The following is a 57,671-nucleotide window of genomic DNA, read 5'->3' as shown; positions in this document are numbered from 1 at the left end:
TATTACCTACACCGTTACCGTGACGTCCAGAGAAGGATGTGTAGATACAGCCAGCGTTACGGTAGAGGTTATCCCGGGCATAAAAATACCAAACGCCTTCACGCCAAACGGTGACAATGTGAACGAAGTATGGGAAATAGAAAACTTCGAGAACTACCCGGACATGCGTGTGGAAGTGTTCAACCGCTGGGGCAATAAAATCTTCAGTTCCAAAGGCTATGGTGTGCCCTGGGATGGTACTTATAATGGCAAGGAACTGCCTGTAGCAACCTATTACTACCTCATTTATCTGGAGCGGATAAGTGATGAGCCGATTTCTGGTAACGTGACCATTATCCGATAAGACATGAACAAGCCGCTTATACTTATACCATTGCTGGTTTTTGCGTTGGCACTGCAGGCCTTTGGGCAGCAGCGGCCGCAATACAGCCAGTACATGTTAAACAATTACCTACTTAACCCTGCCATATCCGGCATCGAGGACTATGCGGATATACGCGTTAGCCACCGGAGGCAGTGGGTGGGGCTAGATGGTGCGCCAAGTACATATTACGTATCGGCGCACACGCCGCTCAATAAAGGAGCCTCCGGTAACAAGTATCACCGGGCGCTGGCTCACCATGGCGTCGGGACTATCTTTCATACGGACAAAACCGGGCCCTTGCGCCGAACAGGTCTTAGCATATCATACGCGTATCATTTGCCTATTACAACAAGTATAAACGTGTCGGCAGGCGTGTCCACGGGGCTTATCCGAAACTCCATCAATACCAGTGACCTGACTTTTACCAACGAGAATGACCCATTGGCCGGAGGTGGAAGTATAAATAACACTGCGCTAGACCTGAACCTGGGAATGTGGATTTACTCGCGCAACTTCTCGGTGGGTGTAGCTGGTGCCCAACTTCTGAAAAATGCGGCTAGCTTCGGCAACGGGCCAGTGGTTAGCAACGAGGCAACCCTGGAGCTGCAGCGGCACTACTTTATTTCGGGTAGCTACCGTTTGGAACCTACCGAAAACATTGATGTAATCCCATCGGTAATGCTGAAGCTAGCCGACCCTAGCCCCGCCTCGATCGATGCCAGTGTGCGGGTTGTTTACGATGAGCGGGTTTGGCTAGGTGGAGCCTATCGCCACAACGATGCCGCCGTAGCCATGGTTGGGCTATACATCAGCCCACTACTGGACCTTTCCTATTCCTACGACTTTACAACCTCAGACCTAAATAATGTGAGTGCCGGAACCCATGAAGTAGTAATTGGCTTCAAGCTTCTGAACAACAGACGAATTATTTGCCCGCAATGGGTCTGGTAAACACCGGATAGAGTTAAGGTATAGCAAACAGCCCAAGCACAAATGCTTGGGCTGTTTGCTTTTAAGGCATTTAGCTCAGACGCCTGAAAAAAATATACAGGCTATGTTACTTTTTTAAACAATTTGGTGTTTGATGGCAGAAGTTCAAAAATACTGTGGCACAACATATAAAAATTAGCGGATTTATATTAAACAATATCAGGTAAATATATAGCGTTAATCGTATATTTGTATGTGGTTTCGAAAAGGAAAAATTTAAACTTTTAAGTATAATTTGCATTGCATCTAAAATTGTGAAAATTTAGATGTGTAGAACAGGGCAACCCTGCCATTTGGAGATTGCTTGTTTTTATGTGTAATTTTTATAGTTTAATATTGCACCGGAAAAGTCTGGTTTAGTATATAGTTTAGGGCGGAAGTAATTGAGTTAGTACAATGTAGCTTTTGCACTCAGTCCTGAAGGTTCCACTCAAAGGAAAATTGGTTATAGCGAAATTTTACAATAACGTTGAATGAGAAGGTGGTTTGAAAAAGTTATACTTCCTGTAGTATGCTTTTGGGTATTGGCTTTCGCAGGCTATGCGCAGCAGGCTCCATCTCTTGGTGCCCTATATGAGTTCAGCGCCGTTTCGCCGAACAAGATTCTTAGCTCTGGGAATACGGTAGTGCATGCAAGCATGGGTGTATCTAACGGTACAGTGGTAGGCTTTCCGCCAGGCCAATGCAAACGGGAAATACACCAAGGAAACCAGTTGGCCAACCAGGCTGTGGCAGACGCCGCAACCGCGTTCGATTTTATGGCCAACCAGGCCAATACAGGCACTATAGGCTCTGGTAATATTTCTGGCACCACCATTACGCCTGGCGTTTACACCATCAACGGAAACGCAAACCTAAACGGAAAACTAACGCTAAATGGCCAGGGGCAAGATAAGCCTGTCTTTATCATTAAGATTCAGGGCAATTTCAACCTAGTGAAAGGCGAGTACGAGCTTCTGAACAACGCAGCCGGTATTAACCTGTTTTGGGTGGTAGAAGGCGAGGTGCAAGTGCATAAAAGCGCGGCCGCGCTAGGCAATATCTTCTCCAGAGGGAACATTGTTATGCAGGATGGTGCGCAGCTGCAGGGGCGGCTTATTAGCCGTAGCGGTGAAATTCAGCTTTCTAACAATACTCTGAACCACCCAGCCGACCTGATGCTTACCCTGTCTAAAACGCCAGGTTCTAAGGGCGCTAACACCTATGCCTTCGGCGAAACGGTAACTTACACTATAAAAGTTCGCAATAACGGACCTACAATTGAGGATGGTGTGGTTGTGTCGGGAGTGCAGTATACCGGCGAGATGCAAAGCTATACTTCTTCCAGGCCCGGAAGCACATTCAATGGCACAAACTGGGTAATCGGCACGCTCAATTATAAAGAAGAAGCAACGTTAAATATTGTGGCAAAAGTAAACCAGGCCGGCGCAGGATATCTGAGGGCCCTGGTGTATGGCTTTGGTATTGATGAAATAAGAGATAACAACACAGGTGACCTTAACTTCTGCGTGCTCCTGTCGGAGACCGGTGAAATTGCCGGACCTGTGGAAGTCTGCAGAAACGAAAACTTCGTGTATAGTATTGCCCCAGTAGAAGGTGCCACTCGTTATAGCTGGAGCGTGCCGTCGGGCTGGAGTTTCACGCAGCTTGGGCAAACCTCAATCCGGGTAACGCCAGGCTCCAACGCAGGAGCTATTAAGGTTACAGCCAGCAACACGTGCGGCGAAGGCCCGGCCCGCACCCTTGAGGTAACGCCGATGCCAGAAAAACCAGCACAGCCAAGCCCTATACAAGGGCCAGCCGAGCTTTGTGTGGGGGCCAAAGGTATAACCTATCTCGTGCCACCTACAGAGTATGCTTCTTCATATACCTGGAGCCTGCCTGCTGGCTGGTCTTTTGTATCAGGAGAAGGCACCAACGAGATTGTAGTAAACCCGGGCACCACCGGCGGTACGATCTCTGTAATTGCGAAAAACACCTGCGGAGATAGCGAGCCGCGTACCATAGATGTGATTATCCAGGACAACCCTCCTACCCCTCCTGCAGAAATATTAGGGGCGATCCAAGGATGCGTAGGGTCCACGGTAAACTATGAGGTAGAGCCAGTACCAGGCGTTTCATACTATAACTGGGCCATAACCGGTGATTGGCAGATTCTGAGTGGCCAAGGAACGCGTGCAGTTACAGTAAGGGTAGGTACTGTGGCGAGTGAAATATCTGTTTCAGTGCAAAATGCCTGCGGGCAAACAGCTGGTATCAGCAAGGCGATAGAGCCTGTTACGGCGCCAACGCCGGCACCAGGCCAAATTACTGGTCCTGCTGTAACGTGCCTTAACCAAAATGGGTTAGAGTATTCAATCAGCGCTATGCCAACCGCAACCAGTTATACCTGGTCTGTGCCTTCGGGCTGGTCTATTGTATCGGGCCAAGGCACAACATCCATCATAGTTAACGCTGGTAACCAGGCGGGCAAAATTACAGTTGTTGCGGTTAATGCTTGCGGGCCAAGTGAGAGCAGTGCGCTTGCTGTTGAAGTAACGACAGAAGCACCTACAATGCCAGGCCCTATTACAGGTACTGTGTATGGTTGCGTAGGCAAAACCACTACGTACACCATCAGCGATGTGGCAGGTGCAGTATCTTATAGCTGGTCTGTACCATCAGGCTGGTCTATCGTATCAGGGCAAGGCACAACATCTATTGAGGTGCAGGTAGGAAGCCAGGCTGGAAAAGTGACCGTAACCGCAAACAACGGCTGCGGAGCTGGCGCTACCCGCGATCTGGACGTAAACCCGCAAACCTCCCCTCCCGCCGCACCAGCAGTAATAAGCGGCCCCGCAGAAGTATGCGAGGGTGTGTCTGGCTTTACATATAGCGTAACACCAATAGCAGGTGTGAGCAGCTATAACTGGACTGTGCCAGCCGACTGGGTTATCCTATCTGGGCAGGGTACAAACAGCATTACCATTAAAGCAGGAGCTACAGCAGGAAGTGTGTCAGTAGCAGCCGTTAACGATTGTGGCGAAAGTGCCAAAGCAAGTATAGCCGTTACAGTAGTGCCGTCACCACCAGATAAGCCGGGTGCCATTACTGGTTTACCATCGGTGTGTACTAATCAGCCAAGCATAACTTACTCTATTGATCCTGTGCCTTACGCTTCGTCCTACATCTGGTCGGTGGGCGGCAATGGCTGGTCTATCGTGTCGGGGCAGGGCAGCACAAGCATTGTTGTAAACGCTGGGGCTACAGGTACTACTATTACTGTAAAAGCTGTAAATGCATGCGGTGTAACCGGAGAAACACAGCTAGCAACGGTAGTGACGGCCGCTGTGCCACAGCAACCGGGGCCAATTACCGGCACCACAATTCCGTGTGTTGGTAAAACCTACACGTTTAGTATTGATGCAGTAAAAGATGCTTACAAATATATATGGTCAGTACCAGCCGGCTGGAAGATTATCGATGACAAAGGTACCTCTATTGTAGTGGAGACCGGAGCAACCGCTGGCACCGTACGTGTTACAGCTGATAACAGCTGTGGTGCTGGCCCAGAGCGCACACTACAGGTTTCGCCAACAAATACAGCGCCTGCGGCTCCTAAAGCTATACTTGGTAACCCTGATGCCTGTGCAAAGGGCGAAGCAATATTCTCGGTAGAAGCTGTGGCAGGGGCGAGTTCATATACCTGGCAAGTGCCAGCAGACTGGACGATAACCTCAGGGCAAGGTAGTACAAGTGTAAAAGTACAAGTGGGTACCACACCGGGCACCATCAGGGTAACCTCAGGAAACGACTGCGGCGACGGCGCTTCTATCTCCCGCGAGATTATACTTAACACTGCATCACCACTTAAACCAGGCACCATTACTGGCAACCAGCAAGGGTGCTCAAACGCAACGGTTACCTATAGCATCGATCCGGTAAAAACAGCAACGGGGTATACTTGGTCTGTGCCGTCGGGGTGGGTAATTGTATCCGGCCAGGGCACTACAAGCATTACTGTGCAGGTAGGTACTGGGGCTGGCAACGTTAGTGTGTCTGCAAATAACAGCTGTGGCAATAGTAGTGCATCTGCGCTGGCAGTAGTAGCTGCGCAGGATGTGCCGCCAAGCATTGGCTCTATCATAACGCCAGCTGGTAGCTTTTGTCAGCAAACCGCCGGGCTGAAATATAGTGTTGCCCCAGTAAGCGGTGCCCAATCTTATACTTGGGAGGTACCAACCGGATGGACAATCACTGCGGGCCAGGGAACCAATGCTATTACAGTTACAGCAGGTGCAGCGGCTGGCAAGATAAAAGTAGCGGCAGTGAATGCCTGCGGTACCGGCAGCAGCACAACCGTTGATGTGGTACCGCAAACCAGCCCTGTAGTGCCGCAACTGGCCGCTGGCCCGGCTAACCCGTGCATTGGCAGCAGCAGCACCTATAGCGTTACTTCAAATACCAATATCGATTCATACTTCTGGGAAGTGCCTGCCGGCTGGGTTATCGTGTCCGGGCAAAACACAGCTACCTTAGTTGTGATTGCCACTGCAACTGGCGGAAAGATTAAAGTTACAGCCAAAAACAGCTGCGGCGATAGCGGCAAGGCCGAAATGGAGGTTGTCCCGTCAACGGTTGCACCACTGGCCCCGGGAGCCATACTTGGTGAAAGCGGCCTATGTGTTAACCAAGAGCTGAAGTATACTTTAGAGCATGTCAGCGCCAACACGGTTTATACTTGGGCAGTGCCGGCTGGCTGGCAAATTGTTTCGGGCCAGGGTACAGGTACAATCACGGTAAGAGCAGGTGAAGGGGCAGGCACCATAACGGTAGCTGGCAGCAACGGCTGCGGCAGCACCAGCCCTGTATCGCTTAACGTGGCGGCTATGCCTGCCGAAGGAGCTACAGCCATTCTAGACAGCAGCAACCCGTGCGAGGGGCTCAGCTACGAAGTAGAGCCGGTGCCGGGCGCTACAACCTACACGTGGCAGGTACCAGCCGGATGGGTGATTACATCCGGGCAAAATACACCGAAAATCACAGTAACACCAGGTATGAGCCGCGGAGATATCAGTCTGGTGGTAAGCAACGGCGGCTGCACCGATGAGCCGCTTTACATTGCGGCAGACCCGGCCCTGGCTTTAGGCGAGTTAAACTTCCCGAACGTGTTCTCCCCTAACGGAGACGGCAACAACGATACTTGGGTTATACAGAACCTCAGGAACTATCCGGATAATGAGGTGACCGTGATTAACCGCTGGGGCAACCAGGTATACAACAGTAAATCTTACAAGGATAATTGGGGTGGCGATAACCTGAGCGAGGGCACTTACTTCTATGTGGTGCGCGTGAAGATGTGTGACGGGCAGGATAAGATGTACAAAGGATACGTGATGATAGTAAGGTAAGGCGATGGCAAAGTATGTGAAGGCATTTCAGAGACTACTTATACTGCTCGGTATTGCGCTGGCTCCAGCCGCGCTGGCCCAGCAGGCGCCGCAGTATAGCCAATACATTTTTAATGAGCTGGTTATTAACCCTGCTTACGCCGGCAGCAAGCAAATCCTGCACGCCAATGCCACTTTCCGCACGCAATGGACGGGGCTGGAAGGAGCACCTACATCCCAAACTGTAAGTGTGGATGGGCCGACAAGCAATAAGAATCTGGGCTGGGGCCTGCACCTGATCAACGATGAAATTGGAGCGCAAAGCCAGACAGGAGCTTACGGGGCACTCTCTACACGCATCCGCCTGGACCGCTACTCTGACCTAGCATTGGGTGTAGCCGTTGGGGTATCGCAGTACACATTGGATGGCACCAAGCTGGACCCCGGAAATATGAGCGAGATACCTGACCAGGCAATTCCGCAAGGTCGTATATCGCAGGTGCTGCCCGACCTTAAAATCGGCGCCTTTTATAATACGGAGCGCTACTATGCCGGTCTTTCAGTGGCAAGCCTAATCCCGTTCAAGGATAGCAACACTGATATTGCCACACCGCGCAGGCACTATTTTCTCTCCACGGGCTATGTTTTCGATATTAACCGGAACGTGCGCCTTAAGCCAAGTATACTTATTAAAGAAGATTTTAGGAGCCCGACAGCTGTAGACCTCAATACGTTTGTGCTGCTCCATAACCGCATCTGGTTCGGGGCTTCGTACCGCACGGCCGTGCCGATGTTTGCGGACCAGCAAATGAAGCAACTGAGTAAGCGCAACGCCTTGGCCCTGATCACGCAGATTTATGCCACACAAAAGCTACGTATTGGATATTCTTACGATATTAGCTTGAACGAGCTCAGAAACTACTCAAGCCACGAGGTATCGGTAGGTTACTATTTCCTGAAAAAGAAGTATGGCCGCATCCTTACGCCTCGCAACTTATAGCCCTTAGATTACCATTATATGAAGCGTACGTTTACCCTCCTGCTGCTGGTAGCGGTGCTGTGCCTGCCGTTTGCGGCGATGGCCCAGGACATGAAACAGGCAGATAAGTACTTCAACAACTTCGAGTTTAGCCTGGCGCTGGATGCCTACAAGAAAATCCTGGAAAACGGGGAGCCTAACCTTACCGTGGTGCAGCGCATCGCGGATAGCTACCGCATCCTGAACAACAGCAAAGAGGCCGAGTTCTGGTACGCACAGGCCATTACATTCCCGGGAGCTGACCCATCATACATCTTCTTGTATGCAGAATCAGCCAAGCGCAACGGTAACTATGGCAAAGCTAAACAATTGTTTCTGGAGTATGGCCGCAGGGTGCCAGCGCAAAACAGCCTTGCCACGCGCATGGCCGCCTCCTGCGATACTGCCATGCAGTGGTTGGAATTCCCTAAACCGTATAAGCTGGAGCAACTGCAAGCTATGAACTCTTCAGGTGCCGACTTTGGGCCAATACGAACAAAGGAAGGCTTGTTCTTTTCTTCGGACAGGCGAGAAGCAGGCAATAGGCAGCAAACCGAGCGTAATAACTGGACAGGCAATGGCTTTATACAAATGTACTTTGCACCTGCTCAAACCGATAGCACCTGGGGAAACCCGGAACCATTGCCTGCAGAGATCAATACTTCTTACCACAATGGCCCGGCTGATTACCTCGAAAAGGAACAGACGCTGTACTTTACCCGCACGCAGGTGGTGAAGAAAAAAACTGCAGGCACCAACCCTGACCCGACCAGCTGGTTTAAGGGCAGCGATAACGGCACGCACACCAACCGACATGGCATTTACATGGCCAAGCGAAAGGGTAACAAAGGCAAATGGGAAAAGGAAGAGGCATTCCCTTACAACAATACTGACGAGTATTCTATCGGCCATCCAGCCATAACCGAGGACGGGCAGGTATTATACTTTGTGTCTGACATGCCAGGTGGTTATGGCGAGACCGATGTGTATTATAGTGAGCGGCAGGCCGATGGCAGTTGGGGCAAACCCGTGAATGCCGGATCGGTAATTAACACAGTCGGTCGTGAGAGTTTTGTGAGTCTCGGCGAAGACGGTTATCTATACTTCTCCTCTGATGGCCACATTGGCATGGGAGGGCTGGATATTTTTAAAGCCATAGGGAAGCATAAAGCCTGGACAAGCGTTGAAAACCTAAAGTATCCGCTCAATACCTCACAGGATGACTTTGGGATACAAATGGATGCCTCGGGCCAGAAAGGGCTATTATCATCAAGCCGTTTATCAGAGAATGGGTTTGATGATATTCTGGCCTTTACAGAGTACAAAGTGCCGTGCACGCTGATCGGTAAAACCATTGAGCGCATAGGTACCCTAAACAGACAGGAAAAAGCAGTGGCGCAAGTGCAGTTGCAATTATTTGAAGAAGGAAGCGACACGCCTCTGGAAGTATACTCCGATGCAAACGGCAACTTTGTGTTTCCGGTAAAAGCTGGTAACACTTACAGGATTAAAGGCAGTAAAGTGGGTTACCTGACTCAATCGCTGACTGTGTCACCGGACTGCCGCTTTAACACCGATTCCGTAAAAGTGGAGATGCGCTTTAACCGCGATACCCCCGAGAAACCAATCGTGGTTGAGAACATCTTGTATGACTTTGATAAGTCGGACATTAGGCCGGACGCCGCCAAAGAGCTGGATAAACTGGTGCAAACGTTGAAGGACAACCCGAATATTCGCATTGAGTTGAGTTCGCACACAGATAGCCGCCAAAGTGATGCCTATAACTTAGCCTTGTCGCAGCGCCGCGCGCAAGCCGCCGTAGATTACCTCGTATCAAGGGGTATAAGCCGCAGCAGGTTAGTGGCAAAGGGCTATGGCGAATCAAAGCTACTGAACCGCTGCCGCGACAATGTGCCATGCTCCGAGGCCGACCACCAGCTTAACCGCCGAACAGAGTTTAAGATCCTGAAGAAGTAGAATGTTTTATCCTGAAAAAGAAAATGCCGCAGGTATACCTCCTGCGGCATTTTCTTTTTCAGGCGGCTCATACTTTCGCAGAACCAGTTGAAAGTTTTAATGGAGTAAAAGAACAATTGTAATCCTCCTAACCTCGTTTATACTATAAACTACGAAGATTATCGTAAATAAATTTCATATTACGAAACATATCGTATATACTTGCAGTAGACAAAGTAATATCATCTAACTGCTTATACCCTATGACGTTATCACAAATTCCTAAACCAACAGAATCGGAGTTGGAAATACTCCAGGTACTCTGGCAGCATGGCCCAAGCACTGTGCGCTTCGTGCACGAAGAGTTGAGCAAAGTAAAAGACGCTGGCTATACCACCACGCTAAAAATCATGCAGATTATGGCTGAAAAAGGTATGCTGGAAGCGGACAAATCAAGCAGGTCGCATATATTCAAGCCGTTGCTGCAGGAAGAGCATACACAGAAACTGCTGCTAAACCGCTTTCTGGATACGGCGTTTCGGGGTTCGGCCAGCAAGCTGGTTATGCAGGCGCTCGGCAACAGCCGCACATCCAAAGAAGAACTAGGCGAAATCAGAAACCTGTTAGATAAACTGGAAGGAGGTAACCAATGAATCAAATCCTAAACCTGATCCCGGAAGGGCTTGTAAACTCTCTAGGCTGGGCGTTGCTGCACGCCTTGTGGCAGGGCGCATTTGTGGCACTACTCCTGAGTCTTTTGCTGATAGCATTGCACCGCGAGTCGGCCAGAGTGCGTTACGCAGTGGCAAGTCTGGCAATGCTGGCACAACTGGTGCTATCTGTGGGCACGTTTGCCTATTACTACTGTCAGCCAACACAGGCAATGGCAACCCTACAAACTTCAGCAGAGCAGCAGGTGGCTTTACCTGCGGGCAGTGGTGTAGAAATCTCGTTTTGGGCTGACCCGGTGAGTGTGTCACAAGTATACTTTGAGCGCCACTTACCGCTATTGGTTACACTGTGGCTACTGGGTATGGTGCTAATGGCTGTGAGGTTTATAGGCGGCTTGGCTTATACCCAAAGGCTGCGCTACTATAAAACCACAGCACTGGGTGGGCAATGGCAACTGAAAATGGATGAGCTTAAGAAAAGACTGGGCGTGACGCAAGCGGTGCAACTGGTAGAGTCGGCACTGGTGCAGGTGCCGATGGCCATTGGGGTGGCAAAACCTGTTATTCTGCTGCCGATAGGTGCCGTAACCGGCCTTACGCAGCCGCAGCTGGAGGCCATACTTGCCCACGAGCTGGCACATATCCTGCGCAAAGACTACCTGCTGAACCTGCTGCAATCTGTAGTGGATATGCTGTTCTTTTTCCATCCGGCTATGTGGTGGGTATCTGGGGTGGTGCGCGCCGAGCGCGAAAACTGCTGCGATGATATTGCCGTGGCACTCTGCGGAGACACCCTTACGTATGCCCGCGCCCTGACAGAACTGGAAACCCTGCGCATGCCGAACGCACAAGGCATGGCGCTCGCTTTATCAGGACAGCGGGGCACCCTGATGAACCGTGTAAAACGATTGGTGGGCCAACCGCTGAAGCCTACATTTACCGAAGGCTTTGCCGCCGGACTGGTGTTGGTAGCGGGGCTATTGGTGCTTTCTTTCGGTGCCATGGCCGAGCGCCAGCCGTTGGATAAAGGAATTGCCGAAAATACTGAAAGCGAGAGCTTTTTAGTAACTGAAGCCATAGATGAACCTGGAGAGGCGGTTGCTTTCGTGGCACAGGATACGGCCGGTAACAACCGCAACGTGGTTATCATCACCAATAAAAAAGGTAAGGTAAAAGAACTATACGTAGATGGCAAGCGCATTCCAAAACGGAACATCGATGATTACAAAAACTTAATAGACCAACGCCTGCAAGTAACAGAAAACGCGCCTAAGGCCAGCCGTGAGGAAGTTGAGGTAATCATCCGGAACGAGCAAAGGGCCTTAGCAGAAGCTAAACGAGATGTGCACGAGGAGCGAATTATTATAGAGCATTCAGGTGAAGGTGCACTGCCTCCCCTGCCTTCGCTCCCACCCATGGCACCTGTACCGCATGTGCTTGCAGCTCCGCCTGTGCCTCCAGCACCGCCTGTGCCACCCGCCGGAGCCGGCAAAAAGGAGCAGGAAGCCTATAAACTCGAAATGAAGAAGTATAAGCAGGAACTGCAGGAACACGAAAAAGAGCTGCAGCAGCATATACAGGAGATAAAGCAGCATGAGCAAGACAGGTATAAACAGAAGGTGGAGATCAGACGTATAGTGTCGGACAGCATAAGACAGAAAGAAATTATGTGGAGACAAAAAGAGCGTGCTGCCGAAGCACAGGCTCATGCCGAGCTAAGAAGAAAGGAAATGGAAAGCCGCCGCGCTGAAATGGATGCCCGCCGCAAGGAAATGGCTGTTAAGCGAGAAGAGCATGCCAAGCGCCTTACAGAGATGAAACAGGAAATGGTGAAGGATGGGTTTATCGAGAGCACTGATAGCAACCTGAATATTCAGATCAATAACGGAGAGTTCTTCATTAACGGCCAAAAGCAGCCAGAAGAAGTATACAACAAGTATAAAAAGTGGTTTGACGCAGATGCGAAGAAACAATAAGCCAATAACTTCTTACTTACTATAAAGTATAAAAAATGTCCGGTATGGGTTGTATCCTGTAGCGGGCATTTTTTTAAATATAAGCCTTTGAATTACAGTTTCTGTTCTGCCAACACATCCCTGAATATAGAAAATTGCGTAAGTATAAATCACCGCCTTTAGGTTGGTGCAGATATATGTTTGATCGCCCACATGACCCCTTTCTTTTTATATGGCTGATACGTCCGCTTTCACGGTAGCAAGCACACGCATTGCACTTACATTGCTATGCCTCACCCTGCTCATCTTTACTCGCCAAACCCTAGCCTCCGACTCCCAGCACATGGTGCCGCTTACTATAAAGGAGCGTGTACACCAGGCAGATATAGTGCTGGAAGGCGAAGTTTTATCGCAGAAATCCTTTTGGGATGCCCAGCACGAGAATATTTATACTTCTAGTATCATCAAAGTATACAAGCTGTTTAAGGGTGATATGCAAGCCGAACAGGTAGAGGTAATTACTGAAGGCGGAACAGTGGGGATGCAGAAACACGTATTCTCGACGGCCTTGAACTTACGGGCAGGCCAGCAAGGCATGTTCTTCTTGAAACGCCAGCAGGCAGTGCAACGCACACCAGCCGAAGGGCTTTATAGCACTAATGCCTACGGCAGCCAACAAGGCTTTGTACAATACAATCTCAAAACACGTGCTGCCCGCGGGGTTTTCGATGCTTATAGCAATGTAGAGCAACTGTATAAGGCTGTTAGCGCAGAAACTAACAAGCCGTTCCGAACCATTTCCGAAAACGAAATACTGCAGGCACCGCCAGTGCAGGAACGTAAGCAGCAGGAGCAGGGCGCGCAACTCGTGCCCGTGATAACTTCCTTTTCGCCGACAGTGGCCAGTGCAGGCACCGGAACCATACTTACTATAAATGGCTCAGGCTTCGGTAATAGCCGTGGCAATGGCAGCGTGGAGTTCCGCAACGCCGACGACGGTGGCCAAACCTACGTAAAGCCGCTCCGCAAAGAATACATCTCCTGGACGGATAGACAGATAAGAATGTATATTCCATCAATAACGCAGGATGGCGGCACGGCCGGGTCCGGGCCTATCCGGGTTACCGCCAGCGATGGTAGCACGTTCGTCTCCGCTACTTCGCTGACCTTGGAGTTTGCTTACTCTAACATCGATTTAAACGATACTTCCTTTAAGCCAATACTGATAGACCAGAGTGGCAATGGCGGGTACGCTATCCGCTTTGCGCCAAGCATGGAAAACCAGCAGGCTGCCAAGGAAGGCTTCCGGCGTGCCATGAACTCGTGGGTATGCGCCTCAGAAGTGAATTGGGAAATCGGGGCACCAACTACAAAAGACGCTGCCGCAGACGATGACATGGTGATAATCCGTTTTGCGCCTACCTCCACTGTAGGGGCAGGCGTGTTAGCGCGCACAGTAAGCCGCTACGCCGGCTGTGCCAATGGGGTTGATACGCTATTCTGGGTAACCGAATTTGATATGGAGATCAACAGTAACATCAGGTGGCAGTATGGGCCGGCTGGCCCCGGAGATGGGGAGTTTGACTTTGAGACTGTAGTTCTGCACGAATTGGGCCATGCGCATCAACTAGGGCACGTGAACCTATCGCGGGCTGTCATGTTCTACGCCATTGAGCAAAGGCAATTGGTGCGCGACCTTAGCCCGATCGATATTAAGGGAGCAGATTTGGTTATGGCTACCAGCACAGAAAACGATGGCACGCTTGGAGATTATGACTGCAGGGAAACACCATCGCCAATGGTGCCAAGCCTGGAGGGCGAATGTAACTTAGCCCCGGAGATTTATACCCTCGAAGCTGATTTTACTTCTGAAAACACTGTAACAATTAGCTGGACGACCAGAAACGAGCTGACCGTGGATAATTTTATAGTACAGCGAAGTGCCAGCGGTACCACGGGCTCAACCTGGGAGGATATCGGAATGGTAGATGCCAAAGGCCCGAGCGCCACACAAGATTTAAGCTATGTTTTTGAAGACAACAGCCCGTTGCCAGACGTGAGCTTTTATAGGTTAAAAGTTGTTTATAACGATGCATCTTTCAGTTTCTCACCACGTGTGCGCGTTATTAACCCAGCCAGCCTCCGCGACCTCCGCTTGTACCCTAACCCTTTTACATCCTCAGAAGAAGGCAGACTGCAACTGCTCTATATCGTAAACCGCACCACAACCATGGAGGTAGAGATTTACAGCATGCAGGGGCAACTAGTCCGCGACTTCGATTTGCAGCTCACCGATACCAATGTGGCCATTGAGCTTGATTTATCGGGTATAGCCTCCGGAATGTATATCCTGAAGTGGCAGGAGGGCACCCGAGGCGGGCAGCAGCGAATTCTTAAGCTGTAAGTATAAAATGGGAGAGCCAGACTACTTTACAGCAGCCCGGCTCTTCCATTTTATATGCAGCTATGATTTACTTACTCAATACTTATGCGCCGGTTTGGCTTTTCTTCTTCACCCTTAGGCACATGAATGTGTAAGATGCCATCTTTGTAGTTTGCCTTTATATCATCTTCTTTCACACCTTTGGGTAACCGGAAAGACCTGCTGAAGGAGCTGTAATTGTATTCCCGGCGGGTATAGTTGTCGTTCTCTTCGGTTTTATTCTCCTCCTTCTGCGAACTGATAGTTAACATGCCTTCGTTCACATCAATGTTAAAGTCATCTTTTTGCTTGCCTGGCGCAGCCAACTCAATGCTATAGCCCTTATCATCCTCGCGGATGTTTGTGGCTGGCATATCCGACATTAACTGGCGGCCCCATTGTGCTGGTGTCCGCCAAAGATCGTTTTCGAAGAAGCGATCTACATCGCTAAAGAAATCTGAGAATGCAGAACGTGCTGGAGTAGATCCGCCCGCATTCCTCCGTGCTACATTTGCCATAATCTATCCTCCTATATTTTAATGAACTACCCTAAAATTAAGTTGTGCTTTTCGTGTAATTAAATTTACGATTCAGCTTCTGGCATTGTTTGCATCATAGGATAGTCTTAACACAGGATAGAAGGGGGTTTACGTAAAAGAAAAGTAGAGCTATACTAGAATCCGCTGAATTGTAACATCAGGGAAAGTTGATTTGTGGGGAAGAATGTAAGTTGGAAGTGTAGTTTCAGCCACCGCCGGAATAGGGTAAGCCGGCGGTTAGCTGAACAAACTACAAACACAAAAAGCAAATGAGGAATATAATTTGGGGAATTAATAATCAACTGCTTTCTAGGACAAATAGGCTTGGTGTGCTGCTTCAGGATACATGGAAAACTTTGAACTGACACACACGCCACACATAGGGTTCATAGAGCAAAAAGTGTTTTCTAGCTTGAAAAGGACTTGCGCGATGATTCAAAATTCGGCATATCAACTCTGTAACACAAGGTATTTTAATGGCGTTTTGTAACATGGATATTGAGCATTTAGCATGTGGTGATAGCATAATATATGCTTTTAATGCATTTAAAACACTATTTAGTCTAGCTAATAAAGCGAAAATTTGTAACATTGACCTCAAAGAATAACATTAATAAAGTATGGTGCACGCTATGTTATAGTTTGCTATTAATATCATAAATATAAGTATGCATATGTTTGAAAGCCTTGGACTTAGCCTTCTCCGGAAATTATTTTGCGAGGCTTTGATATAAGGGCAAAAAATAATTGCAGCTTTTTATAGGCAGGAGATAAGCTATAGAAGGTGCCAAAACAGATAAGCTTTTTAAAGGATGCCATTTCTCTTGGCTAAGTCTTGGCCCGCTTCTATGCCAATTATAGTAGGCCTGTCTGAATTTTAAACTTAAGATGATCGATCAGTATTGATTAGTGCGCTTGGCAATTTCTTTTTGGTAAATTTATGACCTGTACAAAATAGCAACCGTCTACCCCTATGAGCCAATCAATACTAGCCACAACCACTTGGGGCAAACTTATCTCTAAGAAACGCTTCGAATCTTCTGACCAAAAGTATACTTCTGATGAATCGGTGCGGGGCGAGTTTCAGCGCGATTATGATCGTATCGTATTTTCGTCGGCTTTTAGGCGGTTACAAAATAAGACGCAGGTTATGCCTATGCCCGAGAGCGACTTTGTGCATACCCGCCTAACGCACAGTTTAGAAGCATCGGTGGTGGGTAGGTCGTTGGGGCGCATTGTGGGCAAAAACATTCTGGAGCGGCACCCTGAACTTGCTGAGGAGAAAAACATACAGGAAGCGGATTTTGGGGACGTGGTGGCGGCTGCCTGCCTGGCGCATGACATTGGCAACCCGCCTTTCGGGCACTCCGGCGAGGATGCCATTTCATCCTACTTTCTGAGCGAGGAGGCGCAGTTATACTTGCAAAACCTAACAGAAGCCGAAAAAGCCGACCTGCAACGCTACGAAGGCAATGCTGCCGGCTTCAGGGTGCTAACGTATACCTATCCTGCCCACTGCAAACTGCCTGACGGTGTGAGTCACAGCGGCCTTAGCCTTACATTTACTACGCTGGCCACCTTTACCAAATATCCCAAAGAGTCGCTGCCGGTGGTGCAAAATACCAAAAACACCAGCGAGAAGAAGTATGGGTTTTTCCAGACCGAGAAAACTTGGTTTAACACTATTGCCAACGAGCTTGGCTTGCTGCAAAAAGGAGCTGGCAGAGAGGTGTTTTACCACCGCCACCCGCTGGCTTTTCTAGTAGAGGCCGCCGACGATATCTGTTATCGCATCATCGATTTTGAAGATGGGTTGAAACTGGGCCTTGTGCCACAGGAGCAAGGTATAAGCCTGCTGCGCCAAATCCTGAACGATAATCCAGGGCGCAAATCAAGCCTCACGTTTTATGATTGGCGCGAGGAAATTGGGTACTTACGGGCACGCATCATCGGCAAACTGATCGAAGAAACCTCCGCGCTCTTTCTACAGCACGAAGATGAAATCCTGACCGGAACCTATGATAAGCCACTGATTAACGAATTGGCCTGCAAACCTATACTTGACCAAATCAAAGAGCTCTCTATCAAGCTAATTTACCAGAACAGGCCGGTGCTCGAGATCGAAGCCGCAGGTTTTGAAGTGCTGGGTGGTTTGTTGGATGCGGGCATCAAAGCCGTGTTTAAACCAGAGTCAAAGCACCACCGGAAGCTTGCGGCGCTCATCCCGCCACACTACCTGCAGCTCCCCCAAACTGCCACCAACTACGAGCGCATCATCCACATCACCGACTTCGTAACCAGCCTCACCGACCAGGCCGCACTGGGTCTTTACCGCAAAATTAAAGGCATTGAACTGCCAAGAATGTATTAAGGCGATGCTGAAAGATAAACTGATGAGAGCGGATTTATATCTGCTGGTGCTGTTTATTGCCTATTGTGCGGCTGTGGTCTTACGTGTAAGCATCGAAGGAACAGGCTATACCTCCCCCGATTCTGAATACTACATGGAAGCTGCCCGAAGCTTAAATAATGGAGAGAAGTTTATTATTCGAGATTTATACGGGCTGCATACAGGGCAAAAAAATGCTCGCATTCTGTTTACCGCATGGCCAATAGGCTATCCAACTCTAATTGCCACTATAACGTGGATAAGCGGCCTTAATTTGTTTTGGGCTTCCAAAGTTCTAAACCTGATTTTTGCAGGACTGGGCTTTCTGCTGTTGCGCCATATAAACCGAAGATACTCTTTTGTGCTTGCTTCTATCTACGGCGCATTTACAGTTATAGAGATGTACTCTTACACATGGTCGGAGTGCGTTTTTATGTATGGATGCCTGTTTTTTGCCTTCTTAACTTACAAAGTATATGTCAGCGGTAAACCTTCCCAGATCTATGCTTTATTGGCTGTAGCGGCTTTTATGTTTTTAGTCCGCTACATCGGTTTCTTTGCAGGTGGTGTAACTTTGCTTCTTGCTATCATAACTTGGCTTGAGCAACGAAGGCGCCTAAGCCGGCATTTGTTTATTGTCTTTGTGCTGAATGTGATTTTTGTATGTGGCTATGTCATGCATAATCATTATGCAGCTGGATATAATACTGATGCGCAGAGGCTAACGGCAGATATGGGAAGCCCGCTAAAAGTTCTGTGGATGGCTATAAAAGGGTTAATAATTGAACTGTTCATCATACGGAATTACTATTTACGGGGCATTCCCGGAGGACTTACTATTGCAACTGCCTTGCTTCAAGTTATAGTAATCGGTTATGTCGGATCAATTTTGCGGCAGCAACGTGAAGCTGTAGCCGTAGCCGTAAAGGAAAATATACTTTCGCATATGGCTGTAGTAGTCGCTTTATCATACTTGGTAGTTCTCGTATTTTTGAGAAGTATATCACAGTTTGACCCACCTAACTACAGGCTACTTTCTCCTTTTACTATATTGATGCTTTTTGCAATAGTCAACTACATTGTTGCTTTGCCGGACAATATAAAAGGTGCGGTTCGTGCCAAGTATGTTATTGCTGGCTTTTTTATACTTTCGCTGCTACTTAATTTGCCAAAGAAATTCCTGCTCTCACAGCTTCTGTAAGATCATGCCGCTTATGCCATACTTAGAAATCAAGAAGAACTTTAAGCCTGATATTCTTTTGCTCCTGTTGTATATTACTATGGCAGCAATTATCATATTCAGAGTAAATGTGCACGGCTCTGGCTACTTAAGCCCTGACTCAGAAGCTTACCTTGGTTTGGCCCAAAATTTAAAAGAGGGGCACGGGCTTTATACGATGAACGCAAACGGAACGGGAAGAAACTACTTTTCAACTTGGCCCGTTGGCTATCCTGTGCTCATTTACCTATTCTCGGAAATAAGCATGTTGGATGTCTATTGGTCGTCAAAAGTGCTGAACCTTATTTTCTTGGGTTGTGGCTTTTTGATGCTACGGCACTTAAATAGGTCTTATGCATTTATACTTGCCTCAGTGTATGGGGCCTATACTTACATGGAAGTGTACAGCTTTACCTGGTCAGAAGCACCATTTCTGCTGGGGATACTTATACTTGCCTGCCTTACTAATCAAGTGTGGCTAAATGTAAAAGTGAACCGAAGCATACTGCTGATCTGCCTTACATGCATATGCCTGTTTCTAATCCGCTACATAGGAGCTTTTTCGTTTGGCGTGCCGGCACTGCTGGGGCTGTACTTTGCATTCAAACACAAATACAAACTAGGTATAAAACTCTTTCTGGCGGCTATTGTGCCTGCCTTGTTTGCTGGCGCATATCTGTATAACAACTATTTGCAAAGCGGCTTTACCACTGGCTTCGACAGGCTGGATGGCAAAACAGAAAGCCCTGGCAACTTTGTAGTGATGCTGCTTAAAGGCCTGATAAACGAGTTCCTTATCATCCGTGAGTTCAGATTACAGAATCAGCCGGATTACCTGTTTTACCTTACTACGGTATTACAGCTGCTGCTACTAGCTTTTATAACCATGAAACTCAAAAGGCATTACGCATTTTGGCAAGAACTTAGGAAAAGAAGCTTCTCGCTTATCTGCGTTGGTATTGGTGTTTTATACTTTCTTGCTGTGCTGGTGCTGCGCTCCGTCTCGCACTTCGACGATTTAGATTACAGACTGCTCTCTCCGTTGAGTTTTCCGGTTTTTATAGGTATAATCTATACTGTAGTTACACTGCCGGACAACCATAAAGATGTAGTGCAAGCAAAGTATGCTATTTTAGCTTTGTTTCTGATTTCCTTGCTCTTAACGGTACCTAAAAATTTTGTCGTTGGTCAGGTGCAGCAGCTGTTTTAATCACACTTTGTATGGCAGCTTAATTAAATGCGTAATTACTCTCTAGCAATATTACATTTATACTACTCAGCGTTGCCACACACATATTTTCCACTCTTCTGTTCGTCTACAAAATCAATAGGTTTGTCCGGCGCAAGGCTGGTTTGGCCGAAACATAAAGTATGCACGCCGCTGAAATTGGCATATCCTTTAGATTAGAACTAAATTTATACTTTGTAGCATATCATCTGCAAACCGGCTAATAGCCATTTACATTCTTATTTAAACAACTTAAAAAGCATGAATCGCAAGTTATTAATTTGCCTCTTGTGGTGTGCCGCCAGTCTTTCGGCGATGGCACAAAGCAAGGGAAACAAGATCGAGTTTACGGAGTACACGCTCCCGAACGGCCTGCACGTGATCCTGCACCAAGACAAGTCTACGCCCAACGTAGCGGTTTCGGTACTGTACCATGTAGGTTCTAAAAACGAAGTACAAGGGCGCTCAGGCTTCGCTCACTTTTTTGAGCACCTGATGTTTGAGGGCACCGAGAATATCAACCGCGGGGAGTATAGCTCGCTGGTGCAAAAGGCAGGCGGTGCCCTCAATGCCAACACTTCTTTCGACCGTACCTATTATTATGAGCTGTTGCCATCTAACCAAGTGGCTTTGGGCCTTTGGATGGAGGCAGAGCGCATGAAGCATGCCAAAATAGATGAGGTGGGCGTGGAAACCCAGCGCAAAGTAGTGCAGGAAGAGAAGCGCGAGCGCATCGACAACCAGCCTTACGGCTCTATGGGCGAGAATGTGTTTGCCTTGGCCTACGAGAAACACCCGTATAAAACAATGCCTATCGGGTCGTTCGAAGATTTGAACGCCGCTAGCATCGAGGAGTTCCGCGACTTTTACAAAACGTTTTACGTGCCGAACAATGCCACGCTTTCCGTAGCCGGCGACATTGATATCGAGGAAACCAAGAAAACCATTGAGAAGTATTTCGCGGGCATCCCGAAAGGAACAAAAGCTATTCCGCGCCCAGATGTGGTAGAGCCAAAGCAGACACAAGAGCGTCGCAAAACAGTATATGATAACATTCAGCTGCCAGCGGTTATTCAGGCATACCATATTCCGGCACAGGGCACGGATGATTACTATGCCCTTTCTCTACTAACAACGCTACTTTCTGGCGGCGAGAGTGCCCGCTTGCCAAAAGCACTGGTAGATAAGCAGCAGAAAGCCGTGGCAGCCGCCTCTATCCCCTTCCCTACCGAAGACCCGGGCCTTTTCCTGACGTTTGCCATCGCCAACATGGGCGTAGAAGTAGACGACCTGGAGCAAGCCATGAACGCAGAGATTGAGCGCGTAAAAACAGAGCCCCTGACAGACCGCGAGTTCCAGAAGCTGCGCAACCAGGTAGAAAGCAGCTTTGTGCAGCAGAACAGCACGGTGGCCGGCCGCGCCGAAAGCCTCGCAAACTATGCCGTATACTTTGGCGATGCCAACCTGATCAACACGGAGTTGCAACGTTACCTGAATGTGAAAAAAGAAGACATCCAGCGTGTGGCCAAAGAGTACCTCACCAAGAACAACCGCGTGGTGCTGCACTACCTGCCAAAGTCAGCCCAACCGAAATAGACGTTTAGTTTAGATCTTAGACATAAGATATTAGATGTTAGACTTATGATGTTTTAGGCTAATTACATTACCTGAAAAATCTTGTATCTAATATCTTGATACTTGTGTCTAAAAAAGAAAGCAATCATGATAAAGAAAATATATAGTGCCGCATTTCTGGCCCTGGCCCTGATGTGTGTAACGCCAGCCCAGGCGCAACAGTCTACACCGCCGCCTCCGGGCCCGGCCCCTAAAATAGAGCTCGGCGATTACGAGCATTTTACCCTGAAAAACGGACTGAAAGTATATGTGGTCGAGAACCATAAACTGCCGGTTGTGTCTATGTCGTTGGTTTTGGATAGAGACCCGATTCTGGAAGCCAATAAGGCCGGTTATGTGCAGGCCGCAGGGCAAATGATGCGCACGGGCACCACCAACCGCACCAAAGACCAGTTTGATGAGCAGGTAGACTTTATTGGTGCCGACCTTGGTTTTTCTTCGACTGGCTTTAATGCCTCCGCCCTGAAGAAGCACCTGCCAACCCTGCTCGACCTGACTACCGATGCCCTGCTGAACCCGAAGTTTACGCAGGAGGAGCTGGACAAAATTAAAAAGCAGATGAAGGCCAGCCTGGCCCAATCCAAAGATAACCCGGACGCTATTGCCAGCCGTACCCGTAACCTGGTGCTCTACGGCAAGGATCACCCTTACGGCGAGCTGATGACCGAGGAAACAGTGGATAACATCACGCTGCAGGACATCCAGAGCTACTATAGCACATACTTTAAGCCGAACATCGGTTACCTGGCCGTAGTAGGCGACGTAACGCCGAAGGAGATGAAAAAGCTGCTGAAAAAGCAGCTTAAAAACTGGGAGAAAGGCGATGTGAAAGAGGTAAACTACGCGCTGCCAACCAAGCCGGAGCAAACGCAGGTGGTGATCGTGGATCGGCCGAGCGCAGTACAAAGCTCGCTGGTGCTAACCAACCCTGCCGACCTGAAGCCGGGCGCTGAGGATGCAGTGGCCGCCCAATTGATGAATAATATACTTGGCGGCGGCATGGATGCACGCCTGTTCCAGAACCTGCGCGAAACCCACGGCTATACTTATGGCGCTTACTCCTCTATCAACAACGATGAGATTCTAGGCCGCTTTAATGCCACTGCCAACGTTCGCAATGCCGTTACCGACAGTGCCGTGGTCGAGTTTATGAATGAATTGACTAAAATCCGTGACCAGCGCGTTACCGAAGATGAGCTCCGCGATGCAAAAGCATTTGTTATGGGCAGCTTTGGGCGCGGTCTGGAGAACCCAGCAACCGTGGCAGTATACGCCATCAACACGGCCCGCTACGGTTTGCCAGAGGATTATTACCCGAACTACCTGAAAAAGGTGGAAGCGGTAACTGCCGATGACGTGCAGCGCGTGGCGCAAAAGTATATCAACCCGGATAAAATGTACGTGCTGGCCGTGGGCAATGCCTCCGAGATAGCCGATAAGCTAAAGAAGTTTGATAAAGACGACAGCCAGATAACGTATTACAACACGGCCGGCGAAAAAGTAGACCGCAAGGCAATGGGTGTTCCGGCTGGCTTAACAGCAGAAAAAGTTCTTGCAGACTATGTTAAAGCTATTGGCGGCAAGGCGAACATCGAAAAGCTGAAGGACGTGACCATCACTAGCAACGCCACTATTCAGGGCATGACGCTAGTGTTTAAGCAGCAGCAAAAAGGCAACGATAAGTTTGCCGTGCAGGTGCTGATGAACAACAACCCGATGCAGCGTGTAATCATCAACGGCGACAAAGGGAAAATGGAAGCGCCCATGCAGGGCGTTAACAAAGAGATGACTGCCGAGGAACTGAAAACGCAAAAGTTAGAGGCAAACCTGTTCCCGGCGCTGCAGTACGATAAACTTGGCATCAAAACCAAGCTGACCGGTGTAGAAGATGTGGATGGCAAAGAAGCATATGCTGTAGAAGTGACTCAACCGAATGGCCAGAAAGCCACGCACTACTTTGCTAAAGACAGCGGCCTGCGCCTGAAAGAGGTGAACAGCCTGGAAACACCGCAAGGCGTTATCACACAGACCAAAACCTATAGCAACTATAAAGAAGTAAGCGGCGTGAAATTTCCATACATGGTCGAAACCGTGGTTGGCCCGCAGACAATCAAAGCCGAGGTGCAGACCATTGAAGTGAACAAAAACCTAAGCGACGACACGTTTAAGCTGTAGGCTCTTAAAAAGCAGGATTGATACTTGCGGATTATAAAAGGCGGCTGGCTCTATTGAGTCAGCCGCCTTTTTGTTTTATCACTTATGGCAAGTATAAAGTATAGGCACTACAATTCGTTTGGCTTGTTTTTCTTGATTTCGATAAAAAATTTACCGCAGTCTGTGAGATTATCAGCTTGCTTGCGAATAATAAGTTAAAGTATGATGCCGCCAGCGCGGGTGCTAACAAAGTATAACTACAGCCTGGATCAGACATGCGTTTTCCCGATGATACAGAAAAGAAACAAGACAGCATTCGAAAAGGTGATTCAGGAGAACTAGGGCATTATTTACAAAGTGGTAAACACCTATTGCCCCCGCCCTGACGAGCGCGAAGACCTGGCCCAGGAAATTATGCTGCAGCTCTGGCAAGCGTTTGATAAGTATGATGCGAAGTATAAAATCTCGACGTGGATGTACCGTGTGGCGCTAAATGTGGCGATCTCGTTTTACCGCAAAAGCCAGACACGGCAACACCTGCGCATACCGGTACAGGAAACCACGGCGCACCCTGCCGAAGAAAGCCCGGAAAGCCACGAGCAGCAACTCGCCCTGCTGGATCGGTTTATACAGGAGCTGAAAGAACTGGACAAAGCACTGATGCTGCTTTACCTGGAGCAGAAAGGGCAGCAAGAGATAGCGGATATTCTGGGTATTTCTGTATCCAACGTGTCTACCAAAATTGCCCGCATCAAAGACAAACTAAAGCAAAGATTTTTAACCCATAACGATTCATGACTATGGAAAAGGACGAGTTACTGAACCTACTGAACAGCTATGATCACAAGATCAGCCAGGCAAACGCTATCTCTCTCCAAGCAGTTGAAGGGCTGCAGGTTCATAAATCAAAATCAGTTTTGAAAGGCCTGCTGTACCATAGGGTGGCAGAGTTGCTGCTTGGTTTAGCTGTAACCGTTTGCCTTGCGCTGTTTGCCTATTATAATATTAGCAGCGTGAGTCTTGTGGTTGCCGCTGCTGTTATTATGGTTTTTATGGTTATAGCTATCTCAGGCTGTATCAGGCAAATCATCCGTATCAACCAGTTCGACTATGCGCGGAGCGTTTCGGAAAACCAGCAGATGCTGGCCGGTTTGCAAGCCCATATCATCACGTATCTGCGTTTATCCGTGCTACAACTGCCCATATACTTTGCCTACATTATGGTTGGGTTTAAATTGATTTTCGGGCTGAATATCTGGCAGGTTGGAGATGATAACTGGCTTATCAGCCAGGGGATTTTAAGTATACTTCTTGTACCAGTGTCTTTATGGCTGTACCGCAAGATCTCTTACAAGAACCTGCACATAAATTGGGTTAAACGTCTGGTAGCCGCATCTGGCGGAAAACATGTAACCCAAGCAATGGCTTTTTTGCAGGAGATAGATACTTTCCGGAAAAGCTAATGGGCTTAACTGTACTGTTTACTGTGGAAGTGCCTTATCGGAGCAATTATTCACCAAATCCATACTTGTTTTCCACAGAAATGTGGAAAACAAGTATGGATAAGTATGTTAGAACAGTTCTCCCTGCACAGGCTGTATAAACTTCTTTGGTGGCTTCAGGTCAAAACCGCATATTTTGTTAAGGCGCTCCACCAAGTACGTTTCCAGTTCTGGAGCCAGTGTATTGTCGGGTTCATGCACGAAGAAGTATAGCTGGCGCAGGCCGTTGTCAAACCACTCTTTCAGGCGCTCTACCCAGGCATCTATTCTGGTATAGTCGGTTGGGTGCAGGCCGTTGCCCACAAAGCGGATCATGGCCGAGGGTGTGGTCAGGCGCATATGCAGCACATCGCGGCGGCCCGCCACATCGGTCAGTACGGTGCCTGTTTTATACTTCTCCAGCACAGCAAACAGTTCACGGCTGGCATCCGCATCGGCAAACCAACCTTCGTGGCGCAGCTCAACGGTTATCGGTATACTTTCAGGGATAAAACCCAAAAACGCTTCCAGGTCGGGCAGTTGGCTTGGCGCAAAGTATGGAGGCAGCTGCAGAAAGGCTTCGCCCAGCTTATCCTCTAGCCCGGCAATGGCTTCGCAAAAGGCTGCCGTTACATCCTGGGTGCTGCGCAGGGCCGCTTCGTGGCTGATGAGCTGCGGAAACTTGGGGCAAAACTTAAAGCCGTGCGGCACAGTGTTTCGCCAGCGGTCGATGGTGTCGGGGCTGGGGATGTGGTAATGTGTGCTGTTGAGCTCAATGGTACCAAACTGCTTGCCATACCATAGCAGCGACTCCCGCTCCGGCATGCGGGCCGGGTAGTATTTGCCAACCCAGGCCTTGTTCACCCATACCGGTAGGCCGATGTATACCTGCGGTTTTTGGCCTGTCTTAAACTGCTGCAACAACGGCAGTGTATCGGGGTGGTTAGGGGGCAGCGTAAAGTCTACGCGGCTGATGTCTGAAAGCTTTCCAAAATCCATAAAATACCCTCCGCTTTATACTTGGCTGAGCCATGCCGGCTGAGGCAAAAACTAAAGCCGCCTAAAACGTAAATTGGTGAAAAAGTAACCGTTTTACGGCGCAAACGCTTTGCAAACCAAAAATTTTTTCTTTATTTTTTATAGGCTATACTTAATGTAAAAACCTAGCCAAAAATATAGCTTTGTGTGCTATAAAGCCAGATTTTTGCATTACCTGACTTAGGTTAAATCAAGGCATCCCAACCGTATCCCCCTACACCTAACAAGCAATAATTGCTTAAAAGGCCTCGTTTAAAAACAAATTTCGTAAATTTGCAGCTTCACCAACTATTAAGTGATATGATTCATAATAGAAAGTGCTTTATCTTTTCTTTGATCATTTTTCTATTTGTCGGCATTAGCCAACCAATTTTTGCACACAACAACTCAGGCAAAGCCAAGACCCAAAAGGGCGAGGCATCGTGGTACGGGAGCCGTTACCATGGCAGAAAAACCAGCAGCGGGGAGCGTTATAACAAGAACGACATGACTGCTGCGCACAAAACACTACCTTTCGGCACGAAAGTGAAAGTGACAAACCTCGATAACAACGAATCCGTTATCGTGCGCATCAACGATAGAGGCCCGTTTGTAGGCGATCGTATTATTGATGTATCAGAAGCCGCCGCACGCAAACTCGAATTCCATGCCCAGGGCGTAGGAAATGTTAGGATTGAGGTGCTGAACCCAGGTGCTGAACTTGCTTCGGCTGCCGGTTTCTCCTTCGATGTGGCTTCTTTCTCTGATTTTGCCCTTGCATCTGGCGAAACACCAGATCTGGCAAGCAGAAACTAAGGTAAACACGGCTTTTATAGCCTTTGCCGCTTAGCAGCGTACTCAGAAAACGAACAGAGCGCAGGTCCTTTATGGGGCTTGCGCTTTTTTTGTGCCCCTTGTTTTGGTAGAGGCCTATGATGTGTTTATCTATAAATAACTCTCATTAAGCTTATAGCGGGTAGTAAAACTTTGATAAGCAGTATAGATTCCTTATACTTAAATACCAAAAACTAAACACTATAAACTCAAAATCTAACCTATACCACCTTGAAACGACGAAACTTTCTTGAGTTATCGGCGCTGGGCTTCGGCGGCTTAATGCTGCCTTCCATACCTGTGTTTGGCGATATCATATCGCCGGAAAGAGCACTGGAAACCGTGGATATTGCCCTTAAAAAGCGCTTAGCAGATGTAGCCCTAAACACGGCTAAATCAAAAGGGGCCTCTTATGCCGACGTGCGCATTGGCCGCTACCTGCAGCAGTATATTTTTACGCGCGAAAAGCAAGTGCAGAACATCGTAAATGCTGAGTCTTACGGCGTGGGCGTGCGCGTGCTGGCCAATGGCACCTGGGGCTTTGCCGCCACTTCCGATGTATCGGATAAGGGCGTGGCTAAAGCTGCTGAGCAGGCCGTGGCTATTGCCAAGGCAAACGCTAAGCTGCAGAAAGAGCCGGTGCAGTTGGCTCCTGTAAAAGGCTACGGCGAGGTAAGCTGGAAAACACCAATCGAGAAGAACGCCTTTGAAGTGCCGGTTGGGGAGAAAGCTGACCTGCTATTAGCCGCCAATGCTGCCGCTATGGCCAACGGCGCCAACTTCGTAAACTCCGCCCTGTTTCAGGTAAACGAACAGAAATACTTTGCCTCTACCGAAGGCTCTTATATAGACCAAGATATTCACCGCATCTGGCCAAACTTTACCGTTACGGCTGTAGATAAAGCTAGCGGAAAGTTTAGGACCCGTGAGGCCCTGAGCGCTCCGATGGGCATGGGCTATGAGTACATGATCCCGAAGGCATCTGAAAAGATCAAGGGCCCGGAAGGCACCGGCTTAAACGGCTACCGCTATGCGTACGATATGTTAGAGGATGCCACTATCGCTGCGAAACAAGCCAAAGAAAAGCTCACAGCTAAATCGGTGCTGGCTGGCAAGTATGATTTGGTGCTAGACCCGAACCATCTGGGCCTGACGATACACGAGTCGGTAGGCCACCCGCTGGAGCTAGACCGCGTGCTGGGCTACGAGGCCAACTATGCAGGCACTTCCTTTGCCACGCTGGATAAGTGGAAGACAAAGAGCTTCAAGTATGGCTCTGATAAGGTGAACATCTTTGCTGATAAAACGCAGAAAGGCTCGTTAGGCTATGTAGGCTGGGACGACGAAGGCGTGAAAACCAAGCAGTGGGACCTGATTAAAGACGGCGTGCTGGTGAACTACCAGGCCATCCGCGACCAAGCTCACATTATCGGAGAGAAAGAATCGCACGGGTGCTGCTACGCCGATAACTGGAGCTCTGTGCAGTTCCAGCGCATGGCCAACATCTCGCTGGCGCCAGGCAAAGAGAAGAAAAACGTAGACCAGCTGATTGCCGGCGTAGATAAAGGCATTTACATTGCGGGCCGCGGCTCCTACTCTATCGACCAGCAGCGCTACAACTTCCAGTTCGGTGGCACCACCTTCCATGAGATTAAGAACGGTAAAATTGTGGGTATGCTGGAGGATGTAGCTTACCAAAGCAATACGCAAGAGTTCTGGAACTCCTGCGCTGGCTCCTGCGACGAAAGCGACTACCGTTTGTTCGGCTCGTTCTTCGACGGCAAAGGCCAGCCCAGCCAGATCAGCGCGGTATCGCATGGCTCTGCCCACACCCGCTTCAACGGCGTGAACGTGATAAATACAGCGCGCAAAATCTAGCGCGTGCGAGTCACGAGTTCTGAATTCTGAGTTTTGAGTTATACTATATACTATGGCCGAAAGTATAGTTGCTACCAAATCTTACAACTTTGCGCTGCGCGTGATCAAGCTGTATAAACACCTTACGCAGGAGCAACGAGAGTTTGTATTGGCAAAGCAAGTTCTAAGAAGCGGCACATCCATCGGCGCTAATGTAGAAGAGGCCCTTGGCGGGCAAAGCAAAGCCGATTTTAGGTACAAGTTAAGTATAGCCCTGAAAGAAGCAAGGGAAACCAGCTATTGGCTGCGGTTGCTAAAAGACTCAGAATATATAAAACCAGATGCTTTTAAGAGCATCCACGGCGAATGCGAAGAGTTGATCAAAATACTGAAAAGTATAATTCTTACTTCTCAGCAAAAAGAAAACAACTCCTAACTCAGAACTCAAGACTCAGAACTGACAAAGCAATTGGTTTCAAATTAAGAGAACATCAAAACATGGCAATATTATCAAAAGAAGAAGCTCAGGCGATACTGAAAAAGGCCCTGGGTTTTTCGAAAGCCGATGAGTGTGAGATTACGCTCAGCGGTAACGTGGGTGGCAACATCCGCTATGCCCGAAACGAGGTGTCTACGAGCGGCGCAGAAGAGAACGTATCCATGGCCGTGGAGTCCAGGTTTGGCAAGCGCTCCGGTGTGGCCACGATCAACGAGTTCGACGATAAATCCCTGGAAAAAGTGATTCGGCGCTCGGAAGAGATTGCGCGCCTGGCACCTGAAAGCCCGGAGTATGTAGAACTGCTTGGGCCGCAAAAGTACATCACCACCAAAGCGCATTTCGACTCCACGGCAAAGGTAGACCCGGCCTACAGAGCCGAAGCGGCCGCTAAAAGTATAAAGGCGGCCTCGGACAAAGGCTTGGCAGCTGCGGGCTTCCTGGAGCACTATACTAACTTTACGGCCAAAATGAATAATAAGGGCCTATTTGCGTACCATCCGTCTACAGTAGTGGACTTTTCGGTAACGATGCGCACCGAAGATGGCACAGGTTCCGGTTATATTACACAGGATTTCAGTGATGTAAGCAAACTCGATACAGGCAAAGCCTCCCAGATAGCCGCCGAAAAAGCTGCTAACTCGCGCAATGCCAAGGCCCTGGAGCCGGGTAAATATACCGTTATACTAGAGCCTGCCGCCTCCATAGACCTGCTGCGCAACATGTTCTACAACATGGATCAGCGCAATGCCGAAGAAGGCCGCAGTTTCCTGAGCAAGCCGGGTGGCAAAACAAAAGTAGGCGAAAAGCTGGTTGATGAGCGGATCACGGTATACTCAGACCCAACCAATGCCGAAGTGCCAGCCTCTCCTTTCTCCGGCGATGGGCGCCCGCAGCAAAAAGTAACCTGGATTGATAAAGGCGTAGTGAAGAACCTGTACAATACGCGTTACTGGGCCTCTAACAAAGGTGCGGCTTCCATACCGCCTCCGGGCAACGTAATCATGCAGGGCGGCAACGAGTCTATTGAGGATATGATCAAGAATACCAAGCGCGGCATACTTGTTACGCGCCTGTGGTACATCCGCGCCGTAGACCCGCAAACGCTACTCTATACCGGCCTTACCCGCGACGGTACTTTCTACATCGAGAATGGCAAGATCATGTACCCGGTGAAGAATTTCCGCTTTAACGAGAGCCCGGTAATCATGCTCAACAACCTGGAAGCCCTGGGCAAGCCGCAACGCATCAACGGCAGCCTGATTCCGCCAATGAAGATCCGCGACTTTACCTTCACGAGCCTTTCGGATGCGGTGTAATCGCTGCTGATCTATACTTTGGATGCCGTATGCAGCAACGCTGCGTGCGGCATTCATTTTAAATTTAGGGAGTATAGAAATAACAACCGTCTTCGACCTCCTGCTTAAAAGCAGCGCTTCTGAAGGCAATTGCTAAAGTATAAACCTAACTCAAGACTCAGAACTCTTAACTCAGAACTCCCAAAGTGCAACCCTTCACCTTTGTGCGCCTGCAATACCGCTCCGGCAACTGGGATACCGACCCGCGTATGCCCAGCAACCTGCTGCACTCGCTTATCCAGTACACCACGGTGCCGGTAAACGAGCAGGAGAAGGTAGTGGCGTTGGAGAGTGCGGAGCTGTTTAAGTACCCTTTCAGCTACCTGAGCGGGCATAAGCTGGTGGAGTTTAACCAAAAGGAGCGGCAGAACTTTAAGACCTATGTGCAGAACGGCGGTTTCGTGTTTGTGGACGATTGTAACCACGACGTAGATGGGCTTTTCGCCAAGTCGTTTGAGGAGCAGATGCGGCAACTGTTCGGTGCTGGCGCGCTCAAGAAAATCCCGAACAACCACAAGCTGTACAAGTCTTTCTTCACCTTTGAGGAAGGGCCACCCACCACCAGCTTCGAGCTAAACGGCTGGGGCGACGATCTGGTGCACGATTATCTGAAAGCCATAGAAGTAAACGGCCGCATTGCCGTGCTCTACAGCAACAAAGACTACGGCTGCGAATGGGACTACGACTTTAGAAACAAGCGCTGGCTGGCAGAGGACAATACCAAGTTTGGAGTGAATATAATAATGTATGCGCTGACGAGTTAATATATAGTAAATGCTATAGATAAACTTAACTACATGCTATGAAAAAGACACTCTTCTTACTCGCTTCCCTACTGGCGTTTTGCCAAGCCTTCGCCCTTCCCGACCGCAAAATAAGTAATGCCGAAGCATTTGCGCGGCTTTACGGCTATGTACGCTACTTCCACCCAAGCGATGAGGCCGCCGCACTGGACTGGGACCGCTTCGCCATTTACGGCCAGCAGAAAGTAGCCAATTGCCAAACGCCTCAGGAGTTACAAGCCACGTTAACAGAACTTTTCCAACCTATTGCGCCTACCGTTAAAGTATACTTGGAGGAAGATGAGGTAACGTTCGATTTACAAGCGATTACTCCGGCCAAACCTCAAAAGTATAAAACCATTGCCTGGCAGCACCTTGGCTTGGGTATGGGAGACAAAAGAAACTCTTACAAAAGTGTTCGCACCCACAGGCCTACCTCCTACAAAGCTTCCGCAGCTAGCTATGGGCAAGCCCATAAATCTCTGGGAGCAGCTGCATACAGAGGGCAAGAGTTTGTATACAGGGCAAAGGTAAGGTTGGCAGAAGGTACTGGGGCCGCTCATTTGTGGGCTCGTGTAGACAGAGAAAACGGCAAAATGGGCTTCTTCGATAACATGAGCAACCGCCCTATTAAGTCTGGGGAGTGGGCATACTATGAAATTAAAGGCGTTATAGATGCTGATGCGAAGGACCTTAACATTGGCACTTATTTAATTGGTTCGGGAGAGCTCTGCCTGGATGATATAAGCCTGAAAATAAATCAAAATGGTACTTGGCAGGAAGTATACGCAGAGCAGTTTACGAAAAGGAAAGTAGGGCGTACATCCAGGGTCTTGGATAACAAAGGTCCTCGCAAACCTAAGGTTCAGGGCTACCTTTTTACTATTGCTAAAAGTGCATCAAACAAAGAAGATAAATGGTACTCGATTAAAAGCGAAACTCTGGAAGCTATACAGGAAAAGCCTGAGTTCTTGTTTAAAGCCTACCCGAAGGTAGGAGAGTATACTTCTAAAGCAATTGGAAGCGGCTTAAAAGCTGTGATTCCATTAGCGCTTTATGGTACCGAAAAACAAACCTACCCTGCTGCAGATAAGGCATCTTTTGAAAAACTGAAAAGCAACCTGGAAGCTATGCCGGTTAAAGAGTTCGTAGGTGCTGATCTGTATACCAGGCTCGGGGGCGTCACCATCACCTGGAACGTTTTTCAGCATTTCTACCCATACTTTGATGTGGCCAAAACCGATTGGCACCATGACCTGCAAATGGCCCTCAACAGTGCCTACACTGACCAAACAGCCACAGATTTTCAGAAAACGCTGCAGCAGCTTACAGCCAAGTTAAAAGATGGGCATGTACGTGTAACCTCTGCCGAGGACAAAGCCACTTTTCAGCCGCCTATTGCTTGGGAGTGGGTGGAAAGCAAGCTAGTGATCACCCATGTGTTCGACGAGTCTGCGCTACTTGCAATAGGCGATGTTGTTACAGCCATTAACGGTCTATCGCCCGAAGTTTATTTTGATGATGTGCACGCATATATTTCAGCGGCCACCGATGGATTGCTTAAGTATAAGGCCCAATGGGCCTCGTTGAGGGGAGAAGAAGGCACAGAAATGCACCTTGCCATCCAAAAAACAGATAATACAATCACCGATTTAAAGCTGAAACGCACGGTGTCCAGTACGCAAGCTTTTAATACTTTACCGCAGCCAGATATTATTAAGGAACTGGCAGATGGCATCATGTACATCAACATGGATAAGGCCCCAATGAAGAAAATTAAGGAGGTGATGCCGCAGCTGCAACAGAGCAAGGCCATCATCTGCGACTTGCGCGGCTATCCAAATAGCAACCACGAGTTTATCCAATACCTGATGTCTACGGCAGACACCTCCAGCCAATGGATGCAGATTCCGCAAATCATTTACCCCGACCAGGAGAAGGTAGTTGGCTACAGAAAGTATAGCTGGCGATTAAAGCCTAAAACACCGCACTTAACAGCTAACATTATTTTCCTGATCGATGGACGGGCCATAAGCTATGCAGAGAGTTACATGAGCTTTATTGAGCATTATAAACTGGCTACTATTGTAGGCCAGCCAACGGCAGGCACCAATGGCAACGTTAACCCGTTTACGCTGCCCGGTGGGTATTACATTCCTTGGACAGGCATGAAAGTGCAGAAGCACGATGGCACGCGGCACCATGGGGTAGGTATACTTCCGGATGTTTATGTAGAGAAAACCATACAAGGCGTGCGCGAAGGCCGTGACGAGTTTCTGGAGAAAGCGATGGAAATAGCGACGAAAGCACTTTAAGACACCAGCCGCTCACAGCGTCTTCCGGGCCTGTGAGTGGCTACCATATACTACAATAGTCATCAACAAGTATAAAATGACTGAACAAGACATAACCAACCTGCTGGCAAAGCTCCCACGGCTAAAGCAGGAAATACAAAAGATAATCGTGGGCCAGGAAGAGGTGCTCGACGAGGTGCTGATAACCATGATGGCCGGCGGACACGGTTTGCTGGAAGGCGTACCAGGCTTGGCTAAAACCCTGTTGGTGCGCACGCTCAGCAATGCCATGGATTTAGGCTTCCGGAGGATACAGTTCACCCCGGATCTGATGCCAACCGACATCCTTGGCACCGAGGTGCTGGAAGAGGACCACGCCACAGGCAAGCGCTTTTTCAAGTTTAACGAAGGGCCGATCTTCTCCAACATTGTGCTGGCCGATGAGATAAACCGTACGCCGCCCAAAACGCAGGCTGCCTTGCTGGAGGCCATGCAGGAGCACGAGGTAACCTACGCCGGAAAAACATACTTCCTGCCAAAGCCCTTCTTCCTGCTGGCTACTCAAAACCCGATAGAGCAGGCCGGAACCTACCCGCTACCCGAAGCGCAGCTGGACCGCTTCCTGCTTTTCATCAAAATAAAATACCCTACCGAGCAAGAGGAGCTAAACATACTTTCCAGCACCACCGGCACACAGAAGGCTCAGGTGCAGCCCATACTTAGCGGCGAGGAGGTAATGCTGCTGCGCCAGCTGGTGCGCGAGGTAAGTATAAGCGACGAGCTGCTGAGCTTCGTAAACCAGCTTGTACGCGCCACCCGCCCCGACAGCACCAGTATAGACTTTATAAAACAGTATTGCCGCTGGGGAGCCGGGCCACGCGCCGGGCAGGCACTTATACTTACCGCCAAAGCGAGGGCCTTGCTGCACGGCCGCTTCGCTGTTACCGTGGAGGATATCAGAACGATGGCCTACCCCGTGCTGCGCCACCGCGTGCTAGTAAACTTCGCGGCCGAGGCCGAGCGCATCACGCCAGACAAGGTGGTTGATGAGCTGCTGCAAAGTATAAAGCTGCCAAAGGCGGTTCTTGTATAAAGCATCTAACCACCCCCAGCCCCTCCTTGTTTAAGGAGGGGAGTTTAGAATGCCTGGCGCGGGTTTGCAACCCGTGATGTGGAATAAGTGCGAGTGTCCAGACTCGCTTATATTATTTGTAAAACAAAAGCAGAAACAGATGGAAGAGACAGATATTGTAAAGCTGACGGAAACAGGAACCGACCTCCTGCGGAAAATGCTGGGCACGCGCATCTGCTACTTCATCACAGATAGTATAAAAATTGAGGCCAGCGGCAGTAACGTGCGGTATTGGGCGCTGGAGTTCGCGGTAGGCCTTACTACCAACAAGCGCGACCAGAGCTTTATCAACATCAGCGCCGATTACAAGCTCTCCTCCAAATCCTCGACCACTTACTACGGCTTCGAGATTGAGGAAAGCAAGGTGCCGCTGCGCAAAGAGAAGCTGCTGCAGTCGGGGCAATACTCGGAGATAAAGGTGCTGTCGGGGCAGGTGCTGATGCTGGAGATTTACCAGGACTGGAACCAGGAGTTCGACGAAACCATCCACTACGACGCCGCCATCGTGCTCTACACCGACTCCCAAAAGTATATGCTAAAGGTACGCGAAGAGCTAGTTGGTGGGGTAGATGTTATTTTGGATGAGGCCGCTATTGAGGCAGAGTTGGTGGATTTGAAGTTGCGGCAGAGTTTGGTGTAGGTAGATTATACTTATTGTCTAAAGATGATACCTGATTATATTAAGCTAAGTCGAGGTGGAATTAAATTTTTTCAACTGTTTATTCTACTGTTCTCTTCTCTACTGGCATTATTTAATGTGCTATTTGTATGGTCTGAACCTACAAAAAATATGATAGTAGTTACACTTATTAGTACTGCAGGACTTGTTACTTTAAATTTACTTTATGCAAAAATTTATGATGTAAAAATCGAGAATCATGAAATCATCATTGAGAACTTGTATGCTAAGGTTGAGTTCTGTGGAGAGGATCTTACAGCAATAAAAGGCGTGCATCCTATTCCATTCTTATATAAGGTGGTTATAGGCAAAAGAAACTATTTTTTCTTTGGGAACTTGGCACTCGCTCTTAAAGAATTTACAGCAAGTACAGCTGAAGCTCTAGAAGCTATTACAACTCAATTTAAAAAGCGTAAGCGTAAATAACATTCGAGACACTAGTCCTTGAACACCCACAAATTCATCGACCCGAAGGTACTGGCTACCATAAAAGACCTGCCGCTGTTGGCTAAAACGGTGGTGGAGGGCTTTTTGGCGGGGCAAAACCAAAGCTTACGGCGCGGGGCGGGGCTGGAGTTTAGCCAGTACCGCAGCTACCAGCCCGGCGACGACCTGCGCCAACTCGACTGGAAGATGTTTGCCCGCTCCGACCGCTATTACATCCGGGAAGCCGAAGTAGACACCAACATTACGGTGCGGTTTATACTAGATGGCAGCGCCTCGATGGCACACGAGGATGTGAACGGCATCAGTAAAATGGAGTATGCGCGGTTTCTGGTGGCCTCGCTGGCGTACCTGGCCACCACGCAGGGCGATGCCGTGGGCCTGTACGTGCTGCACGAGAACCAGCTCATTAATCTGACGCCGCGCTCCGACAACATGCACCTGCAGCGCTTCTGGCACCAGCTGGCCGAAGTAAAGCCGCAAGGTAAGTTTCCGGGTATGGAGGTGGCCGCCAACCTGTTTGCCGACAGACGGCAGAAAGAGCTTACCGTTTTTCTCTCGGATTTGTACGAGCACGAAAGCGAGATAAAGGACTTGCTGTATAAGCTGGGAGCGCAAGGCCACGAACTGCTACTGATGCACCTGATGAGCCGCAACGAGCTGGACTTTAACTACACCGGCACCCTTACCTTCGAGGATCTGGAGACAGGCCAAACCCTGCAGGTAAGCAGCGCCTCGCAGCGTCAGGCATACTTAGCCAGGCAGCAGGAGTGGCTTCAGGAAACCGAAAAGGCCCTGCGCAACCACCAGATCGCCTATAACCGCTTCGTGACCGACGAGCCGCTGGATAAAGCGCTGCGCACGTTCCTGCAAAAGCGGCTGCTTTATTGATTGTTAGTTGTTAGATAGTCGATTGTTGTTTTTATGTATGATAAAGACCTTTTTAATGGCGCGAGCGTCCTCGCTCGTGACTAGCTATAGTTTGGGCCTCTGGCCCAGTTGAGTTGCAAACTCAACATTATATGTAGGCACGGGTTACAAACCCGCGCCAGCAAGGGGGTTTAATTGTTGGTTATTAATTGATGATTGTCATTTAAGAAAACATCCCAAACCTGTAGTTGTCATCCTGAAAAGGATCTTGTTTGAAGGGAGGTGAAGCTATCGAAACTGGCTTGCAAGGCTCTGACGGCATAACAGACGATAATAATTTCTAATTTTTAATTTCTAATTCATAATTGATCTTATCAGCACCATACTGGCTACTTGCAGCGTCGGCTATACTTATCCCGATTGCCATTCATCTGTGGAACAAGCGACAGGGAAAGACGGTGAAGGTGGGCAGTTTGCGCTGGTTAGAGGCCTCGGCGAGTAACCGTTGGAGTAGCATAAAGCTGAACAATTTCTGGCTGCTGGTGCTGCGCTGCCTTATACTTATACTATTGGCCGTGGCGCTGGCACAACCGGTTTGGGTGCATCAATCACAAAAGCAAAAAGGTAACAGGGCAATATTTATCGGTGAGGAGCTGCTGTATACTTCTTCTCTCAAGCCCATCAAACCAACCATTGATTCGTTGCTGCAGCGTGGCTATACCTTGCATGCCTATACTTCTGATTTTACACAGATTCCGCAGGAGAAATGGCAACAGATCAGCGCCCGTACAGAAGACAGCATACTTACGAGCAAGTATAATTACTGGAGCCTCTTGCAGGCTCTGGCAGCGAAGTATAAAAACCCGCAGGATAGCGTGTGGCTTTTCACATCGGATCAGCAGCAGTACTTTACCGGCGCACGCCCCAATGCTTTGCCGCAGCACATCCACTGGATTCCGGTGGCTACCGATAAAAGTATAAACTGGCTGCAGGCGGCCATCCAAACTTCCCCCGACAGCCTTTTGCTTATACTTGGCCACAGCTCCCGCGAGGGCACCAGCTACAGCAAGTATAAAACAGCCACATCAACCCAAAGTATAAACCTACCCGGCAACCAGCAACTGCAACTCCTACGGCAGCAAGACTCGCTGCAGGCCACCATCTCCGGCAACAGCAGCAAGGTGCAGGTGCAAACAGAGCCGCTGCAGGTAGCCATACTTTCCGGCAAGGCGCAGCAGGCGGAGGCGCGCTATTTAAAAGCGGCTTTGCAGGCTATCAGCAGTTATACCGGTTTGCCTATACAGCTTAAAGCTGATACCACAGCAGTTGATTGGGTGTTCTGGCTGCAAAACGAGGCGCTGCCGCCAAGTATAACCCGGCAGGTAAAGCGGGGCTTGCAGGTATGGGTGCAACAGCATTCTGATGACCAAGCAAAAAAGGTAACCCTCACGACAGCTACGGCGCCGCTGGAAGTGTGGCAGGAGGGCAAAGGCAGCATCCACCAATATACTGGCACATTGGCGCAGAACATGCAACTGCCCGAGCAGCTGTTACCGCTACTTTTGCCAGCTAAAAAAGCCTCCTATGACTACCGCGCTCTGGATGAGCGACAGTTGTTACCGGAAAAACGGATACTAGCGTCTCCTGACACTACCCCGAAATCAGCTAAGACAAACCTGCTGAAATGGTTTGTTTTGGCGGCCTTTGTTTTATTTTTAATAGAGCGCATTATCGCCAACAGGCGCAGCAAAGTATAAGTATGGCCTTAACAGAAAGCATCCATATCCTCCAAGGCATCCGCAGGCAATATGTGCAGGCAAAGCTGTGGCTCTATGCGCTGCAGGCTTTGGCGGCTATACTTGTGGGCGTGGCCATACTTTGGCGCTGGAAGTTTGAGGCTCCGGTTTTGGCCGCAACAGCCGTGGCTATACTTTTGGGTGCGGTTCTATACTTTATACTTCGCTGGAGATCGGTTTCTAAAACCACGCTGCACCAAGTGGCTCGCCACCTGAACCGCCACTACCCGCAACTGCAGGACAGCACCGAACTGCTGCTGCACGCGCCCGATAACCTGCTGCAAAAACTACAGCAACAGCGCCTGGCCGCCACGCTACACGAGCTGCACCCGGAGCAGCAGAAAACCTTTAGCCTGCGCGGCACGGCCACTTTTACTTTTCTGGGGCTGGCGCTACTGCTCTCGGTCGGGATTTTATACTTGCCGGCGGCTCCGCTTGGCACAGCTGCACCTAAAAGTATAAAGCTGGAGTTCCCGGATGCGCCCGCTGCAACTGCCGATACGGTTGCTAAAATCGAGAAGATCGAAATTACCGTGTCGCCGCCCGGCTATACCGGCAAGGCTACTTACCGCGCCGAGAGCCCTAATTTACGTGTAGAGGAAGGCGCAACCGTCACCTGGCTGATTAGCACTACCAAACCGGCGCAGCTGCAATTTGGCCTGAGCGAGCAACAGCCTATCAGCTTTAAGGCGCAAAACGGCAAGTATACTTTTTCTCGCCGCTTCAGCGAGTCAGGCTTGTACACCATCAACCTCAACGGGCAAAAATCGGCTTTCTATACCCTGGAGATCATCCCCGACGAGGCACCGGTTATCCAGATCAGCAAACCCAACGAGTACACCGAAATTCGGCTGGGCGAGCCGCAACGTGTAAGGCTTCAGGCGCAACTTACCGACGATTACGGCATCCGGGAGGCCAGCATGATCGCCACGGTGGCAAAAGGTTCTGGCGAAGCCGTAAAGTTTCGGGAGGAAAAGATCAAACTGAACCTGAGCGGTAATAGCCGCAGCTACACCATCAACCAAACTCTGGACCTGCAAAAACTGGGCATGGGCTTCGGCGACGAGCTATACTTTTACCTGCAGGCCTGGGACCGCCACCGCGGTTACACCCGCTCCGAAACATACTTTGTGCAGATCGAGGACACCACCATTGTAGAGGCCAGCTTCGACATGACGGCCGGCGTAAACCCGGTTCCGGAGTATTTCCGGAGCCAGCGCCAGATCATCATCGACACCGAAAAACTGATAAAAGAGCAGAAAAGCATTAGCCGGGCCGCGTTTGAGGAGCGATCTAACAACATCGGGGTAGATCAAAAGCTGCTGCGCCTGCGCTACGGCAAGTTTCTGGGCGAGGAGTTTGAGAGCGGAATCGGTCCGGGCGGTGGCATACCCGAGGGCGAAGAACACCACGAGGACGATGGCCACGACCACGGGCAGCAGCAAGAGGACCCCAACAGCGCCCAAGCTCTGTTAGACCCTTACATGCACAAACACGACCAGGAAGGCGAGGCCACTATTTTTGAACCAGCCGTAAAGGCCAAACTGAAGGGCGCGCTGGCGCAGATGTGGGAAGCTGAGTTGCGTTTGCGCACACACAAGCCCAAAGAGGCTCTGCCTTACGAGTACAAAGCGCTTCGGATGTTGAAGGATGTGCAGCAATCGCAGCGGGCATACGTGGCCAAAACCGGCTTCGAGGCACCGCCGCTAAAAGAGCCGGAACTGCGCCTTTCGGGCGAGCTGGACAAGATAACGCCGCTGCAAGCGCAAGACGATCTAAAGCAAACGCAGAACTTCCCTGGCACGCGCAAGGCGCTAAGTTGGCTGGCAATGTATAAACAAACCGGCAAGTATAAACCAGGCGATGCGGCCATCCTCGAAAAAGCCGGCCAGGAGCTGGCAAAGCAGTCGCTGCAAAAGCCCGGCAGCAACCTAAAGGCGCTTCAGGATTTGAGAACCTTGATCTCGGAAATGAACGCTAGCAAAAAGCTGTGCAGCACCTGTATCGTTTCCGTGGAACGCGCCTTCGTGAACCTATTGCCGCCGGCAACGCAAACACCCCAACCGCAGCAAACGGTCAGAAGCAAGTTGGCAGAGAAATATTTGAAGGAGCTTAATTGAGTTCTGAGTTCTGAGTCACGAGTTAAAAGGTGTAAGAATTAGAGGATGGGTGGGAATGCTCGAAAAGTTTTGTTAACCTCCTGCTCCCTTCAGACTTTTTCACCTCTCCCCAACCCTCTCCTAAAAACAGGAGAGGGAGTTTAGTTCAAGCTCCGTCAGCAGCGGCTATTAGAAATGATCCCAGTCTTTGGGTTGAGCGCCTTGTATTGATGCGGTGCCGAACGCAGTGAGGCAGCCTGCAGCGCAGCGATGGCAGCTTCAATACACCGCGCGATGCCCAAAGACGAGGCCTCCCGGCCTAGAGGGCATCAAAGCCAGAAATGAAACGGTTGGCAAGCAAGGCTGAAGATTAACAGTAAATAGGAAGTATAGCAGAAGCAAAAGACATGATTCAGTTCAAAACCCATATCGGTTTACTCCAGCACCTCCCCGGCATGCACTACCTGGAAGTGCCGCAGGAAGTGGTGCAGCAGCTAGGCACGCTCAAAATACGCCTGCATTGCACCGTTAACCAAGCCCTGACGTTCCAGTGCGGGTTAATGGCCCTGGGCGAGGGCAAAGCATACATCAGCATCAGCAAGAAGCGCATGCAGCAATTGAGGCTGGCCCTGCACGACACTGCCACGGTTGCCCTGGAGAAAGACGACAGCAAGTATGGCACCGACATGCCTGAAGAACTGGAGGAACTGCTGTACCAGGACGAAGAAGGCAACCGCCGCTTTCAGCTGCTGAAGCCCAGTGTGCAGCGCTACGTGCTTAACCACGTGTCGGCGGTAAAAAGCCCGCAACTGCGCGTAGACCGTGCCATTACCCTGATCGAGAACCTAAAAACACTGCCGGAGGGCAAGGAAGACTTCCGGGCCATGCTGGGGCTGCCTCCGCGCTAAATAAAATTATGATGCAACTTACCTGGCTGCTAACGATACCGATTATACTTGTGCTGTTGTGGCTGGCCTGGCGCCGGCCAAACCGACAGCGGCTGGGCTGGCGTTTGGTGGCAAGTATGGTGGCAGGCATCAGTTTGGTGCTACTGGTTTTTCCGCCGGTTACGCAGCAGGCCATCAATCCCAGCGCTGCCATTTTACTGACGGAAGGCTATAACCCCGACACCCTAAAAGCGCTGCAGCAGCAAAAGGCGAAGCTGCAGGTTTATACTTACCAAGCCACTAGCAACGTCAATGGGATACCACTTAATGCCTTACTACAGCTGCGGCAACATCAGCCTGGGCTACAAACCCTACACGTATTAGGGTATGGCTTGCCAACGCAAGAATTAGCGCAACTGGAAGGCCTTAGCTTGCAAACACACCTAACAGAGCTACCAGCGGGCTTGCAAGCAGTTGATTGGCCGCAACGCGTGAAACTAGGCCAAGGAGTGGAGGTAAACGGCAAGTATATGGCTAAGGCAGGTAAAGCTATACTATACTTGCACGCAGCTGGCCAGCTTCAGGATTCGGTTACTTTGTTACCTGATAGCAGCCAGACGTTCCGGCTGCGCTATACCCCGAAGGTAAAAGGCTGTGCCATGTATACTTTGCTGCAGAAAAAGGGCTCTCAAACTGATACCCTCGGGCAGTTACCTGTGCACGTAGAGGAGCCGCAGCCACTGGGCGTGCTGCTTTTGGCTGCCACACCCAATTTTGAGTTTAAATTCCTGAAAAACCATTTGGGCGAGCTGCAGCACCGGGTGGCTTTCCGCGCAACCATCAGCAAAAACCTGAGCCAAAGCGAGTGGCTGAACATGCCCAAAACAGATCTGAACCGTATTACGCCGCGCTTGCTGCAGCATTTTGATGTGGTGATAACAGAGCCGGAAGCCCTCCAAAATCTGAGCGCCAGCGAACGATCCGTTTTGCAACAAGCTGTTTCTAGGGATGGTTTAGGCGTGTTGAGCATTGCTGCTGCGCCTGCCACAAACCGCAGCACCGCTTTCTTCACTTCCTTTGATACCCGCCGTGTTTCCCGGCAAGAGAGCCGCAGCGTGCGTGCCTCCTGGGCCGGTACAGATGCCGCCACAGCTATAGCCGCCCCCTATACTTTGGTAAACGCACCAGCACTTTCAGCGCTCATATCAGAATCAGGAAAAAATGTACTGGCCGGTGCCCGAAAAGCGGGTTGGGGCAAGGTTGCCATTAGCCTGGTGCCGCAGACTTTCCCGTGGCAGTTGGAGGGCAAGGACAAGGTATATGCCAGTTACTGGGCCACGCTGCTGACAGCAGTGGCCAAAGAGCAGGTGCAGGAGCAGTTCTGGCAGGTTACGCAGCCGCAGTTCCCGAAGCCAAACCAGCCGGTGCAGCTTACCTTCACGGATTATACTTCCAACGGCGAGTTAACTACAGCCACAGTAACGCGCCTAGCCGACTCCACAAGTATACACATGCCCTTGGCACAGCACATGCACCAGCCTGAGAAGTTTAGCGGTGACTTCTGGCCGCGCCAAAGCGATTGGCACCAGGTGCAGGCAGCGGGCACAGACCCATACTTCTTCTTCGTACAGGATTCCACTGGTTTCACCTTCGAAAGTATAGCTAGCCGCCGTGCCGCTACGCAGGCCTTTGCCGCCAGTCAACGCCTACGCCAAGCTAATGCCGCGCTGGCATACCGCAACGAGCCGGTGCCTTTGTGGTGGTTCTTTGCCCTGTTTGTGCTAAGCAGCGGGTTTTTGTGGCTGGAAGAGAAGTTCTAAAGTATAGCTCCTGAATAAAGCGGACATAAGCACACGCTTGAGTTTTATAGTGCGAGAAAAAGCCTTTAATGCTGCAAAGCTGACTGGATTAAGATGAATTCGTTGATGTTATCAGAGTTGATAACGCCGGCAAGCTGGCCGTTTTCCAACACAGGGTAGAGAGGTGCTTTGGATTTCTGTAACTCAGAGTATGCCTCGGAAAGCTTGTCCTGCACATTAAAGGTCTTTACCTCCCCCGACATAATTTTACTGACAGGCGTAGACATCTGTTCCTGCTTCACGGCTTGTATTAGCTGAGAGCGTGTAAGCGTGCCCAGCACCTGCCCTTCTTCTTCGATGATAAACTCGTGCTCGGAGCCTGTCAGCAATTTATCCAGGGCATCGCGCACAGTGTCGGCAGGGTTAAGCGTAACGTAATTTGTCATCATGCCTTCGCGCACGCTGTGGCCACGCAGAAACTCTAAGTGCTTCACAATCATGTTTTCGGAGAAAGCCCCGAAGAACACGAAAATACCGATCAGAATAAGAAACGGGTTGTAGAAGAACCCCACGAAAACAAAGAAAATAGCCAACATCTGGCCTAGGTTGGCGGCAATTTGAGTGGCCCGCACCCGGCCAAGTTTAAACGAGAGTAAAGCGCGCAACACGCGGCCGCCATCCATCGGGAAGGCAGGGATAGCGTTAAACAGCACCAGTACCACATTCACAAAAAGGAGCAGGTAAAGGAAGTTGGCGGGCGTAATGCGCATGAAAAACTCATCGGCAGGCACCTCCTGCAGCGGGGGTAGCACAAGCCAAAGTATAGCTGCGATGACCACGTTTACGGCTGGTCCGGCCACGGCAATCAATAGTTCCTGCTTTGGGTCCTCTGGCATCCGTTCTAGGCTGGCTACCCCGCCAATGGGCAACAGCGTGATCATTTTGGTATTAATGCCGTAGCGCTTGGCCGTTAGGGCATGGCCCAACTCATGTAGCACCACGCACAGGAAAACCGAAAGTATAAACCCGATGGCAAGAAAGATAGTGGGTATATCGCTGCCGCGCTGGGCCTCAGTAATCGCCACCCAACCTAGCAGGAGCACAAATGTCCAGTGTACCAGTATTTTTATACCAGCCACCCTTCCCAGGTTTAGCGACCATTTCATGATTTTAGAGCTTGGTGTTCAATTGTTTAACGCAGGCCAAAGCGCTTATGTTTACACCAATGCTACACAGAGGAAGTAACCGGAAAAGCAATGGTGCTGATGAGCGCGTTTTCTGCCTGGCGCGAGTCAAGGCGCGTGTGCTGTACCACAATGGGCACATCCGACTCTATCAGGCTGGCATAGTCAGTGTCCAGGGGTATGGCCTCTGGCTCATGCAGGTCGTTAAAGCGGAGGTGCTTGGTACGCTTGGCCGGTACCAGGAATTTATATGGCCCAATTGGGTCGCGGTCAGAGAAGTAAATCCAGAGCTTTACATTTGCATCTTGCGCAGATGCGTTCAGGATACAGGCTGCTTCGTGGCTGGTAAACTGGGGCGCCGGCCCATTCCCGTAGGACGGAATAAATCCTTCCGCGATTGCCCATACTTTATGCCCGATAGCCTGCTCCATACGAAGTAATGTGTAGGATTATAAAACGATGCTATACTTTATAGCCTATACTATCTTACGGGTTATATTCCTTGAGCGATGGCAAAGCAAGCAGAGGCTATCTTTTTGTTAGTAACCGGCCCCGGAAGGCATGTTAAGCGAAATGGCACAATACTGACAAAGTATAACCAAGGTAAAAAAGCGTAACATCAAAGCCTTTGCCTGTGGGCGTGTACTTATACGTGCAAAACACACGTATAAAAGCGGCCTTAGGTAAGCATGTACTTTAAGAAATAAGAATGAATCTACACGAACGCAATTTTGAACAGGAGCTGGAGTTTCAGGCATCGCGCAGCGGTGGCGCAGGCGGGCAGAACGTGAATAAGGTAAATACAAAGGTAGAGTTGCGTTTCCATGTGGGGCAGTCATCGCTTCTCTCGGACACTGAAAAAGAGCTGGTGCAAAAAAAGCTGGCTAACCGCATCACTAACGATGGCTACCTGCAGGTAGTTTGCCAAACCGAGCGCAGCCAGCTGCAAAACAAGGAGCAATGTTTAAAGCGCTTTTACGAGTTGCTTCGGCAGGCGTTTACCCGCCAGAAGAAGCGCACAGCCACCAAGCCAACCCGATCCAGCGTGCGGCGCAGGCTGGAAGGCAAAAAGAAGCAGTCCGAAAAGAAAGCCAATCGCGGCTATCGCGGCGATTAGTAGCCTTGCCAAGTATACTTTTAGCGGGCTTTTATCAGCATAAATACCATACGGGCACTGTTTTCCGTTGGGTACATGTGCCTATATCTTTTAAAAGTATACTTCCGGGAGGCAACACAAACCTGAGAATAAAGTATCTTTAAGCCTCTGAATTTATACTTCAGAACTTCAATCTCACCCTTACCCATGAGCAAGAGAGTACTGTTTACGATATTATTGCTGTGCACTGTATGCATGGCTGGCATGGCGCAGAAGTATAGAACGGCAGCCGGCGTGCGCCTGGAGAGCGATAGGTTTGGCCTTACCCTGCAGCAGAAACTGCACGAAAAAGGCACCATAGAAGGTATTGTACAGATCGGCTCGCGCGAGTATAGCGGCACGGCCTTGTACGAGTGGCACTTCCCAATGCTAGGCAAGCGCTTCAACTATTACCTGGGTGCCGGCGGCCACATTGGCAACCTCAAAGACAGCGGCGTATTTACAGGCGTAGATGGCATACTGGGCATAGAGTATAAGGTGAACGGCCTGCCCTTCCTGCTCTCCGCAGACGTAAAACCGGCGGTACACATCAACCACGAGGATTGGATACACCTTTCCTCCGGGGTTTCGGTGCGCTATGTGCTGCTGAAGGAGAAAAAGCAGAAGAAAGAGTGGTGGCCCTTCGGAAAGAAAAACAACAAGAACGACGATAAGCCAAGCATCCTGGACATCTTTAAAAAGAAAGAGGATTAACTATTAAAGGCAAGTATAAAACGAAGAAGCCCGGCCATAAACCGGGCTTTATGTTTATAATATCTTTCCTGTGAGTACGTGCTATGTTACAATAAGCTGGTTTAAACGAGGCTTACCGTGTAGGCAACTGGCAGCAATTTAGTCTAAAACTGGTGTGCTAGCTCTGCGCAAGCCTGAGGCTGTTGGTCAAGCAGCCTTCTACACACAAAAGCAAAGGCCAGCAACACTGTAATTATTAAGAGAAGAGTTCTCATAGGCAAGGTTAAATGCGTGGTGCCACAATTTCAACTTCTGGCAATAGGTTTGGTAGGCTCTTAAGCTGGTTTAGCTCCTGGCGAACGCTGATTTCCTTGATGTCTTCAGCCGATTTTTTTACTGAGGCGCCAACGCCGATCGCAAATAGGAAAATTAAGATTACGATTTTCATGGTTTTATTTTTTTGAGTGGTAGTGAATTGGATTAGTAGATGCTAAAGAGGGTAAAATACTAGGCTTACTTCTGAGCAGGGGCAACTATCTCAACCTCAGGTAACAGGTTTGGGTACTTTTGGTACTCGTTTAGTTCGTGGTGTGCTTTGATTTTTTCGATATCCGACGCAGACTTTTTGATAGAGGCACCAACACCGGACATAAATGCTAAAATTAGGATTACAATTTTCATGGCTTTATAGTTAGTTGGTTTATACTTTATTATAAGCTTCTGTATTAATAGATAGCAGGCTGTAGCGAATGGTTGCTTATGTCTACTATAATTTTTTTATTCCTGCTTGAGCTATTACATGATGCGTGCCATAGTTTGTAACTATCTGTTTATTAGGTTGTTGTGTATAAATTTATAGTTTCTGGAGCGATATATTTGTCCGGTGCCGAACACTTAACTGTTCAGTACCGAACATTTTTTTCACAAAAAGCCAGTCTAGAATTAAAAATATTTTTTCTTGTTTAAACACTGTGTTTGCTGTGGCCAGTGCAACTAAAATCGCCAGAGGCTGGTAGCAGAAAGTATGAAGTTCATGTTCCGTAAATTCGATACTTTGGGCATGCCCATATTGGGTGCAGCTGCTATGGTTTTATTTGTGTTAGAGCGTAAGCACCAGTTGCGCCGGCGCACCCGGCCCAAGAAAGATCGGTTGGTAGAGAATGGTAGCGTTGCCGCAGCAGCTGTACCGGCATTGCGCCTCTTGCTTGTGCCCGGCATGTATGCCGCCGCCCAATGGGCAAACAAAAATAGCTTTGGGCTGATGGCTTGGCTACGCCTGCCTAAATGGGCAAAGTATGGCGCCGGCTTTCTGCTGCTTGATTACAGTAACTACCTGTGGCATGTGCTGCTGCACAAGTCCGACCTGCTCTGGCGCTTCCACAACGTGCACCACATTGATATGGACCTAGATCTGTCTTCTGCCTGGCGCTTTCACATTGGGGAGAATGTTGCTTCGGTGCCTTACCGGGGAGGTATGGTAGCTCTTTTGGGTGTGCCTGCGCCTTTGGTGCTTTTCTATGAGGTGATCTTTGAGGGCTGCACCGCTTTTCATCATAGCAATTTACGCTTGCCTTATGCGTTCGAGAAGCACCTGTGCCAGCTTATGGTTACCCCACGCATGCACGGGATCCACCATTCCATTGTAGCCCGTGAAACCAACAGTAATTTCTCCGTTATTTTTTCTGCCTGGGACCGCCTGCACCAGACCCTGCGCCTGAACGTGCCTCAGGATAAGATTACTATTGGAGTACCCTCTTACCGGAACCCCCATGAGCAAAGCCCGGCGCACCTGTTCCGGATGCCTTTTGAGAAGCAGCGCCCATGGCAACTGCCGGATGGTACAGTGCCATCGCGTGAGGAACTGCCCCGCCAAAAAGAGCTTCTGCCATAAGGTAAATTTTAAAGTGCTGCCAATCTTACCGTAGACCTCAACCTCAGGTAGTTTTACGTAGTATATAGTAGCATTTTAAGAGTAAAAGCATCTATGGAGCCAGTAAAAGGAAAACTAATTGCCTTGGGTGGCGGCGATGACGATGGGCTGATTAAACTGATCCGCTCTGAGATTTGCGCTGTAACCTCACATATAGAAGTAATTGCCACAGCCGCGAGCACACCGGAAGAGTCGGGGATGGCTTACAAAGAAGCCTTTGAGGAAATGGGTTGCCACAGCGTGCATTTTATGCACATCGATGAAACCAACCCTGCTGATAAGCCGGAATACCTGCAGCGAATTGCTAAAGCCGACGTTATTTTTTTCACGGGTGGCGACCAGGTGCGGCTTGCAAAGTTTCTGAACGGCACCGCACTGCTAGATAGTATGCACCGCCGCTATCGGACGGATGACATTATCATTGCCGGAACAAGCGCAGGCGCAGCCATCATGTCTGATCGCATGATTTACAACGGCTATGGCCATTACTCCCTCATCAAAGGAGAGATGAAGACCACAGAGGGTTGCTCGTTCATCAAAAACATCTTCATTGATACGCACTTTGCGGAACGTGGCCGCTTTGGAAGGCTGGCCCATGCCGTTGCCCACGACCCTGCCTACATAGGTATAGGCCTGAGCGAGGAAACAGGCATCATTATAAAGGAGGGAGACCAGGTAGAAGTATTCGGCCCCGGCGTGGTTACCGTCATAGATGGCGGGGGTATAAAATTCTCGAACATACCTTTAGTGGCAGACAACGAGCCAATAGCCGTTGAGAACCTCAAAATGCACCTGCTGGTACATGGCTACCGCTATTGCCTCCGAGAGCACCTGTTTCAGTCTTTGGCCCAAGAGGTAAGTAAGTCTGTGGTTAACGGGTAAATAACCGGTATTCTACTTCGGGTTAAAACACCAAGCGGCAAGGACGATTACTAATCAATCATCCTTGCCGCTCGAAGTATGAGGGATAGATAATTTGAGCCTATCCCCTATTTTCGCTCTTCTTTTTGCAGCTCCATGTTTATAGCCACGCCAGCCTTAGCGCCTTCGGCGGCGGCTACCACCACCATTTGCATATCGCGGGCGGCATCGCCGGCTACAAACAACCCCGGAATGTTGGACTGCTGCAGCTTCTTTGTCCGGATAACACCTTTGTTTGTGAACTCACAACCAAGCTGCTCACCCAAATCGGACTGCTGCTTGGTGCCCAGCGAGAAGAACATGGCTTGCTGCGCGCGTTTCTCGCCGGTGCTAAGCACAATGTGTTGCAGCATGCCGTCTTCTGTCCCTTCCAACCTTGTGATTTTATCTTTGCATACTTTCACCTCGTTCCGTTTAAGCAGTTCTAGGTCGGCACGTGTAAGGTCATCGGTTCCGTCGGTATACAGCGTTACGTCCGGGCTCCAGTTCTTCATGGCCAGCGATTGGCCCACGCCATGTCTTTTAGGGCCATACACGGCAATGGCTTTGTCGCGGCTTTCCCAACCGTCGCAGTAAGGGCAGTGATGAATACTTTTGCCGTACATCTTCTCTAGCCCTTCCAACTCAGGTAAATTGTCTTTTAGGCCAGTGGCCAGCAGCAGCTTTTTAGATTTGTATACCGTGCCGTCCGCATCGTCTACTATAAAGGTGCCTTTGCTGTAAGTGGCGCACGTTACGCGGGTATCTACCAGCTTTACGCCATACTTGGCGAGCTCTTCTCTTCCCTTCTTAATGAACTCACGCGGGTTCATGCCATCGCTGGTTAAAAAGCCATTCATGTTATTGGCCCAGCGGTTACGTGGCTCACCGCTATCCAGCACAATTACACTGCGGCGCGAGCGGCCCAGAAGCATAGCTGCGTTCAAGCCTGCGGGGCCGCCTCCTATTATTATCACATCGTACATTGCGTTCTAGTCAGTTTTTAAGGTTTATCTAACGAGATGCCGCGCAAATAAGATAGATTTTATAGGAGGATAAATTTATACTTTGTTGCCATAGCTGATAAACTGTGTGGTGGCTACAGGCAAAGTATAACCGGGCAATCCGCTGCTATATTGGATCATGCATTTTAGCGCGTAAAGCCTGATTGCCTGCGCCGTGTGCACACCTCTAAAATTAGCGCAAAGCGTGAGCGACACTCGATGAAATCATTTTTCGACCCGATTGGAAAAATATTTGAAAAAATATTGCGGGCCGCTGTAATAAGCATATATTTGTTTAGACTAATTATCACCCTATTTCACTTATAGTTGACCTTATGAAAAGCAAAATTTTAGCCTTACTAGGTGGTACGCTCCTATCGGCTTCTGCAATGGCCGGAGGTTACCAGGTAAACCTGGCCAGCCAGCGCCAGATAGGTATGGGGCATACTGGTACAGGTATCCAAACGGGTACAGCTAGTATCTTCTTCAACCCTGGTGCCTTGAGCTCCATCCGTGAGAGCGGAGTAACTATTGGGGCAAGCGCTATTAACTCTAGAATAGCCTACCGGGCCATAGAGCCAACAAACTCTTCTGCAAAAGCAGATAATGACCTTGGTACTCCTTTTCAGGTATATGCCGCTTATAAAATTGATGACCTCTTGACTGTAGGTTTAGGGGTTTATACTCCTTTCGGTAGTGGCGTTAGATGGGGCAATGAGTGGAATGGCCGTTATTCGCTGAATGAGATTGACTTGCAAGCCATCTTTATACAACCAACTGTAAGCTATAAACTCGGTGATAAATTTGGTGTAGGCTTAGGCTTTGTAATTGCCACAGGAAGCGTGAACCTGCAACGTGTGTTGCCAGTAGAAAACTCCGAAAGACAGGAAGGAACCATAGAGCTTGATGGTGGCGCTAAGACGGGCTTCGGCATAAACGTTGGCGTGTTTTACCAGGCTACGGATAAGCTGACAATCGGCTTAGACTATCGCTCTAAAGTTGAGCTTGAGGTACAAGAGGGTGATGTTACCTTTACAAACATCCCCGCGTCTGCAAGCAGCAACTTCCCATCTGGAACTGAGTTCTCGGCACAGTTGCCATTACCAGCTACACTAACTTTAGGTTTAGGCTACCAAGTAAACGATAAGCTAACGCTGGCAGCTGATGTGAGCCATGTGCGCTGGAGTGCATATGAGTCGCTGCGCTTCGACTTCTCGAAACAAATCAGAGGTTCTGGATTTTCTGAAAGCGCCAGAAACTATGACGATGCCTTTATCTACAGACTAGGTGCAGAGTATATGGTTAACGATAAATTGGCTGTGCGTGGCGGTGCTTATTATGACCAGTCTCCTGTACAAGACGGATACTTGACCCCTGAAACACCAGATGCCGACTCTCGCGGTTTGTCTGCTGGTGTAGGCTATAGCATCTCTGATAACTTCAGCCTGGATGCATCTTTCCTTTACATCAACAAAAAGGAGAGAACAGACCAAGCTGATCTATCTGGTGGCGTGGCCGGTACGTTCAAGTCGGTTGCTTATATCCCTGGTATAGGCCTTAACTTTAAATTCTAATTACCTTAACTAGTTATGAAGAACTTCTTCAATAAATTCGGTTTGCTTGCCTTGGCGGCAGGCATGCTGTTATCAAGCTGCGATCCAGAAATCGATGCAGCCAACCCTTCCTCAGGAAGTTTAGACTTAACAAAGTATGTGGCTGTGGGTAACTCCCTGACTGCAGGTTTTCAGGATAACGGTTTATACCTTGAGGGCCAGATAAGCTCATACCCAGCCCTGATCGCGCAGCAGTTCTCGCTGGCAGGAGGTGGAGAGTTTGTGCAACCACTATTTTCAGAGGCGCAGCGCAACGGTTCGGGTTATGTAAGGCTTACGGGTTTTTCCTCGCCAACCAGTCCAATCCTGACCCCGGTTACAGATAACCTTGCCGTAGTTGGTAAAGGCAAGGATGGTAAAACGAACCTGCTTGCACCTTACCTGCAGCCAGTGAACAACCTTGGTGTGCCAGGTATTAAAATGGCAGATGTTACTACTGCAGGGTACGGATATGACAACCCGCTTGGCTTTAACCCATACTATGAGCGCCTGTTGCCAGACAGCCCTACGCCTACTGAGGCCTTAATGCCATACGTAAATTACGTTGGGGCAACTAACCCTACCTTCTTTACAATGTGGTTAGGCAATAACGATGTACTCGGGTACGCAACTTCCGGCGGTGTAGCCTCCATGACAAGCGCTAGTGTTTTTCAGTCTAACTTGGATGCTATGATGGCTGCCTTGGCAAAACCAAATGTAGAAGGTGCAGTGATCAACATTCCAGATGTGACGGCAATACCTTTCTTTACAACTAAGTCTACGGCTCAGTTAAAGCAATTAGCTGCTGCGTCAAACGCGAAGCTGTACATCAGGTTAGCAGATAATACAGTGCGTGAGGCTCAAACAACAGATTACGTGCTATTGACCTCAACTGTAGGTACTCCAGAGTCAGTTCCGGGGATTGGAACAGTGCCTCACGGTTTTAGCCCGCTAAACCCGCTTGCTAACAGCGAAGTGCTTGATGTCAACGAAGTAGAGGCTGTTATTAGCAGAACTGCTGAGTTTAACGCAAAGCTAGCTACTGCTGCTCAAACTAAGAACCTGGCGTACGTTGACATGAATGGCTATTTTAACTCCATTAAGGGAGGATTTGCCTTAAATGCAGTTACTTACAGCCCAGCCTTTATTACAGGTAACCTGTTCTCGCTTGATGGTGTGCACTTAACGCCAAGAGGCTATGCGATTGTTGCCAACAGAATATTGCGTGAGATCAACTCAAAGTATAATGCAAGCATCCCGTTTGTGGATGAAACACAATATAGAGCCGTGTTGCTACCATAAGTATACATTGTATCACCAACAAAAAAGCACCTCCCGAAAAGAGGTGCTTTTTTGTTGGTAACAGGAGCATTAATAATGTTTCTTGCAGGGGAACACTTTTCCTGCGAAGTATGAGTTTAATGCGCTTCCAGCCAGTTGTCGCCTACGCCCAGCCCAATTTCCATAGGCACGCTGAGTGGCAGGGCGTTAGTCATAAGTTCTACAATCTTCGGCGTCACGATCTCGATTTCCTCTTTCGGGGCATCAAACAGAAGTTCGTCATGCACCTGCAGGATCATGCGGGTTTTAAGCTTCTCCTGGCGCAGGTAATCATGGATGTTGATCATCGCGATCTTAATGATATCTGCGGCGGTGCCCTGAATAGGCGCATTGATGGCATTGCGCTCAGCAAAGGCACGGATGGTTTGGTTGCGTGAGTTGATGTCGCGGAGGTAGCGGCGGCGGTGTAGCAGTGTTTCGGCATACTCCAGATCCCGCGCTTTCTCTATGGTGCTATCCATGTACTCTTTTACAGCCGGGAATTGCTCAAAATACTCGTCTATGATATCGGCGGCCTCGCGGCGCGGTATGCCCAAGCGCTCGGCCAGGCCAAAGGCAGAAATGCCGTAGATAATACCGAAGTTCACTGTTTTTGCCTTACGGCGCATTTCGCTGTCTACTTGGTCCAGCGGCACATGGAACACTTTGCTTGCCGTGGATGAATGGATATCAACACCGTTTTTGAAGGCTTCCTTCATAGTAGGGTCACCGCTGAAATCGGCCATGATGCGCAGCTCAATCTGCGAGTAGTCGGCAGAGATGATCTGGTGTTTGCTGTCGCGGGCTACAAAGGCTTTGCGTATCTCGCGCCCGCGCTCCGTCCGGATCGGGATGTTCTGCAGGTTCGGGTTGGTGGAACTGAGGCGACCGGTGGCGGTTACAGCCTGGTTGAAGGAAGTGTGTACGCGGTTGTCTAATTCGCAAACAAGTTGTGGCAGCGCATCAATGTACGTCGATTTAAGCTTGGTAAGCTGGCGGTGGTCCAGAATCAGGCGCACAATTTCGTGGTCGGGGGCCAGCTTGGCTAATATCTCCTCTCCGGTAGCATACTGCCCGGTCTTGGTTTTCTTGATCTTGGCCTTGCCATGCAGCTCTAATTTATCAAACAGCACTTCGCCCAATTGTTTTGGTGAGCCGATATTGAACTGCACGCCGGCAATCTCGAAAATGCGCTTCTCAATAGTGATAATCTCGCTTTCCAACTGGGCTGAGTAATCGGCCAGGGCATTGCTGTCTATACTTATGCCCTCGTTCTCGATAGCGGCCAGCACCTGCACTAGTGGGTTCTCTACCTCCCGGAATAGTTTGGTGAGGCCTTGCTCCTGCAGCAGCGGCTCAAAGTATACTTTAAGGCGCAGCGTGATGTCGGCATCCTCGCAGGCATAATCTTTTACCTGTTCCGGCTCTAGGTCGGCCATGGTTTTCTGGTTCTTCCCCTTCGGGCCGATCAACTCGGTAATTGGCACCGGGCTATAGTTGAGGTAAGTTTCGGCCAGCACATCCATGTTGTGGCGCATCTCGGGCTCCAGCAGGTAGTGTGCCAGCATGGTGTCGAAGATCGGGCCCTGCACATCCAGGTTATACTTCTTCAGCACCAGGATATCATACTTTATGTTCTGCCCTATCTTGGCGATGTTGGCATTCTCCAGCACCGGCCTGAATTCATCAAGTATACGTTGGGTCTCCTCCAGGTTATCATGCGGCACCGGCACATAGTAGGCCTCACCGGCGCGGTAGCAAAACGACATGCCGACCAATTGAGCCGTAATGGCGTCTACACTTGTGGTTTCAGTGTCAAAAGAGATCTCGTCCTGCTTCAGCAGGTACTCGATCAGATTTTGGCGCAGCTCGGGCGTATTGATAAGGTGGTAATCCTGAAGTGTGGTCTTGAGGCTTTGCATCACCGCCGGAGCAGCATCCTCTTCCATGAGGGCCACCTCCTGGGCCGCGACAGGTGTCCCGAAAAGCGAAGTCTGGTTGCTGTCGGCGGTTTTGCCCCGTCTGCCTCCTTTGGTGGCAACTGGTGCAGCAGCGGCTTCTCCGAGGCTTTTGCCCAGTACGCGCTGCGCCAACTGCCTAAACTCCAGTTCTGCAAACAGTTCAGTTATTTGCTCCTCGTTCGGGCCGTCGTAATGCAGGCCTTCTTCGCTAAACGTTACCGGCACATCGCAATGTATGGTGGCCAACTCTTTGGACATCATTCCCTGCTCAGCGAAGTTCTCTACGTTCTCTTTTTGCTTGCCCTTTAGCTGGTCAGAGTTAGCAATCAGGTTCTCTACGGAGCCAAAGCGTTTGATCAGGCTTTTGGCTGTTTTCTCGCCGATGCCCGGTATGCCCGGTATGTTGTCCACGGCATCGCCCTGCAGGCCGAGTATATCAATTACCTGCTCCACACGTTCAATTTCCCACTTCTCCAGCACTTTCTGCACATCCCATACATCAATGGCATTGCCCATAAAAGCTGGTTTGTAAAGGAAAATATGATCCGTCACCAACTGGCAGTAATCTTTGTCGGGTGTCATCATGTACACGTCAAAGCCAGCCTTCTCGGCTTTCTGTGCCATGGTTCCGATAATATCGTCTGCCTCGAAACCATCCATAATCAGCACTGGAATGTTAAAGGCTTCTACAATCTTTTTGCAGTAAGGTATGGCAATAGAGATATCCTCGGGCTGTGCCTGGCGGTTGGCCTTGTAGTCGGCAAAGTTATCATGGCGGAATGTTTTGGCAGCCGAGTCGAAGGCTACACCGATGTGTGTAGGCTTTTCCTTTTGCAGCACCTCTACCAGAGTATTGGTAAAGCCAAGGGCGGCACCGGTATTCATGCCTTTGGAGTTGATACGCGGGTTTTTGCTGAAGGCAAAGTGCGCGCGGTATATCAATGCTAGGGCGTCTAGCAGAAACAGTTTCTTACGTGGTTCACTCATGGGGCTAATTTAGTCAATTTCGGGCTAACCATTGGCGGCTCTGCGGCATTTATACGTCGTGTTTCATACTTGGTAGCGTGCCCCTATTACGATACAACCTGCTGTGTTGTGTACCCAGTGTGTAGAATGTCTACCCAAGTGGCGTAAACTGTTAAATCTTAAGATTTGTCTGTTTTTATCTGGTATTCAGTGGTTTAGGTGGTTTCCTGCTCTTTGGCACAGTTATCTCATAAGGCATAAGCATACCAATAATAACAAACTGAACGAACCATGAAGAAAGCAACTTTACTAGCGTTTGCCTTTGCGGCCTTCGCCATCTCATCAGAATCAAAAGCACAGACAATAAGCACAAACGCCTCTAACCAACAACCGCAAAGCCAGCAAGCGGTCGGCCAGGAGGCTGGTAAAGAGCAGATTTCTCCGGAGCAACTACCCCAGGCCGTAAAAGAAGCGCTGAAAAACGAGGCTTTAAAAGAATGGCAAGTAAGCGAAGTATACAAAGTGGCACCACAAGCCGCAGCAGGTACCGAAGCCAAAGCAATGTACGAAGTATACTTTACCAACGCAGAACAAAAGCAAGCCGTAGCTCGCTTCGATGAGACCGGCAAAGCGCTTGCCTCGGCAGAAGGCCAGCAGGAATAACTGAACAAATACAATTAACGCAAATCATAAACCCAATCAGAAAGTATGAAGAAGATAAGTGTTTTAGCCATTGCCTTTGTAGCCTGTTTAAGCTTGAATGCACAGGCACAGGAAGGAGTTACCACGCAGCAGCAACAAACCACAACGCAGCAGGAGAAGCAGAGAATCAGCTCGGAAGACTTACCTGATGCCGTGAAATCTGTTGTGGCCGAGGGTGCCTATAAAGACTGGATGCTGGGTGAAGTATACAAAGTGGAAGCTACCGAAGAAGGAACCCTTGCTGTATATGAGCTTCAGTTCCTGAATGGAGAGGAAGAATCGGTTGTGGTGCGCTACGATGAAAACGGAAAGCAAGTAGATAGCTAGGCAGCGCCATACAGCTAACATAAGCTAACCAAACATATATTGATGCAGGCCGGGCCTTCGTTACGTAACGAAGGCCCGGCCTGTTTTGCGTTATAAGCAGTATAGAATAGCTTTGTTATGCCATACAGAACAATAAGGCTTCTAAACCCGTTATTTAATTGCTCTTTGCATCACCTGGCAGAGTGCAACACGTAAACTATACTATGCCAAAGATACTTCTGAT

46 protein-coding genes (2 of these 46 only partly in view) are annotated in these 57,671 nt (G+C 49.4%); 38 read left to right on the top strand and 8 right to left on the bottom strand.

Annotated features, from left to right (window positions below):
• The 8 genes from D1627_RS10520 to D1627_RS10485 all read left to right on the top strand — a co-directional run.
• Positions 1 to 343 carry the 3' portion of an Ig-like domain-containing protein gene (locus D1627_RS10520; RefSeq protein ID WP_119432201.1) on the top strand. It extends 3,290 nt beyond the left edge of the window, so 343 of the gene's 3,633 nt are visible here — the last part of the coding sequence; its start codon lies beyond the left edge, outside the window; its stop codon occupies positions 341 to 343.
• 3 nt (positions 344 to 346) lie between these two features.
• A complete protein-coding gene (locus tag D1627_RS10515) occupies positions 347 to 1,315 on the top strand; it encodes a PorP/SprF family type IX secretion system membrane protein (protein WP_119432200.1) in 969 nt (322 codons plus the stop codon).
• A 512-nt stretch (positions 1,316 to 1,827) separates the two neighbouring features.
• Positions 1,828 to 6,744: an ice-binding family protein gene (locus tag D1627_RS10510; RefSeq protein WP_119432199.1), complete on the top strand. Its 4,917-nt coding sequence runs from the start codon at positions 1,828 to 1,830 to the stop codon at positions 6,742 to 6,744.
• A 4-nt stretch (positions 6,745 to 6,748) separates the two neighbouring features.
• Positions 6,749 to 7,723, top strand: coding sequence for a PorP/SprF family type IX secretion system membrane protein (locus tag D1627_RS10505; RefSeq protein WP_119432198.1), 975 nt, complete (start codon positions 6,749 to 6,751; stop codon positions 7,721 to 7,723).
• Between the two features lie 18 nt (positions 7,724 to 7,741).
• A complete protein-coding gene (locus tag D1627_RS10500; RefSeq protein ID WP_119432197.1) occupies positions 7,742 to 9,718 on the top strand; it encodes an OmpA family protein in 1,977 nt (658 codons plus the stop codon).
• Between the two features lie 242 nt (positions 9,719 to 9,960).
• The gene (locus D1627_RS10495) at positions 9,961 to 10,350 is read left to right on the top strand and encodes a BlaI/MecI/CopY family transcriptional regulator (RefSeq protein WP_119432196.1); all 390 of its coding nucleotides are present in this window, start codon (positions 9,961 to 9,963) and stop codon (positions 10,348 to 10,350) included.
• The gene (locus D1627_RS10490; protein ID WP_119432195.1) at positions 10,347 to 12,344 is read left to right on the top strand and encodes a M56 family metallopeptidase; all 1,998 of its coding nucleotides are present in this window, start codon (positions 10,347 to 10,349) and stop codon (positions 12,342 to 12,344) included. The genes D1627_RS10495 and D1627_RS10490 overlap by 4 nt, the downstream gene beginning before the upstream one ends.
• Before the next feature lie 211 nt (positions 12,345 to 12,555).
• A complete protein-coding gene (locus D1627_RS10485; protein WP_119432194.1) occupies positions 12,556 to 14,727 on the top strand; it encodes an IPT/TIG domain-containing protein in 2,172 nt (723 codons plus the stop codon).
• 71 nt (positions 14,728 to 14,798) lie between these two features.
• On the opposite strand, the gene D1627_RS10480 is transcribed toward D1627_RS10485, so the two are convergent.
• On the bottom strand, positions 14,799 to 15,263 hold the full coding sequence (locus tag D1627_RS10480) for an Hsp20/alpha crystallin family protein (protein WP_119432193.1): 465 nt from the start codon (positions 15,261 to 15,263) through the stop codon (positions 14,799 to 14,801).
• A 994-nt stretch (positions 15,264 to 16,257) separates the two neighbouring features.
• Here D1627_RS10480 and dgt point away from each other — a divergent pair.
• The 7 genes from dgt to D1627_RS10445 all read left to right on the top strand — a co-directional run bounded on the left by dgt (position 16,258) and on the right by D1627_RS10445 (position 25,372).
• On the top strand, positions 16,258 to 17,655 hold the full coding sequence (gene dgt, locus D1627_RS10475; protein WP_199688418.1) for a dGTP triphosphohydrolase: 1,398 nt from the start codon (positions 16,258 to 16,260) through the stop codon (positions 17,653 to 17,655).
• A 4-nt stretch (positions 17,656 to 17,659) separates the two neighbouring features.
• Positions 17,660 to 18,874 (top strand): hypothetical protein, encoded by a 1,215-nt coding sequence (locus tag D1627_RS10470; protein WP_147383278.1) that lies wholly within the window; start codon positions 17,660 to 17,662, stop codon positions 18,872 to 18,874.
• A 79-nt stretch (positions 18,875 to 18,953) separates the two neighbouring features.
• Positions 18,954 to 20,102 (top strand): hypothetical protein, encoded by a 1,149-nt coding sequence (locus tag D1627_RS10465; RefSeq protein ID WP_147383276.1) that lies wholly within the window; start codon positions 18,954 to 18,956, stop codon positions 20,100 to 20,102.
• A 279-nt stretch (positions 20,103 to 20,381) separates the two neighbouring features.
• Positions 20,382 to 21,716 carry a M16 family metallopeptidase gene (locus tag D1627_RS10460; RefSeq protein ID WP_119432190.1) on the top strand — a complete coding sequence of 445 codons (1,335 nt, stop codon included), beginning with the start codon at positions 20,382 to 20,384 and terminating at the stop codon, positions 21,714 to 21,716.
• 126 nt (positions 21,717 to 21,842) lie between these two features.
• Entirely contained in the window at positions 21,843 to 23,930 is a 2,088-nt protein-coding gene (locus tag D1627_RS10455; protein WP_119432189.1) for a M16 family metallopeptidase, read from the top strand.
• A gap of 336 nt (positions 23,931 to 24,266) precedes the next feature.
• Positions 24,267 to 24,707 carry an RNA polymerase sigma factor gene (locus D1627_RS10450; protein ID WP_233555587.1) on the top strand — a complete coding sequence of 147 codons (441 nt, stop codon included), beginning with the start codon at positions 24,267 to 24,269 and terminating at the stop codon, positions 24,705 to 24,707.
• Positions 24,704 to 25,372 carry a hypothetical protein gene (locus D1627_RS10445; protein ID WP_119432188.1) on the top strand — a complete coding sequence of 223 codons (669 nt, stop codon included), beginning with the start codon at positions 24,704 to 24,706 and terminating at the stop codon, positions 25,370 to 25,372. Before D1627_RS10450 ends, D1627_RS10445 begins: the two co-directional genes overlap by 4 nt.
• Positions 25,373 to 25,480: 108 nt before the next feature.
• Here the strand turns inward: D1627_RS10445 and D1627_RS10440 are convergent, their stop codons facing one another.
• Positions 25,481 to 26,389 carry a DUF72 domain-containing protein gene (locus D1627_RS10440; protein ID WP_119432187.1) on the bottom strand — a complete coding sequence of 303 codons (909 nt, stop codon included), beginning with the start codon at positions 26,387 to 26,389 and terminating at the stop codon, positions 25,481 to 25,483.
• Between the two features lie 339 nt (positions 26,390 to 26,728).
• Between D1627_RS10440 and D1627_RS10435 the strand changes: the two genes are divergently transcribed.
• The 14 genes from D1627_RS10435 to D1627_RS10370 all read left to right on the top strand — a co-directional run bounded on the left by D1627_RS10435 (position 26,729) and on the right by D1627_RS10370 (position 43,755).
• Positions 26,729 to 27,223, top strand: a complete 495-nt coding sequence (locus tag D1627_RS10435; RefSeq protein WP_119432186.1) for a septal ring lytic transglycosylase RlpA family protein — start codon at positions 26,729 to 26,731, stop codon at positions 27,221 to 27,223.
• 249 nt (positions 27,224 to 27,472) lie between these two features.
• A complete protein-coding gene (locus D1627_RS10430; protein ID WP_119432185.1) occupies positions 27,473 to 29,119 on the top strand; it encodes a TldD/PmbA family protein in 1,647 nt (548 codons plus the stop codon).
• Between the two features lie 52 nt (positions 29,120 to 29,171).
• Entirely contained in the window at positions 29,172 to 29,534 is a 363-nt protein-coding gene (locus D1627_RS10425) for a four helix bundle protein (protein ID WP_119432184.1), read from the top strand.
• A 62-nt stretch (positions 29,535 to 29,596) separates the two neighbouring features.
• Positions 29,597 to 30,913, top strand: coding sequence for a TldD/PmbA family protein (locus D1627_RS10420; RefSeq protein WP_119432183.1), 1,317 nt, complete (start codon positions 29,597 to 29,599; stop codon positions 30,911 to 30,913).
• A gap of 185 nt (positions 30,914 to 31,098) precedes the next feature.
• Complete coding sequence (locus D1627_RS10415) at positions 31,099 to 31,716, top strand: DUF4159 domain-containing protein (protein WP_119432182.1); 618 nt, start codon at positions 31,099 to 31,101, stop codon at positions 31,714 to 31,716.
• Positions 31,717 to 31,754: 38 nt separating this feature from the next.
• Positions 31,755 to 34,049 (top strand): S41 family peptidase, encoded by a 2,295-nt coding sequence (locus D1627_RS10410; protein ID WP_119432181.1) that lies wholly within the window; start codon positions 31,755 to 31,757, stop codon positions 34,047 to 34,049.
• 76 nt (positions 34,050 to 34,125) lie between these two features.
• Complete coding sequence (locus D1627_RS10405; protein WP_119432180.1) at positions 34,126 to 35,121, top strand: AAA family ATPase; 996 nt, start codon at positions 34,126 to 34,128, stop codon at positions 35,119 to 35,121.
• Between the two features lie 139 nt (positions 35,122 to 35,260).
• Positions 35,261 to 35,800 carry a hypothetical protein gene (locus D1627_RS10400; protein ID WP_147383275.1) on the top strand — a complete coding sequence of 180 codons (540 nt, stop codon included), beginning with the start codon at positions 35,261 to 35,263 and terminating at the stop codon, positions 35,798 to 35,800.
• A gap of 150 nt (positions 35,801 to 35,950) precedes the next feature.
• The gene (locus D1627_RS10395) at positions 35,951 to 36,265 is read left to right on the top strand and encodes a hypothetical protein (protein WP_147383273.1); all 315 of its coding nucleotides are present in this window, start codon (positions 35,951 to 35,953) and stop codon (positions 36,263 to 36,265) included.
• Positions 36,266 to 36,283: 18 nt separating this feature from the next.
• Positions 36,284 to 37,174 carry a DUF58 domain-containing protein gene (locus tag D1627_RS10390; protein ID WP_119432177.1) on the top strand — a complete coding sequence of 297 codons (891 nt, stop codon included), beginning with the start codon at positions 36,284 to 36,286 and terminating at the stop codon, positions 37,172 to 37,174.
• A gap of 344 nt (positions 37,175 to 37,518) precedes the next feature.
• A complete protein-coding gene (locus D1627_RS10385; RefSeq protein WP_119432176.1) occupies positions 37,519 to 38,910 on the top strand; it encodes a BatA domain-containing protein in 1,392 nt (463 codons plus the stop codon).
• A gap of 2 nt (positions 38,911 to 38,912) precedes the next feature.
• Complete coding sequence (locus D1627_RS10380; RefSeq protein ID WP_158607174.1) at positions 38,913 to 41,069, top strand: DUF4175 family protein; 2,157 nt, start codon at positions 38,913 to 38,915, stop codon at positions 41,067 to 41,069.
• A 386-nt stretch (positions 41,070 to 41,455) separates the two neighbouring features.
• Positions 41,456 to 41,956, top strand: coding sequence for a DUF1905 domain-containing protein (locus D1627_RS10375; RefSeq protein ID WP_119432174.1), 501 nt, complete (start codon positions 41,456 to 41,458; stop codon positions 41,954 to 41,956).
• 8 nt (positions 41,957 to 41,964) lie between these two features.
• Positions 41,965 to 43,755 carry a hypothetical protein gene (locus D1627_RS10370; protein WP_233555586.1) on the top strand — a complete coding sequence of 597 codons (1,791 nt, stop codon included), beginning with the start codon at positions 41,965 to 41,967 and terminating at the stop codon, positions 43,753 to 43,755.
• A gap of 65 nt (positions 43,756 to 43,820) precedes the next feature.
• On the opposite strand, the gene D1627_RS10365 is transcribed toward D1627_RS10370, so the two are convergent.
• Positions 43,821 to 44,900 (bottom strand): site-2 protease family protein, encoded by a 1,080-nt coding sequence (locus D1627_RS10365; RefSeq protein ID WP_119432172.1) that lies wholly within the window; start codon positions 44,898 to 44,900, stop codon positions 43,821 to 43,823.
• A gap of 62 nt (positions 44,901 to 44,962) precedes the next feature.
• Entirely contained in the window at positions 44,963 to 45,349 is a 387-nt protein-coding gene (locus D1627_RS10360) for a sensory rhodopsin transducer (RefSeq protein WP_119432171.1), read from the bottom strand.
• Between the two features lie 278 nt (positions 45,350 to 45,627).
• Between D1627_RS10360 and arfB the strand changes: the two genes are divergently transcribed.
• Positions 45,628 to 46,035, top strand: coding sequence for an alternative ribosome rescue aminoacyl-tRNA hydrolase ArfB (arfB, locus tag D1627_RS10355; protein WP_119432170.1), 408 nt, complete (start codon positions 45,628 to 45,630; stop codon positions 46,033 to 46,035).
• Between the two features lie 186 nt (positions 46,036 to 46,221).
• Complete coding sequence (locus D1627_RS10345; RefSeq protein ID WP_147383271.1) at positions 46,222 to 46,767, top strand: hypothetical protein; 546 nt, start codon at positions 46,222 to 46,224, stop codon at positions 46,765 to 46,767.
• 262 nt (positions 46,768 to 47,029) lie between these two features.
• On the opposite strand, the gene D1627_RS18350 is transcribed toward D1627_RS10345, so the two are convergent.
• A complete protein-coding gene (locus D1627_RS18350; RefSeq protein WP_158607173.1) occupies positions 47,030 to 47,194 on the bottom strand; it encodes a hypothetical protein in 165 nt (54 codons plus the stop codon).
• Positions 47,195 to 47,259: 65 nt separating this feature from the next.
• Positions 47,260 to 47,427, bottom strand: coding sequence for a hypothetical protein (locus D1627_RS18345; protein ID WP_158607172.1), 168 nt, complete (start codon positions 47,425 to 47,427; stop codon positions 47,260 to 47,262).
• A 343-nt stretch (positions 47,428 to 47,770) separates the two neighbouring features.
• Between D1627_RS18345 and D1627_RS10340 the strand changes: the two genes are divergently transcribed.
• A complete protein-coding gene (locus D1627_RS10340; protein ID WP_119432167.1) occupies positions 47,771 to 48,637 on the top strand; it encodes a sterol desaturase family protein in 867 nt (288 codons plus the stop codon).
• A 93-nt stretch (positions 48,638 to 48,730) separates the two neighbouring features.
• Positions 48,731 to 49,558 (top strand): cyanophycinase, encoded by an 828-nt coding sequence (locus D1627_RS10335; protein ID WP_119432166.1) that lies wholly within the window; start codon positions 48,731 to 48,733, stop codon positions 49,556 to 49,558.
• A 107-nt stretch (positions 49,559 to 49,665) separates the two neighbouring features.
• Here D1627_RS10335 and D1627_RS10330 read toward each other — a convergent pair whose 3' ends face one another.
• A complete protein-coding gene (locus D1627_RS10330) occupies positions 49,666 to 50,562 on the bottom strand; it encodes an NAD(P)/FAD-dependent oxidoreductase (RefSeq protein WP_119432165.1) in 897 nt (298 codons plus the stop codon).
• Positions 50,563 to 50,915: 353 nt separating this feature from the next.
• Here D1627_RS10330 and D1627_RS10325 point away from each other — a divergent pair, with 353 nt between their 5' ends.
• Both D1627_RS10325 and D1627_RS10320 read left to right on the top strand, forming a co-directional pair.
• Complete coding sequence (locus D1627_RS10325; protein ID WP_119432164.1) at positions 50,916 to 52,154, top strand: OmpP1/FadL family transporter; 1,239 nt, start codon at positions 50,916 to 50,918, stop codon at positions 52,152 to 52,154.
• A 15-nt stretch (positions 52,155 to 52,169) separates the two neighbouring features.
• Entirely contained in the window at positions 52,170 to 53,474 is a 1,305-nt protein-coding gene (locus D1627_RS10320) for an SGNH/GDSL hydrolase family protein (RefSeq protein WP_119432163.1), read from the top strand.
• A 116-nt stretch (positions 53,475 to 53,590) separates the two neighbouring features.
• On the opposite strand, the gene polA is transcribed toward D1627_RS10320, so the two are convergent.
• Complete coding sequence (polA, locus tag D1627_RS10315; RefSeq protein ID WP_119432162.1) at positions 53,591 to 56,440, bottom strand: DNA polymerase I; 2,850 nt, start codon at positions 56,438 to 56,440, stop codon at positions 53,591 to 53,593.
• A gap of 270 nt (positions 56,441 to 56,710) precedes the next feature.
• On the opposite strand from polA, the gene D1627_RS10310 reads away from it, so the two are divergent.
• The 3 genes from D1627_RS10310 to D1627_RS10300 all read left to right on the top strand — a co-directional run.
• Positions 56,711 to 57,082, top strand: coding sequence for a hypothetical protein (locus D1627_RS10310; protein WP_119432161.1), 372 nt, complete (start codon positions 56,711 to 56,713; stop codon positions 57,080 to 57,082).
• Between the two features lie 45 nt (positions 57,083 to 57,127).
• The gene (locus D1627_RS10305) at positions 57,128 to 57,448 is read left to right on the top strand and encodes a hypothetical protein (RefSeq protein ID WP_119432160.1); all 321 of its coding nucleotides are present in this window, start codon (positions 57,128 to 57,130) and stop codon (positions 57,446 to 57,448) included.
• A 203-nt stretch (positions 57,449 to 57,651) separates the two neighbouring features.
• Positions 57,652 to 57,671: the 5' portion of a sigma-54-dependent transcriptional regulator gene (locus D1627_RS10300; RefSeq protein ID WP_119432159.1), read on the top strand. It continues 1,351 nt past the right edge of the window; the window shows 20 of its 1,371 coding nt (coding positions 1–20); the start codon lies at positions 57,652 to 57,654; the stop codon falls past the right edge of the window.

This window comes from Pontibacter oryzae, assembly GCF_003576375.1.
GTDB lineage: Bacteria > Bacteroidota > Bacteroidia > Cytophagales > Hymenobacteraceae > Pontibacter > Pontibacter oryzae.
This window is presented reverse-complemented; position numbering and strand designations above follow the sequence as displayed.

Excerpts from the sequence above, each read along its gene's own strand:
- D1627_RS10515 (WP_119432200.1), top strand. The coding sequence starts at position 347 with ATGAACAAGCCGCTTATACTTATACCATTGCTGGTTTTTGCGTTGGCA.
- D1627_RS10510 (WP_119432199.1), top strand. The coding sequence starts at position 1,828 with ATGAGAAGGTGGTTTGAAAAAGTTATACTTCCTGTAGTATGCTTTTGG.
- D1627_RS10505 (WP_119432198.1), top strand. The coding sequence starts at position 6,749 with ATGGCAAAGTATGTGAAGGCATTTCAGAGACTACTTATACTGCTCGGT.
- D1627_RS10500 (WP_119432197.1), top strand. The coding sequence starts at position 7,742 with ATGAAGCGTACGTTTACCCTCCTGCTGCTGGTAGCGGTGCTGTGCCTG.
- D1627_RS10495 (WP_119432196.1), top strand. The coding sequence starts at position 9,961 with ATGACGTTATCACAAATTCCTAAACCAACAGAATCGGAGTTGGAAATA.
- D1627_RS10490 (WP_119432195.1), top strand. The coding sequence starts at position 10,347 with ATGAATCAAATCCTAAACCTGATCCCGGAAGGGCTTGTAAACTCTCTA.
- D1627_RS10485 (WP_119432194.1), top strand. The coding sequence starts at position 12,556 with ATGGCTGATACGTCCGCTTTCACGGTAGCAAGCACACGCATTGCACTT.
- D1627_RS10480 (WP_119432193.1), bottom strand. The coding sequence starts at position 15,263 with ATGGCAAATGTAGCACGGAGGAATGCGGGCGGATCTACTCCAGCACGT.
- dgt (WP_199688418.1), top strand. The coding sequence starts at position 16,258 with ATGAGCCAATCAATACTAGCCACAACCACTTGGGGCAAACTTATCTCT.
- D1627_RS10470 (WP_147383278.1), top strand. The coding sequence starts at position 17,660 with ATGCTGAAAGATAAACTGATGAGAGCGGATTTATATCTGCTGGTGCTG.
- D1627_RS10465 (WP_147383276.1), top strand. The coding sequence starts at position 18,954 with ATGGCAGCAATTATCATATTCAGAGTAAATGTGCACGGCTCTGGCTAC.
- D1627_RS10460 (WP_119432190.1), top strand. The coding sequence starts at position 20,382 with ATGAATCGCAAGTTATTAATTTGCCTCTTGTGGTGTGCCGCCAGTCTT.
- D1627_RS10455 (WP_119432189.1), top strand. The coding sequence starts at position 21,843 with ATGATAAAGAAAATATATAGTGCCGCATTTCTGGCCCTGGCCCTGATG.
- D1627_RS10445 (WP_119432188.1), top strand. The coding sequence starts at position 24,704 with ATGACTATGGAAAAGGACGAGTTACTGAACCTACTGAACAGCTATGAT.
- D1627_RS10440 (WP_119432187.1), bottom strand. The coding sequence starts at position 26,389 with ATGGATTTTGGAAAGCTTTCAGACATCAGCCGCGTAGACTTTACGCTG.
- D1627_RS10435 (WP_119432186.1), top strand. The coding sequence starts at position 26,729 with ATGATTCATAATAGAAAGTGCTTTATCTTTTCTTTGATCATTTTTCTA.
- D1627_RS10425 (WP_119432184.1), top strand. The coding sequence starts at position 29,172 with ATGGCCGAAAGTATAGTTGCTACCAAATCTTACAACTTTGCGCTGCGC.
- D1627_RS10420 (WP_119432183.1), top strand. The coding sequence starts at position 29,597 with ATGGCAATATTATCAAAAGAAGAAGCTCAGGCGATACTGAAAAAGGCC.
- D1627_RS10410 (WP_119432181.1), top strand. The coding sequence starts at position 31,755 with ATGAAAAAGACACTCTTCTTACTCGCTTCCCTACTGGCGTTTTGCCAA.
- D1627_RS10405 (WP_119432180.1), top strand. The coding sequence starts at position 34,126 with ATGACTGAACAAGACATAACCAACCTGCTGGCAAAGCTCCCACGGCTA.
- D1627_RS10400 (WP_147383275.1), top strand. The coding sequence starts at position 35,261 with ATGGAAGAGACAGATATTGTAAAGCTGACGGAAACAGGAACCGACCTC.
- D1627_RS10395 (WP_147383273.1), top strand. The coding sequence starts at position 35,951 with ATGATAGTAGTTACACTTATTAGTACTGCAGGACTTGTTACTTTAAAT.
- D1627_RS10380 (WP_158607174.1), top strand. The coding sequence starts at position 38,913 with ATGGCCTTAACAGAAAGCATCCATATCCTCCAAGGCATCCGCAGGCAA.
- D1627_RS10375 (WP_119432174.1), top strand. The coding sequence starts at position 41,456 with ATGATTCAGTTCAAAACCCATATCGGTTTACTCCAGCACCTCCCCGGC.
- D1627_RS10370 (WP_233555586.1), top strand. The coding sequence starts at position 41,965 with ATGATGCAACTTACCTGGCTGCTAACGATACCGATTATACTTGTGCTG.
- D1627_RS10365 (WP_119432172.1), bottom strand. The coding sequence starts at position 44,900 with ATGAAATGGTCGCTAAACCTGGGAAGGGTGGCTGGTATAAAAATACTG.
- D1627_RS10360 (WP_119432171.1), bottom strand. The coding sequence starts at position 45,349 with ATGGAGCAGGCTATCGGGCATAAAGTATGGGCAATCGCGGAAGGATTT.
- arfB (WP_119432170.1), top strand. The coding sequence starts at position 45,628 with ATGAATCTACACGAACGCAATTTTGAACAGGAGCTGGAGTTTCAGGCA.
- D1627_RS10345 (WP_147383271.1), top strand. The coding sequence starts at position 46,222 with ATGAGCAAGAGAGTACTGTTTACGATATTATTGCTGTGCACTGTATGC.
- D1627_RS18350 (WP_158607173.1), bottom strand. The coding sequence starts at position 47,194 with ATGAAAATCGTAATCTTAATTTTCCTATTTGCGATCGGCGTTGGCGCC.
- D1627_RS18345 (WP_158607172.1), bottom strand. The coding sequence starts at position 47,427 with ATGAAAATTGTAATCCTAATTTTAGCATTTATGTCCGGTGTTGGTGCC.
- D1627_RS10340 (WP_119432167.1), top strand. The coding sequence starts at position 47,771 with ATGAAGTTCATGTTCCGTAAATTCGATACTTTGGGCATGCCCATATTG.
- D1627_RS10335 (WP_119432166.1), top strand. The coding sequence starts at position 48,731 with ATGGAGCCAGTAAAAGGAAAACTAATTGCCTTGGGTGGCGGCGATGAC.
- D1627_RS10330 (WP_119432165.1), bottom strand. The coding sequence starts at position 50,562 with ATGTACGATGTGATAATAATAGGAGGCGGCCCCGCAGGCTTGAACGCA.
- D1627_RS10325 (WP_119432164.1), top strand. The coding sequence starts at position 50,916 with ATGAAAAGCAAAATTTTAGCCTTACTAGGTGGTACGCTCCTATCGGCT.
- D1627_RS10320 (WP_119432163.1), top strand. The coding sequence starts at position 52,170 with ATGAAGAACTTCTTCAATAAATTCGGTTTGCTTGCCTTGGCGGCAGGC.
- polA (WP_119432162.1), bottom strand. The coding sequence starts at position 56,440 with ATGAGTGAACCACGTAAGAAACTGTTTCTGCTAGACGCCCTAGCATTG.
- D1627_RS10310 (WP_119432161.1), top strand. The coding sequence starts at position 56,711 with ATGAAGAAAGCAACTTTACTAGCGTTTGCCTTTGCGGCCTTCGCCATC.
- D1627_RS10305 (WP_119432160.1), top strand. The coding sequence starts at position 57,128 with ATGAAGAAGATAAGTGTTTTAGCCATTGCCTTTGTAGCCTGTTTAAGC.